The organism is Streptomyces griseomycini (assembly GCF_014203535.1).
Classification (GTDB): domain Bacteria; phylum Actinomycetota; class Actinomycetes; order Streptomycetales; family Streptomycetaceae; genus Streptomyces; species Streptomyces griseomycini.
Genome location: NZ_JACHJI010000023.1, coordinates 1 through 57671, shown reverse-complemented (window position 1 = coordinate 57671; position 57671 = coordinate 1). Strand labels below are relative to the sequence as shown.

Sequence of the window (57671 nt, the reverse complement as noted above, 5' to 3'; positions counted from 1 at the left end):
GGGCCCACCCTGGTCGCGCCCGACGCCGGCACCGTGTCCATGGTCCCCGGCCAGGTCAACGTCCAGCTGCCGGAGGGGACCACGCGAGCCCTCACCGAGTGGGTGCGCGAGCAGGGCCTCACCATGGGCACCGTCCTGCAGGGAGTCTGGGCGATCGTGCTGTCCCGGCTCACCGGCCGCGACGACGTGGTCGCGGGCGTCACCGTCTCCGGCCGGCCGTCGGAGATCGACGGCGTCGAGAGCATGATCGGCCTGTTCATCAACACCGTGCCCATGCGGGCCCGGCTGCGGCCCGCGCAGCCCATGGCGGAGTTCCTGCGGCACCTCCAGGACACCCAGACCCGGCTGCTGGCCCACCAGCACATCGGCCTCGCCGACATCCGCAGGGCCATCGGCTCCGACGGCCGCGGCGGGCTCTTCGACACCCTCACCGTCTTCGAGAACTACCCCTCCGGAGGCGGTGGCGGGGCCTCCGACGCCGCCCTCAGGGTGACCCGCGTCGACAGCCAGGACGCCAACCACTACCCGCTGTCCCTGATCGGGGCTCCCGGCGAGCGGATCTGGCTGCGCCTGGACCACCGGCCCGACCTGTACGACGAGGCCGCGGCCCGGCGCATCATGGACCGCGTGGTGCGGGCCCTGGAGGCCGTGGCCGCCGCACCCGACAGCCCCGTCGCCCGGATCACCGCCGCCACCGAGCCGGGCGGGGCACCCACCCTGCCGGAGAACTCGGCCGGCACCGCACGCGAGGTGCCCGACGCCGCCCTGCCCGAGCTGTTCCGGGCCCAGGTCCGCCGGGTGCCCGACGCCCCCGCCGTCGTGACCGACGACCGCACGCTCACGTACGCCGGACTCGACGCGCGCGCCAACCGGCTGGCGCACCGGCTCGCCGACGCGGGCGTCGGCCCCGAGTCGGCGGTCGTGCTGCTGATGGAACGCTCGCCCGAGGTTCCGGTCGCCGTGCTCGGCGTCCTCAAGACGGGCGGCCACTACGTGCCCCTCCACCACGGCTTCCCCCTGGACCGGATGCGCGACGCCGCCGGGGAGGCCGGGGCCCGGGCCGTCGTCACGGACCGGGCGACCGCGCCGCGCGCCGACGAACTCGCCGACGCGCTCGGCGTGCCCACGATCGTCGTGGACGACCCGGACGCGGGGGAGTGGCCGGCCGACGACCCCGGGGTGGCCGTGCACCCCGACCAGGCGGCGTACGTGATGTTCACCTCCGGCTCCACCGGCCGGCCCAAGGGCGTCGTGGTGACCCAGCGGGGCGTCGCCGAGCTCGCCCTCGACGGCCGCTGGCACACCGGCGCCCACGAGTCCGTCCTGATGAACGCCACCCTCGCCTTCGACGCCTCCACCTACGAGCTGTGGGTACCGCTGCTCGCGGGCAACCGGATCGTCGTCGTCCCGCCCGGCGAGACCGACGTGGACGCGGTGGCCCGCACCATCACCGGGCACGGCGTCACCGGCGCCCTGCTCACGACCGCGCTGTTCAACGTGCTCGCCGAGGAACGCCCCGAGGTCTTCGCCGGCATGCGGGAGGTCACCACGGGCGGCGACGCCGCCTCCGCGCAGGCGTTCCGCCGGGTCCTGGAGCACTGCCCCGGCCTGACGGTCACCAACCTCTACGGCCCGACCGAGATCACCATGAACGCCACCCACCACGCGGTGACCACGGCCGACGCGCTCGGCTCCACGGTCCCCATCGGCGGCGCCATGGACAACACCCGCCTGTACGTCCTGGACGGCGGCCTCCTGCCCGTCCCCGACGGGGTGACCGGCGAGCTGTACGTCGGCGGCGCCGGCGTGGCGCGCGGCTACGCGGGCCGCTCCGCCCTCACCGCGGAGCGCTTCGTCCCCGACCCGTTCGGCCCGGCCGGCTCCCGCATGTACCGCACGGGCGACCTGGTGCGGCGCACCCCCGGCGGCGTCCTGGAGTTCGTCGGACGCGCCGACCACCAGGTCAAGATCCGCGGCTTCCGGATCGAACCCGCCGAGGTGGAGGCCACCGTCGCCCGCCACTCCTCCGTCGGGCAGGCGGTCGTCGTCGCCCGCCGGGACCCGGCGGGCGAGAAGCGCCTCGTGGCCTACGTGGTGCCCGCGGCCGGCGGCGGCGCGGACACCCCGGACCCCGAGGGCCTGCGCGCACACACCGCGCAGACCCTGCCCGGCTACATGGTGCCGACGGCGTTCGTGGTGCTCGACGCGCTGCCGGTGCTGCCGAACGGCAAGGTGAACCCCAAGGCGCTGCCCGACCCCGACTGGGACACCGCCGTCCTGGGCCGCGGCCCGCGCAGCCCCCGCGAGGAGATCCTCTGCGGCCTGTTCGCCGAGGTGCTGGGGCTGCCCCGGATCGGCATCGACGACAACCTCTTCGAGCGGGGCGGGAACTCCCTGCTGGCCACCCGCCTCGTCAGCCGCATCCGCTCCACGCTGCGCACCGAACTCGCCATCCGGGAACTGTTCGAGGCGCCGACGGTGGCCGCGCTCTCCGCCGTCCTGGACCGCAGCGGCGGCGGCCGCGGCGGCATCACCCCGGCGGTCCCGCGGCCGCCGCGCGTCCCGCTGTCCTTCGCCCAGCAGCGCCTGTGGTTCCTGCACAGCGTGGAGGGCCCCAACCCCAGCTACAACCTGCCCGTGCCGCTGCGCCTCACCGGCCGCCTCGACCACGCCGCGCTGCGCGCCGCGCTCACCGACGTCGTCACCCGGCACGAGCCGCTGCGCACCGTCTTCGCGGAGGACGCGAACGGCCCGTACCAGCGGGCCCTGCCGCCCGCGCCCGTCGCCGTCGAGGTCGTCCCCACCGACGAGGGCCGGCTGCGCGGGCTGCTCGACGAGGCCGTACGGCACCGCTTCGACCTGTCGGAGCAACCGCCGCTGAAGGTCTGGCTGTTCCAGATCTCCGAGACCGAGCACGTCCTGCTGCTGCTCATGCACCACATCGCCGCGGACGGCTGGTCCATGCCGCTGCTGCGCCGCGACCTGACCGTCGCCTACGCGGCACGGCACACCGGGCACGCCCCGCGGTGGGAGCCGCTGCCGGTGAACTACGCCGACTACAGCGTGTGGCAGCGGAAGATGCTGGGCAGCGAGGACGACCCCGAATCCGTCCTCTCGCGCCAGCTCGCCCACTGGACCGAGCAGTTGGCCGGCCTGCCGGAGCAGCTCGAGCTGCCCGCCGACCGCGAACGGCCCCTGGTGTCCAGCGGCGAGGGCGGCATGCTCGTCTTCGACGTGCCCGAGCGCACGCACGCCGGACTCGCGAAGCTCGCCCGCGACACCCGCTCCACCCTGTTCATGGTCGTCCAGGCGGGGCTCGCCGCGCTGCTGTCCCGGCTCGGCGCCGGCACCGACATCCCCATCGGCACGCCCATCGCGGGCCGCACCGACGACGCCGTCGGCGAACTGGTCGGCTTCTTCGTCAACTCCCTGGTCCTGCGCACCGACGTGTCCGGCGACCCCACCTTCACCGAACTGGTGGCCCGGGTGCGCGACGTCGACCTCGCCGCCTACGCCCACCAGGACGTGCCGTTCGAACGCCTCGTCGAGATCCTCAACCCCCAGCGGTCCCTGGCCCGCCACCCGCTGTACCAGGTCCAGCTGGCCTTCGACAACAACGACCAGCAGGCCGCCGCCGACGTGCAGGGGCGGCTGCCCGGCCTCACCGTCGCCAACGAGCCCGTCACCGTCGACACCGCCAAGTTCGACCTGCTGTTCTCCTTCGCGGAACGGCGCGGCGCCGACGGGACGCCCGCCGGGATGATCGCCTCCCTGGAGTACGCCCGCGACCTGTTCGACGAGGACACCGCCCGGTCCGTCGTGGACTCCCTGCTGCGGCTCCTCGCGCTCGTCGTGGAGAACCCGGCCGCCCGGGTGCGCCGCATCGACGTCCTCGCGGACCGGGACCGCGACCAGGTCCTCACCGAGTGGAACGCCACCACCCGGGAGCACCCCTGGCGGCCCCTGCCGGAGCTGTTCGAGGAGTGGGCCGCGCGGCGGCCGGACACCCCGGCCGTGGTGCACGAGGCCGTCGCGGACGACGCGGCACCCGGCCCCGTCGAGCACGTGACGTACGGCGAGCTCAACGCGCGGGCCAACCGGCTCGCCCGGCTGCTCATCGGCCGCGGTGTGGGCCCGGAGTCGTACGTCGCCATCGCCCTGCCCCGCTCGCCGCTCCAGGTGACCGCGGTCTGCGCGATCCTCAAGACCGGCGCCGCGTACGTGCCCGTCGACCCGGCCCACCCCGCCGAGCGCGTCGCCTACATGCTCGACGACGCCGACCCGGAAGTCCTCCTGACCACCTCCGACGTGGCCGCCGGTCTGCCCGGGGAGCGCGCGGGCACCGTCCCGCTCGACGACCCGGCGGTCCTTGACGCCCTCGAGGCGCTCCCCGACACCGACGTCACCGACGCCGAGCGCACCTCGCCGGCCCTGCCCCGGCACCCGCTGTACGTCATCTACACCTCCGGCTCCACCGGACGCCCCAAGCCCGTGGTCATGCAGGCCGGCGGCCCGGCCAACCTGGTCGCCTGGCAGGACGGGCTCCTCGCCGGCAACCGGATCACCGCCCAGTTCGCGCCCATCGGGTTCGACGTGTCCGTGCAGGAGATCCTCTCGGCGCTGCTGTACGGCAAGACGCTGGTGCAGTGCCCCGAGGACGTGCGGCGCGACTCCGAGCGCCTGGTGCAGTGGCTGGACCGGCACGGCGTACAGGAGTTGTTCGCACCCAACCTCGTCGTGGAGGCGGTCGCCGACGCGGCCCGCGAACGCGGCCTGGACCTGCCCGAACTGCGCGACATCGTCCAGTCCGGCGAGGCGCTGGTGGCCGGCGACTCCCTGCGCGCCTTCCACTCCCTGGTGCCCGGCCGGCGCCTGCACAACCAGTACGGCCCCACCGAGACCCACGTGATGACCGGCTGGGTGCTGCCCGCGGACCCCGCGGAGTGGGAGGACGCGCCCACCATGGGCGGACCCGTGGACAACGCCCGCCTGCGGGTCCTCGACGCGGCGCTGCGCCCCGTGGCGCCCGGCCGCACCGGTGAGCTGTACATCGCCGGCGCCGGACTCGGCCGCGGCTACCTCAAGCGGCCCGGCATGACCGCCGAGCGCTTCGTCGCCGACCCGTTCGGGGAGCCCGGCGAACGCATGTACCGCACCGGCGACCTGGTCCGCTGGACCCGCGAAGGACAGATCAGGTACATCGGCCGCGCCGACTTCCAGGTGAAGATCCGCGGCTTCCGCGTCGAACCCGGCGAGGTGGAGGCGGCGCTGGTCCGCCACCCGGCCGTCGCGAAGGCCGCCGTGGTCGTCCGCGAGGACTCACCCGGCGAGAAGCGCCTGGTGGCCTACGTCGTACCGGACGAGACCGCCGGCCCGGCCACCGCCGAGGCGCTCGACGAGACGCTGGCCGCGCACGTCCGGGCCGGCCTGCCCGAGTACATGGTCCCCTCCGCGTTCGTCGCCCTGGACGCCCTGCCCCTGACCCGCAACGGCAAGCTGGACCGCCGCGCCCTGCCCGCGCCGCGCCCCGCCGCGGCGTCCCTCGCCCATCCGCGCACCCCGGAGGAGAAGGTCCTCGCCGACCTGTTCGCCGAGCTGCTCGAGGTGGACGCGGTGGGCGTCCACGACGACTTCTTCCGGCTCGGCGGGCACTCCTTCCTCGCCACCCGGCTGGTCCGCCGGATCCGCTCGGACCTCGGCGTGGAGATCTCCGTACGGACCGTCTTCGAGGCGCCGACCGTGGCGGGCCTGGCCCGCGCACTGGGCTCGGACACCTCACGCGATCCGCTCGACCCGCTGCTGCCGCTGCGCCCGAGGGGCGACCGTCCGCCGCTGTTCTGCATCCACCCGGGCTCCGGCACCAGCTGGTCGTTCTCCGGCCTGCTCACCCACCTGGACCCCGAGCAGCCCGTGTACGGACTCCAGGCCCGCGGGCTGACCGAGCCGGACCGGATGCCCGACTCGATCGCGGAGATGGCGGACGACTACGTCGCCCGCATGCGCACGGTCCAGCCGACGGGCCCCTACGCGGTGCTCGGCTGGTCCTTCGGCGGCCTGGTCGCCCACGCCGTCGCCGTCCGGCTGGAGGAGCAGGGCGAGGAGGTGCGGATGCTCGGCATCATGGACACCTTCCCGCCCGACCTGGAGGCGGAGGCGCCCGGCTGGGCCGACCACGAGATCATCGCCCCGCTGCTGGCGTCCGGCTTCTCCTTCGACATGCAGGAGCTGGCCCGGGACCGCGACGCGGTGCTCGCCCGGTACGCCGCGTACCTGGAGGAGGAGAACAACCGCCTCGCCGCGCTGGGCGAGCAGGGCCTGGTGAAGAGCATGAACGCCTACGTCCACAACAACCGGCTGATGGGCACCTTCCGGGCCGGCGTGTTCGGCGGGGACCTGCTCTTCTTCACCGCCCGGCGCCCCACGCCCGGCGTGGAGTACCCCGAGGAGGTCCGGGCCAGGCTCGTGCCGGAGGCCTGGCGGCCGTACGTCAAGGGCACCATCGCCAACCACGACGTGGACTCCACGCACGGCGGGATGCTCTCCGACGCCGAGGCGGTCGCCGTCATCGGCCGTGCCCTGGCCGACGCCCTGTGAGCAGGCACGACCCCGAACCGGCTCCCCCGGGCGGATGGTGACCGTGCGTCATTCAGCCGCCGCTTAAGGACGATGCCCCTGCTCGACGGCCGGTGCTAGCGTCGGAGCATCGGCCGTCGACTCCCGAAAATCCGGTAACTCCGGTGACTCCGACCACGACGAACGGGGTAATCCGCGGCATGACGGAACTGATCCACGACGTGGACCTGGCGGACCCGCAGACGTTCCACTCCGATCTCACGGACTTCTGGAAACAGCTCAGAGAGCACAGTCCGGTGGCCTGGCACCCGCCCCGGGGGGACAACCCCGGCTTCTGGGTCGTCAGCCGCCACGCCGACATCATGGCGGTCTACCGGGACAACGTGAACTTCACGTCGGAGCGGGGGAACTTGCTGGTCACCCTGCTGGCCGGCGGGGACTCCGCGGCCGGCCAGATGCTCGCCGTCACCGACGGCCACCGCCACCGCGAACTGCGGAAGATCATGCTCAGGGCGTTCTCCCCGCGTGCCCTGGAGCGCATCGCGGAACGGGTGCGGGAGAACACCAGGCGGCTGGTGGCCGAGGCGGTCGAGCGCGGCACGTGCGACTTCGCCGAGGACATCGCGAGCCACATCCCGATGGGCACCATCGCCGACCTCCTCGGAGTCCCCGCGTCGGACAGGGAGTTCCTGCTGTCGCTCACCAAGTCCGCGCTGAGCTCGGACGCGGAGGACGCCGGCGAGGTCGACGCCCTCATGGCCCGCAACGAGATCCTGCTGTACTTCGGCGACCTCGTCGAGCAGCGCCGGGCCTCCCCGGGCGACGACGTGATCAGCGTCCTCGCCTGCGGCGAGATCGACGGCCAGTCGCTCACCGAGGACGAGATGGTCCTCAACTGCTACAGCCTCATCATCGGCGGCGACGAGACGAGCCGGCTCTCGATGATCGACGCCGTGCGCACCCTCGCCGGCCACCCCGCGCAGTGGCAGCTGCTGCGCGGCGGGGACGTCAGCCTCGGCACGGCAGCCGAGGAGGTACTGCGCTGGGCCACGCCGGCCATGCACTTCGGCCGCACCTGCCTGACCGACACCGAGGTGGGCGGCGTGCGCATCGCCGCGGGCGACATCGTCACCCTGTGGCACAGCTCCGGCAACCGCGACGAGGCCGTCTTCGACGACCCGTACGCCTTCACGCTGGGCCGCACGCCCAACAAGCACATCGCGTTCGGCTACGGCCCGCACTTCTGCCTCGGCGCCTACCTGGGCCGCGTCGAGGTGTCCGAACTGCTCTCGGCGCTGCGGACCTTCAGCCGGGGCTTCGAGGTCGCCGGGCCCGCCCGGCGCATCCACTCCAACTTCCTGACCGGCTTCAGCTCGCTGCCCGTGCGCTTCGAGCCGGACCCGGCGGGACTCGCCCGGTACCACGAGACGCGTGGCGCAAGCGTGTGACCGCGCCCCATCCGAGGAGGACACCCAGATGAGCACCAACCCGTTCGAGGACCCCGACGGCACCTACCTGGTCCTCGTCAACGACGAGGGCCAGCACTCCCTGTGGCCCGCGTTCGTCGAGGTACCGGCGGGCTGGCAGGTCGCGCTGAAGGAGACGGACCGGCAGTCGGCGCTCGACTTCGTCAACGAGCACTGGACCGACATGCGGCCCAAGAGCCTCGTCGAGGCCATGGAGAAGGCCGGCGCCGCCTGACGGACGCCGCCCCGGCACCCCCGTCCCCCCGAGGGACCCACCCGATTCGAACGAGCAGAAAGGGGGGCCGCACGCATGCCGCGCGTGACCCGGCTGCCCGCACGGACCCGCGGGGCACTCGCCTCGCTACTGGCCGGGATCACGCTGGCGGGTGCCACCGCCGCGCCGGCCGCGCCGGCACCACCCGACGGGCCGGCCGGCAACGGCCGGCCCGTCGTGATCCGGTACACCGAACACGGAGTCCCGCACATCAGGGCCGGCGACTGGCGGGGACTCGGCTACGGCTACGGCTACGCGTCGGCGACGGACAACCTGTGCGTCCTGGCGGACGCCTACCTCACCGTCCGCGCCGAACGCTCCCGCCACCTCGGCCCCGACGCACCCGCCGACTCCGGCCTGGGCGTCGCGGGCGACAGCCTCACCAGTGACCTGTACTTCCAGCGACTCAAGGACTCCCGCACGGTCGAGAGGCTGGTCGCGCAGCCGCCGCCCCTCGGTCCCGAACCCGAGGTCCGGCAGCTCGTCGACGGCTACGTGCGCGGCTACAACCGGTACGTGGCCGAGACCGGGACGGCCGGCGCCGACGATCCGGCCTGCCGCGGGAAGGCATGGGTAAAGCCCGTCACCGCGCTCGACGTGTACCGCCACTTCCACGCCGTGGCCACCATGTCGGGCGCCGGCACGATGATGGACGGCATCACCGCGGCCCGCCCGCCCGCGCCCGGCCCGTCCGGCACGTCCGCCACGTCCCCCTCGTCCCTCGAGGCCACGGCGTCCGGGCTGGGTGCCGCCGTCCGGGCCGCCCGCGGAGACGGCGAGCTGGGCAGCAACGCCCTCGCCACGGGCAGCCGCGGCAGCGGAGGCGACGCCCGCGCCGTGCTGCTGGCCAACCCGCACTTCCCCTGGCACGGAGCACGCCGGTTCTGGCAGAGCCACCTGACCATCCCCGGCCGCCTCGACGTCTCCGGCGCCTCCCTGCTCGGCTTCCCCGCGGTCCTCATCGGCCACAACCGCGACCTCGCCTGGACCCACACCGTCTCCACCGCCGCGACCTACGGCCTGTACGAGGTGCCGCTCGTCCCCGGCGACCCCACCCGCTACCTCGTCGACGGGGTGCCCGAGCCGATGCGCGCCCACCGCGTCACGGTGCGCGTCCGCGCCGCCGACGGCACCGAGGACACCGTCCGGCGGACGCTCTGGGAAACCCGCTACGGCCCCGTCACCGGCACGGGCCCCGGCGGCTTCCCGCTGCCCTGGACCACCCGCAGCGCCCACGTCCTGCGCGACGCCAACGCCGGCAACCTGCGCGCCGTCAACAGCTGGCTCGGCCTCGGCCGGGCCCGCGACACCGACGACGTACGCCGCGTTCTCACCCGCACCCAGGGCCTGCCCTGGGTCAACACCGTCGCCGCCGACCGCCGGGGCCGGACCCTGTACGCGGACCTCCAGGTCGTCCCGCACGTCACCGACGACCTGGCCGAGCGCTGCTCCACGCCGTTGGGGGAGCGGGTGTTCGCCGTCAGCGGCGTACCCGTCCTCGACGGAGGACGCGGCGACTGTGCCTGGGGCAGCGATCCCGACGCCGTCGAACCCGGACTGCTCGGTCCCGCGAGGCTCCCGATCCTGGCCCGCGACGACTACGTCGTCAACGCCAACAACAGCCCCTGGCTGACCAACCCCGCGGCCCCGCTCACCGACTACCCGCGCGTCGTCGGCGACAAGGGCACCCCGCGCAGCCTGCGCACCCAGGAGGCCGTCCTCACCGCCGAGCGGCGGCTGGCCGGCACGGACGGGCTGCCCGGGCGCGGCCTCACCCGCACGGCGGCGCAGCACCTCCTCTTCCGCGACCACAGCAGGGCCGCCGAACTGGCCGGCGCCGACGCCGTCCGGCTGTGCCGGTCGTTCCCGGGCGGCCTCGCGCCCTCCTCCCGCGGGCCCGTCGACGTGTCGGCGGCCTGCCCCGCCCTGGAGGCCTGGGACGGCACCTTCCGCCGGGACAGCCGCGGCGCGCTGCTGTTCGCCCGGTTCGTGCTCAAGGCCGAGGCGGTGCCGGGAGGCCCCTGGCGCACCCCGTTCGACCCCGCCGACCCGCTGCACACCCCGCGCACCCTGGCCGTCGACGACCCTCAGGTGCGACGGGCGTTCGGCGAGGCGGCCGCCGAACTGCGCGCCGCCGGGATCGCCCTCGACGCCCCCCTCGGGGTGCACCAGTACGTGGTGCGCGGCGGCGAGCGCATCCCCCTCCACGGAGGCCCGCACCAGGCCGGCGTCCTCAACGTCATCACCCCCCGCTGGGACCCCGCGGCCGGCGCCACCGAGGTCACGACCGGCACGAGCTTCCTCCAGGTCACGGAGTTCCCCGAACGGGCGGCGCCGCGCGTCTCCACCCTGCTCACCTACGCCCAGTCCTCGGACCCGGCCTCCCCGCACCACGCCGACCAGACGCGGCTCTACTCCCGCGGGACGTGGGTGCCGGAACGCTTCACCCTCGCGGAGATCCTGCGCTCGCCGCACCTGCGGACCGTCGTCCTGACCGCCCCCTAGGAGAACCATGCCCCTCGCCACCGTCAACGGCATCCGCCTCAGCTACGAGGACAACGGCAACGGCTCCGGTGAACCCGTCGTCCTGATCATGGGATCCGGCAGCGGGGGCCGCGCCTGGCACATGTACCAGGTGCCCGCGCTGACCGCCGCCGGCTACCGCGTCATCACCTTCGACAACCGCGGCATACCGCCCACGGACGTGTGCGCCGACGGCTTCACCGTCGACGACATGGTCGCCGACGTCGTCGCGCTCGCCGCCCGGCTCCGGCTCGGTCCGTTCCGCGTGGTCGGGACATCGATGGGCGCCTACGTCGCCCAGGAACTCGCCCTGACCCACCCGGACCTGGTGCGCCAGGCCGTGCTCATGGCCAGCCGGGCCCGCAGCGACGCCCTGCGCGCCGCGCTCGCCCGCGCCGAACGCGAGCTGCACCGGTCGGGAGTGCGGCTGCCCGCCCGCTACCAGGCCGTCGTCCAGGCGATGCAGAGCCTGTCGCCGCGCACCCTGGACGACGAACAGTCCGTCGTCGACTGGCTGGACGTGATGGAACTCGCCACGCAGAACGAGGCCGGCCGGGGCGCCCAGCTGGGGCTCGAGCCGATGCCCGACCGCCGCCGCGCGTACGCCGCGATCGGGGTCCCCTGCCACGTCATCTCGTTCGCCGACGACCTGGTGACCCCGCCGCGCGCGGGGGAGGAGCTGGCCGGGATCATCCCGGGCGCCGGCTTCGAGGTCGTCCCGGACGCCGGCCACTACGGCTACCTGGAGAACCCCGAGGCCGTGAACAAGAGCATCCTGGAGTTCTTCGGCAACGCCGGCTGACCCGGCGGAGACGAAAGGGGCGGGGCGGTCGTCACGACCGCCCCGCCCCTTCTCGCGCGAGGGCGCCTCACTCGGTGGTCAGCAGCCAGAGCCACGTCGACGGGGCGCCCAGCGGCTCCCGCCGCTCCACCCGCATCCCCGCACCGGCGAAGGCGTTCTCGTACGTCCTGCGGTTCATGATGGGCGTGTCCATGAACGCGTGGACCAGCTCGAACCCGACGGAGAACATCGGCAGTTGCTCCCGCCGCTCCTCCCACTCCTGGGCGACCGTGTCACCGATCAGGAACCGCCGGGCCTCCGGGAAGACCCTGCGCAGCGTGCGCATGACCCCCACGGGGTCGCCGGTGGCGTCGAACAGGTCGTGCATCATCAGGAAGCTGGTCACCAGGTCGACCTCGGGGAACGTACGGTCCGAGAAGGCCAGTACGTCCCCGTGCACGATCTCGATGCGGTCCGCGAGCCCCGCGTCGGCGACCCGCTTGTTCGCCTGGACGCACGCCCCCTGGTTGATCTCGATGCCGGTGCCGCGCCGGTGCGGGTGACCGTCGCACAGCCGCAGCAGCCGGGTGGCGTCCCCGCAGCCCAGGTCGGCGACCGCGCGGAAGTCGACGCTGGCCAGCACCTCCTGCTCGAGCGGCAGCATCAGCTCCCGGCCCACCTCGCCCGAGCCGACGGCGACCATCCCGCCGTCCCGGTCGACGTCCTGCTCGAACACGGAGGTCCCGCGGGCCAGTCCGGGCAGGCCCCGCAGCACCTCGTGGTAGCCGCCGACGCCCCAGGTGAAGAAGCCCCGCATCCGGACCAGCTCCCGGCCGGCCCCGGTGAGCGTCGCCGTGGGGGTGGGGCCGTTGGCCAGCTCCACGTAGCCCAGCAGCGCCACGACCCGCAGCAGCGGCATCAGCCCGGTGGCGTCGGTGCCCGCCCTCGCGGCCAGTTCGTCGACGGGGTGCCCGGGCCGCTCCGCCAGCCGGTCCCAGACCCCCAGCCGGGTCAGCGCGAACACCGCGTGCGCACCGACGTAGCCGTTGAACAGGTCCTCCGGGGCGACCGGGTCCAGCGTCGGCACGGGCAGCGCATCACGGGCCGCGCCCAGACCGTGGCCGCTGGAGGCGTGCGACCGGGGCGAGGTCAGCAGCTTGCCCAGCGCCTCGCAGAACCGGTCGGTGTCCTCGGCGGTCCCGACGGTCACCCGCACGTGCCCCGGGTAGCCGAACGGCGTCAGGTCGCGCACCAGGATGCCGTGCTCGTCGGCGAGCCGCGACGCGAAACGGGTGCTGTTCCCGGGGGTCTTGACCATCACGAAGTTGGTCACCGAGGGCACGTGCGTCACCCCGAGGGCGGTCAGGGCACGGCACAGCCGCTCCCGCTCCCGCGTGGTGCGCTCGCGCACCTCGGGGATGTGGTCGGGGCTGCCCAGCGCGGCCAGCGCGGCCTGCTGGGCGAGCCGGTTGACGCTGAACGGCAGCGCGCGGCGCGCGTCCACGATCCCCGCGACGAGGTCGGCCGGGCCCACCGCGTAGCCGGCGCGCAGGGCCGCCAGGCCCCAGGCCTTGGAGAAGGTCCGCAGCACCAGCAGTCGCCGGCCCGCACGGACGGCGTCCAGCGCGTGGTCGAAGCCGGGCCCCGCGAACTCCATGTACGCCTCGTCGAACACCGGGACCACACCCGTGCGTTCGCAGGCCGTCAGGATCTCCTCGACCGCGGCCGGCGACAGGACGGTGCCCGTCGGGTTGTGCGGGTTGCAGACGAACACCAGGCGCGCGCCGGCGTCCACGGCCTCCACCAGGGCGGTGGCGGACACCCGGTCGCGGTGCAGCGGCACGCTGCGCACGGTGGCGCCCGCGACGGCAGCCGAAGTGGCGTACCCGGGGAACGTGGACTCCGTGACGACGACCGTGTCACCGGGCCCGGCCGAGGCGAGGGTGACGAGCAGGACCAGTTCGTCGGCGCCGTTGCCGACCGCCACCATCTCCGGGGAGACGCCGACGTGTTCGGCCAGGCGCTCGCGCAGGGCGGTGGCCTCGCTGTCCGGGTAGGTGGAGCACCGGCCCTCGAGCTCCTTGGTGACCGAGGCGATCACGCCCGGGGGCGGGCCGTAGGGATTCTCGTTGCAGTGGAGGCGCAGCATCCCGTCGGCCCGCTCGTGCTCGCGGTGGAGGGAGTGCACTGTCGGTGGGCGGCTCACGGTGTCTCCTTTGACTGGAAGGGCCTGCATGCGATTGCGCGCGCCGGCTGCCCGGTCCGACGGCCGCTCACTGGCCGAGCTGGACGCCGGGCGACTGGAAGGCGGGCCCCAGAACGGTGCGCGCGCCCTCCGCGGAGGGAACGGCCAGCAGCTTCCTGGCCTCCACCTGCACCTGGAACATCAGCCCCACGGCGTCGTCCAGCTCCCCGGGGTGGCCGTTGAACACCCGGTTCAGGGCGGTGAGGAGATTGGTGTAGGAGGCGTCGCAGCGCAGGGACTCGCGGCGCCCGACCGAGCCGGCGGGCAGCCGGTAGGTGTCGGGGTCGTCGACCATCGGGTGGACCCCCTCGGGGTCGAAGGGGATCCGCGGGCCGGTGTAGCCCCAGCTGCCGTCGGCGGCGCGGGCGAGCTGCCGGCCCTCCACGATCTCGGCGAACATGTAGTAGTGGCCCAGCTCCCCGGGGTCGCCCAGGCCGTCGCCGTCGAGGTCGTGCGGGGAGCCCTCGCCCTGTTCCACGATCTGGTGGACGGCGAGCAGCGCCGACCGGCTGTCGGTGACCTTGTACAGCGTGCCCGGCGCGTCCGGCCAGCCGACCTGGCGCGCGGGATCGCCGGTGAACAGCTTGCCGTCGCGGTCGAGGCTGATGACGGCCCGGGCGATGCGGTTGTACAGCCAGGCGATGGTCTGCGGCTCGTACTCCGCCTTCGAGAACCAGGTCCGCAGGCGCTCCACGTCGTCGTCGTCGATGTGCCGCAGCTCTCCGTCGCGGGTGACGCGGACGCTCTGCGGGGAGATCACGTGCCCCTTGAACGGCTTGCCGTCCACCATGGGGTACTGCGGCTGTTCGATCGCCATGAACACGTCCCTGACGTGCTCCAGCGACAGCTTCCGCAGCCGCACCTGCAGATCGGGCAGGACACCGGCGGGCAGCGCGCCGGGGTAGGTCGGCACGAACCCGGGCCGGCCGATCCGCGGCTCGCCGCCGACCGCGTTGAGGAGGTTGCACACCTGGGCCATGTGCTGCATCTCCTCGCGCACCACGGTCCGGATCAGGTCGACGATCTTCACGTTGTGACCCGGTTTCACGGACAGCAGGGCGGCCAGGTACGGCGGGATGGTCGCCAGCTCCACCAGCATCGCCTGCTGGAGGATGTCCCTCAGCTCCTCGACGCTGGTGATGTCGAGCAGTTCGGGGTGGGGTCCGCTGTCCAGCCAGCTCACTATCATGTCTCGCTTTCCTGGGGAGAGGTCCCGGGTGACCGGCATGTGGTTGGGGGAGTCCGGCGGGGCCAGCAGGGTCCGCCTGATGTAGGTGCGGTAGCGCAGTACGTCGTTGTAGTTGGCCAGGTCCAGCACGTCCCGCATGACCGGATAGAGGTTGGCGTACTGCTGGAAGACCGGCCGGACGTCCCGCAGCCAGGTCGGCCGTTCGGGAGCGCGGTAGGCGTCGAACACGCGGACCGCGAGCTTGCCGTCGGGTTCGCCCCTGCGGTGCAGCGGCCCGTACGCCACCTCGGCCAGGGCCCCGTCGACCGCCCGGCGCGGATTGCCGGGGTCGGTGCCGGTCAGCGTCACCCGGGCGCGGCCCCGGGCGTCCGTGACCACCTCCTCCGGCAGCGACACCGGCCGCGGCCCGGAACCCGCGTCGAGGAACAGCCGTACACCCGCCGCCGGGCGGCCGTGGCGGGTCGCGTACAGGGTGGTGCCGGCGCTCTCCTGCGGGGTGCCCGGGTGGAGGCGGAGCACGGAGCCGTCGGCGTGCACCCAGGAGGCGTCGGCGTTCTCGGCGAGCAGCGTGGCCGGTGTGTCGCCGGCCGACACCACCGCGAGACGGCGACGGCCGGCCAGGGCCAGCTGCGCGCGGTCGAGGCGGACCGTGGCGATGCCCGCGCTGCGCTCGTAGAAACCGCGGTCGATCCCGTCGAGCGGGGCGAGGACCTGAGGGCGGGCGTCGTCGTCCAGCACGGCCAGGGCGAGCGGACCGACGTCCTCGAGCGGCCCGCCGCGCCCCTCGGCGCGGATGCTGTTGGCCAGGTCGACGAAGACGGTGCCGGAGGGTTCGTCCACCCGGCACGGCGCGTGGAACAGCGGACTGCGGTCGCCGGCCCTGCGCAGTCTGCGCCCGGCGAGGAACCGGCGAGGTTCGCCCTCGAAGTGGGGGCCGACGGAGCCGACGACCCGGCCGAAGGTGAGGTTGTCCGGCCAGTGCTCGACGCCGTCCTCGACGGCGTCCATCGTCATCTTGACCGACAGCATCCCGTCCTGGGTGAGCCTGCGCAGGGCCCGCAGGAAGGGGGAGGCCAGGCGCTCGGCCCAGGTCACGCCGGTCAGCACCGACTGGTACGTGCCGGCGATGTCCGGCCGCCCCGAGGGCAGGTCGGCGCGCGGCCACATGTCTTCCACCGCGGACGGAAGGAAGTCGCCGCGCAGCAGTTCGTCCCCGTCCGCGTCGACCAGCCGGGGCCGCCAGCCGTAGATCTCCGGGACCGTCTGGTTGTGCGGGTCCAGGTCGACCATCTTGCCGTTGGTGCGCACGTCGTCGTCGACGAGGCGCCCGCCGACGACCGGGTCCCCCCGCCTGTCGGTGAGTTGGCGGCCGTCCGGCAGGCAGACGCTGGTGACCACCACGTCCACCAGCCGCAGCGTGCCGGGGCCGCGCGGGTTCCACAGCCCGTTGACGTCGGGCAGGTCCATCCGCCACTGGAAACGCGGCTCGAACAGGTCGTTGTCGAAGTACTGCGGCACGTTGTTGGCCGTGGCCACGTCGGTCTGTATCGTCCCGGCGAAGTTCAGCCGGGGAAAACCCAGGTACGACACGGGGTGTTCGTCCCTCCCGGGGCTAGCGGCCCGCCGGGGCGGCCCAGCGCACGTTCACCGGGAGCCGCGCCGGAGCGAGGTTCACCCTGGGCGCCGGGTAGGACAGTGGTTCGTCACGCGCGACGGCCACGTGCGAACAGCGGTCCATCAGCAGGGACACGGCAATCTCGGCGACCACCCGGGCGAGCGGCGCGCCGAGGCAGAAGTGCATGCCGTGCCCGAAGCCGAGGTGACGGTTGGACGTGCGGTGCAGGTCGAACCGGTCCGGGTGCGGGAACTGCACCGGGTCCCAGTTCGCGGCGGCCGTCCACACGACGACGGGCGCGCCCGCGGGCACGGTGTGTCCGCCGACCTCGGTGTCACGGGTCGCGAGCCGCAGAGCGCGGGGGAGGGGCCCCCGGTAGCGGAAGACCTCCTCGATGGCCCCGGGCAGCAGCTTCCGGTCGGTCCGCACCGCGGCCGCGGCGGCCGGGTTCTCGTCCAGGCAGACCACCAGGTTCGCCAGCAGCATCGTCGTGGTGTTGTGGCCGGCCAGCAGCATCACCGCCGCCAGGCTCACCACCTCGTCCTCCGTCAGCGGCTCCCCGTCGACCTCGGCGGCGGCCAGCCGGCTGAGCAGGTCCCCGCCCGGCTCCCGGCGGCGCCGCTGCACCAGTTCGTGCAGGTACTGCTCCAGCTGCTCCAGTTCCCGGCCCAGCCGCTCGGCGCCCGCGGCCTGCGCGGCGGCCGGGTCGGTCAGGGCCGATGCCCAGCTCTGGAACGCGCGCCGGTCGTCGTGCGGGATGCCCAGCAGATCGCACAGCACGATCATCGGCAGCGGGTACGCGAAGCGCTCCAGCAGATCGAAGGCGTCGGCGCCGTCCAGCCCGTCGAGGATCGCGGTCGCCGTCTCGGCCACCTGCGGGGCCAGCCGGTTCACCAGCCGCCGCGAGAACGCCTGGCTCACCAGCCCCCGGAACGACCGGTGCCGGGCCGGTTCCATCGTGAAGAAGCTGGCGGAGGTGAGCCGCTCGATGACCGGCGGGACGGCCGTCTCCACCCCGGCGGCCCGGCTCGCGGCGCGCATGTCCGCGGAGAAGGACGGGTCGGACAGCACCTGCAGCGCCTCGTCGTACCCGAATACCTGCCAGGCCCGCAGGGATTCGTCGAACATCACCGGGCCGTCCTGCTGCAGGTGCGTCAGCCAGGAATAGAACTCCGCCACTTCCTTGTCGAGGGGGCGGGCCTCGTGGTCTTCCATTTCCGGCCCAGCAGGCAGCATGTCACTCCACCAGAGAAATAAGAATTCAACGGCTGACAGGGCAACTGGAGACTAGCGCAGCTCCGTTGCCCTGTCAGTGGGGTTCATTCTCGAATTGTGTGGAGTAACGGTGCATTACCCGGCTGGTCGCCGGGGCCTGCCTGTTTCTTTTCGTCACCGCTTAAATTCCGTTCGGCGGTGGGGAAGTCCCGGGTCCCCCGGGGGATGTAGGGACCCGGGACGTCAGGGGCGCCCCGTGACAGGGGCGGGCGGCGTCAGGCGTCGCGGTTGCGCAGCACCCAGTAGCCGGCCGCGTTGGCGGCGAGGGCCCAGAAGACCAGCAGCGCGGCGGCCGCTCCGGGGCCGTAGGTGTCGGACTCGGAGACGCCCATCAGGGCCATGCCGGCCGGTCCCGGCAGGTAGTCGCCGGCCTTCTGCACGAACTCCACCGAGACCGACTGCAGCGTCATGGGCAGCACCAGCAGGACCAGGAAGCCCACCGTGATGGTCCCGGCCACGCTGCGCACGGCCGCGCCGATCCCGATGCTGATCATCCCGACCGCGCCAAGATACCCGCCCACGGCCAGCGCCTGCCGCACGCTCGCCCCGGCCGTCACCGGATCGGCGACGTCACCGAGCGCGACGACGGCCGAGCCCAGCCCCAGCGGCGCGACGACGAGGCCCGTCACGAACAGCACGGGGACCAGCACCACGCTCTTCGACAGCAGCATCCGGTGCCGCACCGGCACGCACTGCAACGTCCCGCGGATGCTGCCGGTCGCGTACTCCGAGGCGATGACCATCGTCGCCAGTGCGAGCACCGCGAACTGGCCCATGAAGACGACCCCGGTGCCCAGGTTCGCCAGCGGGTCCGTCGGCGGCTCGCCGCCCGAGGACTGCGCCGTCGAGGAGCGCGCGGAGACCCCCACGATCACCGTGTAGGCGACCACCAGCGCGGCCGTGGACGCCAGGGACACCCAGGTGGAGCGCACACCCCACAGCTTGGTCCACTCCGCCGCGGCGGCCCCCACCAGTCCGCCGCGGCCCCGTGCCGCCGCCGCCGGAGCGGCCTTCGTGTCGTTCATGCGTCCCACCCGCCTGTCACATTCGCGCTCCGAGCGGTGCCGTACTCGACACTGTCGGAGGTCAGTTCCATGTACGCCTCCTCGAGCGAGGGCTCCTGCAGGCGCAGTTCGTGCAGCCGGACGCCGGCCTCGTGCGCCAGGTCGCCGATCTGCTCGGGCCGGGCACCGCGCACGACCAGCGCGTCGTCCGCGGTGAGTTCGGTCCCGAAGCCCGCCGTCCCGATCCGCCGGACCAGGTCCGCGCGGTCCGCCGGGTCGGGGACCCGCACCCGCACGGTGCCCAGGGAACTGCGCTCGATCAGCTCCAGCACCGGGGTGTCCGCGATCAGCTTGCCCTTGCCGATGACGACGACCTGGTCCGCGGTCTGCTGCATCTCGCTCATCAGATGGCTGGAGAGGAAGACCGTACGTCCCTCCTCGGCCAGGGAGCGCGCGATGGAGCGCACCCAGCGCACCCCGTCCGGGTCGAGACCGTTCACCGGCTCGTCGAAGATCAGCACACCGGGGTCGCCGAGCAGCGCCCCGGCGATGCCCAGCCGCTGGCCCATCCCCAGGGAGAACAGGCCGACCCGGCGGCTCGCCACCGAGGTCAGCCCCACCACCTCCAGCACCTCGTCGACCCTGCGCCGCGCGATGCCGTTGCTGCGGGCCATGGACAGCAGGTGGTTCCGTGCGGTCCGCCCCGGGTGCACGGCCTTGGCGTCGAGGAGCGCGCCCACCTCCCGCAGGGGGTGGCGCAGTTCCTCGTACTGCTTGCCGTTGACCAGGGCCCGGCCCGCCGTCGGCCGGTCCAGACCGAGGATCATCCGCATCGTCGTGGACTTCCCCGCCCCGTTGGGGCCGAGGAAGCCGGTCACCCGGCCGGGCGTGATCTCGAGGTCGAGGCCGTCCACCGCGGTCACCGTCCCGTACCTCTTGGTGAGCCCGCTGAGGGTAATCATGCTCGCTCCCTGTCGCTGTGCCGATGTGACCACCGTAGAAATCGGTGGGGGTCCGGCACATCCGACGATGGCAATCGGTCGTCTACCACTTTCGTCGGGGCGGGCCGCAGCTTCCGGTCGGGACGCCGGCCGGCCCGCCGGGCCCTGCGCCCGGCCCGCGGCGCGGTGCGCGGTGGAGCGTTTTTCGCCCGGGACTTAAGAGCGGTGACTTCCGGGGCGGTTATCGACCAGCATGGCACGCGGTATCACCGGCCGACCGGAAGGAAGACGTTCCATGAAGGCCTTGTCCGTGTTGTCGGAACAGGTCGGCCGTATTCGCGCGCTGGATCCTTACACCCTGGATCTCGTCGGACGCGAGGCGCTGACGGTTCCCGAGAATCTGGCGACGGAATACGGTGAGTATCAGAGCGGGGGCTGGAAAACCCTCTCGCTCTACAACGACAGCGGCGACCCCATGGACGCCACCATCCGGGACTGCGAGGCCAAGGAGACCACGCTCCTGGAGCGCATGCCCGCCACCCGCGAACTGCTGCGGTCCTTCGGGCTGCGCTACATGTGGGCGCGCATCGCCCGCCTCCAGCCCAACTCCTTCCTGTGGGAGCACAAGGACTACCACGAGCTGACCGACGAGCGGCAGCACCACCGGCTGCACATCCCGCTGGTGACCAACCGCTCCTGCGCGCTGGTCACCGGCGGGGCACGGGTCCACATGGCGCACGGCCACCTGTGGTGGCTGATGCCGACCCACGCGCACGGCGCCTGCAACCTCACGGGCCCCGACCGGCTGCACATCATCATGGACTGCTACGGCGACGAGGCGTTCGAGGCACTGACCGCCGACATGGGCCTCGACGGCGTCCCCGTCGACCTGCTGCCGGAGCCCTCGAAGAAGGAACTCTCCGAGCACCTCGACCTGGCCGTCATGCTCGCCGGGATGGGCTACCACGAGGCCGCCGAGCACTCACTGCTGCGGCTCTTCTACCGCTACGCCATGCCGGACGGCACGGTCTACGACCTGATCGTCAGTACTTACCAGCGCCTCGGCGACGAGGAGCGGGCGGAGGCCTGGGCGGCCAAGAAGAACGTCATGCTCTGCCTCGACTGACCCCCACCCCGCACCGAGGAGGAACCGTGACCGCAACACTCGTCCTGGACCCGCCCGGCGCCGGCCACCCCACGGCCCTGGCCTGCCTGGACCGCGTCGCAGCCGCCCTGGGCACCAGCCCCGAGGTACACGCACTGCACGCCGTCCCACCGCCGGCCGACCCGCGCCACGACGGCGAGGCGCTGCTGCTGGTCGCCGTGCGCGGCGACCGGCTCGGAGACTTCTGCAGCGTCCTCGACACGCTGGTGCAGAGCGAGGTCGGCGCGGTCCTGCCCGGCTGGCGCGACCGGTCCGTCCCCGACGCGCTGGAGTCGGTCCACCTCGTCCCCCAGGACGACCACCTCGTCCGCCTGCGGGTGCGCGCCGTACCGGCGGGCACCCCCGCCGCCGAGCCGCCCGCCGGCTCCCGGACCCTCCTGGACCGCGCCGCCGAGGGCGGAGCACCGGCCGACACCCCCGAGGACGACCTGCTCCCCGCCCTCCTGGCGGCCGAGCACCGCCGCGACCGGGACCCCGCCGAACTTCTCACCGAGACGCTCGTGCGCCTGCACACCGTCCATGCCGACGCCCGCGCGGGCCGCAGCCTGGAGGCGTACGGCGGTTTCACCCTGCTGTGCACCGCGCTCCGCGAACTGCTGCGCGCCTCGCTCATCGCCGGAGCCGGACCGGTGCCGCACGCCGAGCCCTACGCCGCCGGCTGGGCCGGCTTCGACGCGACGCTCGCGCTCACCCCCATCGGCCGCCGCTGCCGCGGGGAGCTGCACGCCCTGGTGGCCGCGGGACCGCCCGCCGACACCCCGGCACTGGCCCACGCCGTCGAACTGGTCCTGCGCACCGCCGGCCACGCCGCACCGGCCGTCGTGGCCGGGCTCGCCGGCCCCGTCGACTCCTACCGCCGCTACCTCCACCTCGACTGACCTCGACCCACCGGGAGCCCCGACGTGAACGCGGGATTCGCCAGACGGACCTTCCTTCGCACGTCGGCGGGCGGGCTGGCCGCCGCCTCCGCGGGCTCCTGGACCGCGGGGGCGCCGGTCGCCTGGGCGGCCGGACAGGGGGCCGCGACCGACGACCCGTACGAACAGGCGGTGCGGGACGCCCGTATGGAATGGGCCGCTCTTCCGCAGGACCCGCGGCTCGCCCCGCACCTCGGCAACGGACGGCTCGTCGTACGGGCCGTCGCCGCGCCCGGCGGGAGCGGGGTGCGGCTGCTCGTCGGCGGGCCGGGCACCCGGACGGCCGAGGCGCCCGCCGGCGTGCTGGACCTGCGGCCGCTGGGCACACCGACCGTCCTGGAGTGCGCCCTGGACCTGTGGGACGCCGAACTCACCGGGCGCATCACCACCACCCGCGGCACCGTCGTCTTCTCGGCCCTGGTGGACCGGCACAGCCCCACGCTGCTGCTGCGCGCCGGTACCGAGGGCGGCGAACGCCTCTCCTGCACCGCCCCGGCCCCCGACGGCTCCGCGCCGGTGCTGCGCTCGGTGAGCCGCACGCACGGTGACCGGCAGCTGCTCGCCGCCTCACCGGCGGACGCCACGGGCACCGGCGAGGACACCCTCCGCGAGCTCCTCGCGGCCGGCGCCGATTCCACCGTGACCCGGCACCGGGCCTGGTGGCACGCCTTCCACCGGCGCAGCTACGTGTCGCTGCCCGAGCGGACCCTGCAGCGGTTCCACCGGGCCCAGATGTACACCCTGGCCGCCGTGACCGATCCCGGGCCCGGACGGCTCGCCGACGCGCCCGCGTTGCTCGGACCCTCGCGCCACCTCGACGTCGGACCGGTCGCCGCGGCGCTCGAGCAGGGCCCGCCGCCCGCCCACGAGCACCTGGCCGGCGCGCTGCCCGGGGTCGGGTCCAAGGCGGGGCGCACCGACGACCCGGTGCGCGCCTCCGGAGCGCTGGCCCTGTGGGAGGCCCACCGCTACACGGCCGACCCGCGCATCCTGCGCGACCTGCTGCGTCCCGCCCTCGCCGGAGTGGTCGGCTACTACTCGGGCTTCCTCATGGAGGGCGTCGACGGACGCCTGCACCTGCCCGTCACGCACTCGCCCGGCCAGGCCGACGTCAGCGACTGCACCCACGACCTGTCGCTCCTGCGCTGGGCGGTCACGACCCTCGTCACGGCCACGCGCGGGCTCCGTGAGAAGGACCCCCGTCTGGCCCGCTGGGAAGACCTCGCCGCCAGACTGGCGCCGTGTCACACCGACACCTCCGGCGTCATGATCGGGGCGGGGCTCCGGGTCGCGCGCTCCTGCGCGGAGCCCTCGCACCTCATCTGGCTGCTGCCCCTGCGGCAGGCCCCCCACCCGGACGCCGACCCCGCTCTCGCCCACCGCAGCCTCCACCACTGGGCCGGCATGCGGGACGCCTGGCACGCCGGTTCGTACGCCACGGCCGCGGCCATGGCGGCGGCCCTGCGCGACGCGCCCCTCGCCCTGGAACTGCTGCGCCACCTCACCACAGCGAGCGGCGACGAGGCGGACGTCCTGGCGCCCAACTCCCTCTACCGGCACGCCGTCTCACCGCGCGCCGCCGCCCCCTTCCCGGCGGGACAGGCGCTTGTGGAACTCCTCGTCGGTGCCGGCGGCGACGCCGTGGACGTGTTCCCCGCGGTGCCCGACGACTGGCCGGACGTCCTCGTCGCCGGGCTGCTCGCCCCCGGCGGGCACGTGGTGGACGCCGAGCGCCACGCGGGCCGTACCCGCTGGGTGCGGGTGGGCGCGGCCGACGGCCGTCCGCTCACCCTGCGGCACGGTGTCGACGGCGACGCGGAGGTGTGGACCAGCCGCCCCGGGGACACCGCACCCCACCGCAGGGCCGCCGCACGCCCGGCCGGCCCCGGCACCGCGCTGGTGCACCCGGCCCCGGGGACGACACTGACCGTCCTGCGCCGCGGCGACGATCCGGACCTGACGGTGCGGCAGGCCGGCGCGAGCCGCTGACTCTCCCCACCACCACGGAGGCGGGGCAGGCGGACACCCACCTGCCCCGCCCCGGTTCGCGTCACTTGCCGGCGATCGCCTCCAGCATGTTCGTACCGGCAGCCCGCCGGGCGGGCCACATCGCCGCCAGCACCGCGGCCCCCGAGATGCCCACCAGCGCCAGCCCGATCACGGTGTACGGCATCGTGAAGTCCCACAGCAGCTGCCCGAACATCGCGTGCTGCATCACGGCGCCCACCGGCACGCCCACCACCACGCCGAGCAGCGCCCCGAACATCGAGATGACGATGCTCTCCGCCCGGATGGTCCGCCGCACCAGCAGCCGCTTGGCGCCCACCGCGCGCATCACGCCGATCTCCCGGGTCCGCTCCATCACCGACAGCACCAGCGTGTTGACGACGCCGAACACCGCGATGACGATCGCGACCCCGAACATGGCGTACATCAGCGTGAACGCGAACCGCTGCTGGTCGACGCCCTGTTCGACCAGGCCCTCACGGTCGGTGACGGTCACATCGGGCCGGTCCCGGAACGCCGCCTCGATACCGGCCCGCGCCCTGTCCGGGTCGGCTCCCGTGGCGTACAGCAGGGTGATCTGCCGGCGCAGCGCCTCCGGGGCCTTCGCCGCGTCCAGGTAGATGCTCGCCTGGAGTTCCGTCGCGTCGTAGATGCCCACCACGCGCTGGGTCACGGACGTCCTGGCGTCCAGCTTCAGCGTGAGCTCGTCGTCCATGCCCAGTCCCAGCATGTCGGCCTGGTTCCGCGAGATGACCACCCCGCGGGTCAGATCCGGCGAGCCGGCCGTGATCTTGGGGGTGAGCACGGTGCGCAGCGCCTCGGGCTCGATCGCCGAGATGCGCCGCACGGTCTTGCCGCCGTCGTACGTCAGATCGGCGAGCACGTCGCGGCTCGCGGCGACCCGGTCGACGCCCGGCACCGCGCGCACCCGCTCCATCTCGGCGGGCGTCAGCGTCGACTCGCCGCCCGCCGCCGACTGGAGCACGGTCGTCGTCAGCGGCACGTTGGCGCGGGTCGTGGAGGCGATCAGGTCGGCGAAGGAGGCGCTCAGCGTCGCGAACGCGCACACCAGGCCCAGCCCCACGGTGATGGCGGTCGCCGTGCCCGCCGTGCGCCGAGGATCGCTCGCCGCGTTGCGCAGGCCCAGCCGCACGGACGGACCGCCCCGCAGGCCGACCAGCCGGGTCAGCGGCGTCAGCAGCCGCTCCGCGAGGAACGGCGCCAGCAGGATCGCGCCGACCACCCCGAGGACCGCGCCCACCAGGGCGACGATGCGCAGCAGGTTGGAGGAGCTGGGGTCGGCCGTCGCGATCACCATGGCGGCGGACACGGCGAGCAGTGCCACACCGAGCAGGTTCCGCCGTCGCCTGGTCTCCCGCGGCATCACCGCGTCGGTGCGCAGCGCGGCCACCGGCGGGACGGCGGCGGCACGCCGGGCCGACGTGTAGGCGGCCAGCACCGTCACGACCACCGCGACGCCGTAGCCGAGCAGGATCGCCGTGGGCCGTACGGTGAACTCCACGTCGTCGTCGGGTCGCATCACGCCGATCAGCAGCGGGCCCAGGCCGACGCCGGCGAGCGTGCCGATGGTGCCGCCGGCCACGCCCAGCACCGCGGCCTCCGCGACGATCCCGGTCCTGACCTGGCGCCTGCGGGCGCCGACGGCCCGCAGCAGCGCGTACTGCCGGGTGCGCTGGCTGACCAGCATCGTGAAGGTGTTGGCGATGACGAACATCCCGACCAGCAGGGCGACCGCCGCGAACGGCAGCATCGTCAGCCGCAGGTCCTGCGCCTCGTCCTCCGACTGGGCGGCCGCCGCGTCGGCGAGGGCCCGGCCGGTCTCCACCGGGTACGTGCCGGGCACGGCGTCCCGTGCGGTCCGGGCGAGCGCGTCCGCCGCCACACCGGACTCGGCGGTCAGCTCGACACGGTGGTAGCGGGTGCCGAGGAGCCGGGCGGCGGTGGTGTCGTCGTACGCGACGACGGGGACGGCGTCCGACGCCTCGTCGGAGTCGGCCTCCGCCTGCGGGCCGAGCCGGTGGTAGGTGAACAGGCCCGCCACCTCGGCCCGTTCGGAGCGCCCGCCGGCGAGCAGCACCCGCACGGTGTCGCCCACGCCGAACCCGGCCTTCTCGGCGTCCGTACTGTTGAGGGCGACCTCGCCGGGGCCCGCCGGCTTGCGGCCGGCGTCCAGGGCGAACCGCTCGTCGTTGCTCCAGTTGGTGCCCGCCCGGTCCAGGACCGTGCCGGTCTTCACGAGCTTGCCGTCCGGGCCGACGAGCCCCGCCCGGCCGACGACGACACCCTCGGCGGCCGCCGCACCCGGCAGCGCCGCCAGCCGGTCCCGCTCCGCGACGCCCAGCACCGGCTCCTTGCCGGGACTCTGCACGGCGACGCTGACGTCGTCCCGCGTCTCACGCAGCGTCAGGGTGGCCGCGATGGAGTCGCTCACCACCCAGCTGCCGACCGTCGCCGTGACACCCAGGGCGATCGCCACCAGGGTCATCAGCACCCGGCCCTTGTGCGCGAGCAGATCGCGCAGCATGGTCTTGAACATCAGGACACAGCCTTCTCGAAGGACTTCATGCGCTCCAGGACACTGTCCGCGGTGGGCGCGAACACCTCGTCGACGAGGGCGCCGTCCTTCAGGAACAGCACCCGGTCGGCGAACGCCGCGGCGCTGGGCTCGTGGGTCACCATCACCACCGTCCGGCCGAGGTCGTCGACGCTGCGCCGCAGGAACCGCAGCAGCTCCGCCGACGCCGCGGAGTCGAGCGCGCCGGTCGGCTCGTCCGCGAAGACGACGTCCGGCTCCGTCACCAGCGCGCGGGCCACGGCGACCCGCTGCTGCTGGCCGCCGGAGAGCTGGCTGGGCCGGTGGTGGAGCCGGTCCCGTAGGTTCACGGTGGTGACGATCCGGTCCAGCACCCCCTGGTCCGGCTTGCGCCCGGCCAGGTCGAACGGCAGCAGGATGTTCTCCAGGGCGGTCAGCGTCGGCAGCAGGTTGAACGCCTGGAACACGAACCCGATCCGGTCCCGGCGCAGATCGGTCAGGGCGTCGTCGCTCAACCCGGTCAGCTCGGTGTCGCCGATCCAGACCTTGCCCTCGTCAGCCTTGTCGAGGCCGGCCACGCAGTGCATCAACGTGGACTTGCCGGAACCGGAGGGGCCCATGATGGCGGTGAACTCCTGGCGGGGGAAGCGCACATCGACGCCCGCGAGGGCGGTCACCCTGGCTTCGCCGGTCCCGTAGTGCTTGCCCAGCCCCGAAGCCCGGACAGCGTCTGTGGTCTCAGTCATGGAGCCGAGTCTGGAGCGGCGGCCGCCGTCTCCACGTCGCCGGAAAGTCCACGATCGCGTCCCACTTAGGTCGCGGCCGTACCCGACCTTCGTGGGGGGAAGGGCAGACTCCGGTAGGACGGAAACGCCCCGACGAGCAACTACGCTCGGCATGTGACCCGACGTACCCATACGACCACCGGAGCGGGACGGGCGGCGCGCCTGCGGCGACGGCTCGGCCGCAGGGGACCGGTACTCCTGGCCGTCCTCCTCGCCGCCGGCGCGTTCGTCCCGATCGACGGCACCTTCGTGTCCCGTGTGCAGACCGAGCTCGGCCTGACACCACTGGACGGCCTCGCCCTCGCGCTGGCCGTCGCCGTGGCCGTCGCGTCGGCCGCCTCGGCGCTGGTCCTGCCCCGGCTGCGCTGGCCCGTGGCGGTGACCGGCTGCGCGGCGTGGGTGCTCACCTCGACCTGGGCCGCGCTGTGCGTCGCCTCCTACGTCGTGGCGTTCTCCGTGCGCCGCCCGCTGCGCCAGCTCACCTACGTGGTGGCGGCGAGTGCCCTGACGGTGCTGCCGACGACCACGGGACTGGCCATCGGGGCGGCCGGGGTCGTGTGGCAGGACATGCTGTCGTCGCTCGGCGGCGTCGCCCTGTTCGTGTGGCTGCCGTTCGCCCTCGGCCTGTGGAACAAGGCCCGCCGGGACGTCGTCGAGGGCCTGCACGAGCGGGCGGAGCAGCTGGAGCGCGAGCAGACGGCCCGCGCCGAGCAGGCCCGTTCGCAGGAACGCGCACGCATCGCCCGGGACATGCACGACGTGGTCGCCCACCGGGTGTCCCTGATGGTGCTGCACGCCGGTGCCCTGGAGATCAACGCCAAGGACGAGTCGACGGCCGTCGCCGCGGAGCTGATCCGCACCATCGGACGCGAGGCCCTCGGCCAGCTCAGGGACGTCATCGGCGTCCTCAAGGCCGACGGCGAGGGCGTCGCGCTGGGCCCCCAGCCGACGCTCGTCGACCTGGAGCGGCTCCTCAACCAGTCGCGTGCCGCGGGCATGACCGTCAGCCGCCGCGACGAGGGCACCCCCCAGCGGCTGCCCACGCTGCTGGAACACGCCGCCTACCGGGTCGTGCAGGAGGCCCTGACCAATGTGCACAAGCACGCCGGTGCCGCCCGCACGGAGGTCCTGGTCCGCTACGACGACGGCGGTCTGGAGATCGCGGTCTGCAACGACGCCCCCAGCCGTCCCGTCGAGGCGCTGCCCGGCAGCGGTATGGGCCTGGTCGGGCTGCGGGAGCGGGTCGAACTGCTCGACGGCGAGTTCACAGCGGGCCCCCGCTCGGGCGGAGGGTTCCGCGTCCGCGCCCGCCTGCCCTTCTCCCCGCACACCATGGAGGAAGACGAGTGATCCGGGTCCTGGTCGTCGACGACGAAGCACTGGTACGGGCGGGACTGCGCATGATCCTCGAACCGGCCGACGACATCGAGGTGGTGGGCGAGGCCAGTGACGGCGGCGAAGCCGTGACCGCCGTCGCCCGGCACCGCCCGGACGTCGTTCTCATGGACGTCCGCATGCCCGGCATGGACGGCCTCACCGCGCTGAAGGAGCTGCGCCGCGCGCCGAACCCGCCGCGCGTCATCATGCTGACCACCTTCGACCTCGACGACTACGTGCACACGGCGCTGCGCAGCGGCGCCGCCGGCTTCCTCCTGAAGGACACCTCACCGCGCGACCTGGCCGCCGCCGTCCGCACGGTCGCCGAGGGCAGCGCGATGCTGACGCCGCGCATCACCAAGCGGCTCATCGACACCTTCGCCGGGCTGGAGTCGGCCGACGCGGCCCGCGCCCGGGAACGCCTGTCGGTGCTGACGGACCGAGAGGACGACGTGGTGCGAGCCGTCGCCCGCGGCCTGTCGAACGCCGAGATCGGCCGCGAACTCTCCATGAGCGAGGGCACGGTGAAAGCACACGTCAGCCGCGCCCTCGCCAAGCTCGGCCTGTCCAACCGGGTTCAGGTGGCGCTGCTCGTGAGGGACGCCGGCCTGACCTGACGAGCGGGGGCGGCCGCGCCGCCCGCGGGCCGCGGCCGGGAGGGGCGAGGGCTTGCGGCGCCGCGGGCCTGCTCCCGTCCCGGCAGACGGCTGCCGGACCGGTCTTCGCCGACGTGGGCGGACGGAGCGGCTGGGGGCCAGGCCAACGACGTACCGGTCCGCTCCGGCCGGAGCACCGGCGAGATCCCGCGGGCCGGCGTCTGCGCCGCATCAGCGCCGTGATCGGCGTGCTGATCCCGTCCCGGACGGCGGAACCGCCGTACCGGTCACACCCGGTCGAACCGCAGGCGGCGAGCTCGATATCCAGCCGATAGCGAGGACATACGAGCGATTCGTAACGTGTGGGCACGCGCATTTCCCTTCCCTGACCGAGGATTCGGGGACCGCCGTCCTGGAGGGTGCTCCCGCGTTTCTCCCTCTTCTTCATTGGAGAGCCGCCATGCCGCCGAGTGCCATTGCGTACGCCGAGCTGTACGTCACGGACGACCGGGAGGCCTCCGGCTTCCTCATCGACAGCCTCGGCTTCGTGCCCCTGGCCGTGGCGGGCCCCGCCACCGGTGACCACGACCACAGGTCCACCGTGCTGCGCAGCGGAGAGGTCACCCTCGTGGTCACCCAGGCGCTGCGGCCGAGAACCGCCGTCGCCCGGCACGTCGAGGAGCACGGCGACTCCATCGCCGACCTCGCGTTCAGCTGTGACGACGTCCAGTCCTGCTTCGACCGGGCCCTCCTCGCCGGCGCCGCCGGACTGCAGCGTCCGACCCCTTCGCTCCTGCGCGGCCAGGACACCTGGTTCGCCTCGGTCTCCGGGTTCGGGGATGTCCGGCACACCCTGATCGCCGCGTCCGACGACCGGACGGTGCGGCTGCCGCCCGATCGGGACTGGGCCCTCCTGCCGGCCGCCACGGACCCCGCGGCACCCCGGCCGGTCCTCGACCACGTCGCGGTCTGCCTCGCAGCCGGCACCCTGCGCCGCACCGCCGAGTTCTACGAGGCCGCCTTCGACATGCCCTTCTACTCCTCCGAGTACATCGAGGTGGGCGACCACGCGATGGACTCCGTCGTCGTGCGCAGCGCCGGGAGCGGCATCACCCTCACCCTCATCGAGCCCGACGACACGCGGGTGCCGGGCCAGATCAACCAGTTCCTGCACGCCCACAACGGTCCCGGAGTGCAGCACCTGGCCTTCCTCGTGGACGACATCGTCGGTTCGGTCCGCGCGCTCGGCGACCGCGGCGTGGCCTTCCTGCGCACCCCCGGCGCGTACTACGACCTGCTCACCGAGCGCGTCAGCGACATGGCGGACGCCATCGCCGACCTGCGCGAGACCAACGTCCTCGCGGACCGCGACGAGTGGGGCTACCTGCTGCAGATCTTCACCCGCTCGCCCTACCCGCGCGGCACCCTCTTCTTCGAGTACATCCAGCGCAACGGTGCGCGCGGTTTCGGCAGTTCGAACATCAAGGCGCTGTACGAGGCCGTCGAGAGGGAGCGGGAAGTGGCCGGTCGATGACGTCCGCCACCGGGCGGGAGCCGCTCACGCCCGACGACTTCGCCGAGCACGCGCGGCGCGAACTGCCGGCCGACGTATGGGACTTCATCGCCGGTGGCGCGGGCCGGGAGCGGACGCTGGCCGCCAATGAGGCCGTCTTCGAAACCGTGCGGCTGCGTCCCAGGGCGCTGACCGGCATCGAGGAACCGGACACCTCCGTCGAGGTGTTCGGCGCCCGCTGGGCGGCGCCCCTCGGGATCGCACCCGTCGCCTACCACTCGCTCGCCCACCCGGACGGCGAGACGGGGACGGCCGCCGCCGCGGGCCGGCTCGGACTCCCGCTCGTCGTCAGCACCTTCGCGGGCCGGACCCTCGAAGAGGTGGCCGGCGCGGCGGACGCCCCGCTGTGGCTCCAGCTGTACTGCTTCCGCGACGCCGGGACCACGTTCGGCCTCGCCCGTCGTGCGCGCGACAGCGGTTACCAGGCCCTGGTGCTCACCGTCGACACCCCCTTCACCGGCCGTCGCCTGCGCGACCTGCGCAACGGCTTCACGCTCCCCGCCCATGTGACCCCGGCCAACCTGACCGGGCCGGCCGCCGCGGGGAGCGCCACCCCCGGCGCCCACAGCAGACTGGCCTTCGACCGTTCCCTCGACTGGTCCGTCGTGGCACGGCTGCGGGATCTGAGCGGGCTGCCCGTCCTCGCCAAAGGCGTCCTCACCGCCCGGGACGCCGGGGCGGCGGTGGCCGCGGGCGTCGCGGGAATCATCGTCTCCAACCACGGCGGCCGCCAACTCGACGGCGTGCAGGCCAGTTTGGAGGCGCTGCCCGAGGTGGTGTCCGCCGTGCGCGGCCGCTGCCCCGTCTTCCTCGACGGCGGCATCCGCTCCGGTGCCGACGTCCTGGTCGCGCTGGCCCTCGGCGCCCGCGCCGTGTTCGTCGGCCGGCCCGCACTGTACGCCCTGGCCGCCGGCGGCAGCGAGGGCGTGCACCGGATGCTCACCCTGCTGATCGCCGAGCTCGCCGACACCATGGTGCTCACCGGCCACGCGTCGCCCGGCACGATCGACGCGGACACCGTCATCCTGCCGGGGCACAGCCGCCCGCACACCGGGAACACGGCGCCGCACGCCGTGCCGCACCCCATGCCGTGCACAGACAGGAGTCCCGGATGACGACCACGTCGGGGAGCACGGACCGGACAGGCGTCCTGCCGCGGACCGCTCTGCACGCCAGCCTGTCCGCGCCGCTGCTCGACACGATGACCTTCCTCAACGAGGTCACCCTGCGCCATCCGCAGGCGATCTCCTTCGCCCCGGGACGGCCGTTCGAAGGCGACTTCGACGTCGCGCGCGTACCCGGTCTCATCGAGACCTACCTCGACCACCTGCGCGAACGGGGCCACTCCGAGGAACACGTCCGCACGGCGCTCTACCAGTACGGCGAGACCGCGGGACAGATCAGGGACCTCGTCGCCCGCATGCTCGCCGTGGACGAGGACATGACGGTGGACCCCGCGTCCGTGGTCGTGACGGTCGGCTGCCAGGAAGCCGTCCTGCTCACGCTCCGCGCGCTGTTCACGGGCCCCGACGACGTGCTCCTCGTCGACAGTCCCTCGTACGTCGGCGTCACCGGCGCCGCCAGCCTGCTCGGGATCCCCGTCGTCGCGGTGCCCGGCACTCCGCGCGGGCCGAGTCCGGAAGGGATCGAACGCGCCGTACGGGAGATCGAGGCGAGCGGCCGGCGCGCCAGGTGCCTGTACGTGGTGCCCGACTGCTCCAACCCCACCGGGGTCAGCATGCGCCGCGAGGCCCGTACGGCCCTGCTCGACGCCGCGGACCGGCTCGGACTGCTGCTCCTGGAGGACAACCCCTACGGTGTGTTCAGCACGGTGCGGCGGCCGACGCTCAAGTCCCTCGACACCCGTCGGCGCGTCATCTACCTCGGCTCCTTCGCGAAGACCGCCTTCCCGGGCGCACGCGTCGGGTTCGTCGTCGCCGACCAGCTGGTCGAGGGCGCGGACGGCCGGGCGCCGGGGCTGCTCGCCGACGAACTGGCCAAGGTCAAGAGCATGGTCACCGTCAACACCTCCAGCCTGAGCCAGGCAGCGGTCGCCGGGCTGCTCCTGCAGAACGGCGGCGGGCTGCGGGCGGCGAACGAGTCCTTGGCACGCCACTACCAGGCCACCATGAGGTGCCTGCGGGAGTCGCTCGCCGCCCAGCTGCCAGTGGGAGCACCGGAGTCGGCAGGGGTGCGGTGGAACGACCCCGACGGCGGGTTCTTCCTGACGCTCGACGTCCCGTTCGCCGCGGACGGGGCCGCGTTGGACGACTCGGCGGAGAACTACGGTGTCATCTGGACGCCGATGCGCCACTTCCACCTGGACGACGCGGGGGACCGGCAGATCCGGCTCTCCTGCAGCTACCTCACCACCGACCAGGCCACCGAAGGGGCGGCACGGCTGGCCCGCTTCATCAAGGACCGGGCGCGGGCCGTGGCGTACGCCCCTTGGTGAGGGCGGCTTCCGACGGGCTGCCCCGCTTGCGAGCGGCGACCGGACGGAGCGGTGGTCGCCGCGGCCCGTGTGGCTGATCCGCCGTTCGTACGGCAGCGATCGACCACCTCCACCGCGGGCACCGCTGGTTCTCGGCGGACGGTCGCTTCGGCGGGTACGACGGGGAGGCCCGTCCGGAGCGCGTGGAGGAGAACCGGACCGGCGCGCGGCCCGGGAGTCCCGTCGGGGCGCCGAGCGTCGACAGCCGATCCGGCGGCGTACGCCTGGACCGCGCTCACGGAACGGTGCGGCCCGTACGGTCTGGCGGGGGCGTACGGGCCGTCGTCGACCGCGCCGTCCGGGTCGGTGCGCGGTGCCCGCGCGTTCGGCTCAGCAGACGCAGTCGGCCAAGCCCCGGGCGGCACGCAGGGAGTGGAACGCGTGCAGTCGTACCAACTCCTGCCACCGGTAGCGCATCTCGCCCGAGGGACTGCGGTTCACCACTTCCAGGAGCTGCGCGTCCACCAGGGTCTCGATGAGGTCCTCGGCGTCCAGCAGATCGGTGCCGAGCACCTCCGCCGCCTCCGCCGCCTCGAAGTCGGCGTCGTCGAGCCGGCTGAACTCCCGGTAGGCGTCGGCCGCGCAGGGGTCCAGCCCCTCCACGCTGCGGTCGAGCCGGGCCCGCAGCGAGTCCTCACCGATGCTGAGCTCCGCCAGCCGGTCGGCAGAGCGTTCCAGGCGGCGTACCAGGTCGGACACACGCCAGTGCTGCTTGGTGAGCAGCCTGGCCGCCGCGGCGCGCAGCGCCAGCGGCGTGTGGCCGCAGAGCGCGCTGAGCTGCCGGGTGGCCCGGGGGGACTCGTCGGCCCTGGAGTCCCGCAGCACGCTGGTCAGCACCTCCCGCGACTCCTCGTCGGACAGTGGGCCGACGCGCAGGCGAAGGGCGCAGTACTTCTGCAGGAGTTCATCCAGGTTGACCTGTCCGGTGATGAGTACGCGGCACTCACCGCTCCCGGGCAGCAGATGACGCAGCCCGGCGTACGAGGACGCGTGGTCGAGGACCACCAGGACGCGCTTGCCCTCCAGCGTCGCCCGATAGCGCTCGGCGGCCTCCGACACGTCCGTGGGCAGCGGCCCCTCAGCTCCCAGTCGGCGGAGGAACTGGTGGAGCACGTCCAGGGTCCCACCCTGCCGGAGGTCCGCGAACAGCTGCCCGTCGGGAAATCGGTGCGCCGACCGGTGCGCCCAGTTGACGGCGAGGCTCGTCTTCCCGATTCCAGGGCTTCCCGTGATGTACGCGATGGGGGACGGATTCTGCGGAGAACTGTTGAGCAGCGCGTCATCCATAAGCCACTGCTCACGACTACGCCCGGTGAAGTACGCGTCGCTTTCCGGGAGCTGGCACGGCACGGGCTGGGGCCTGTCCTTCTGCGGCGCGGCAATGCCGGGAACAGCGAGCTGGGGGAATTCGTCCCGCAGGATCAAGTCGTGGAGCGCCTGCAGCTCGGCGCCCAGTTCGAGGCCGATCTCCTCGATGGAGTGCCGCATTCCGTCGCGGAATGTCGTGAGCGCCTCCGCGCGTCGGCCCGAACGGTACTGGGCGAGCATCAGGTAGTAGCGCAGCCGGTCGCGCAGCGGGCAGGCGCCGACCAGCGCCTGGAGTTCACCGAGCACGGCCTGGTGCTCGCCGAGCTGGAGGCGCAGCGCCATCTGCTGCTCCACGGCCAGCATCCGCTGTTCGTCGAGGCGGGCCGCCTCGGTCTCGGCGAAGGGTGCGTACACGCCACCGAGAGCCGGGCCGCGCCACAGTGCCAGCGCCTCCCGCAGGGCTGCCGCCGCCTCCGCCGGGCGGTCCCCGGCCGTCCACTCCGTGGCCCTGGCGACCAGTTGCTCGAAGCGCAGGGAGTCGAGCGAGTGGCCGGCGAGGTTGAGCATGTAGCCGGGTGTGGCCGTGATGATCGTGTCCTCGCCCCAGCCCGCGCTGCGGAAGATCTTGCGCAGCGCGGCGATGCAGATCGCCACCTGGGTGCGGGCCGTTCTCGGCGGGCGGCCGTTCCAGACCTTTTCTATCAGTGAATCGCAGGACACAACCTGGTTCGCGGAGAGCAGTAATGCGGAGAGAACCGCCCGCTGCCGAGGCCCGCCGACCGCGAGTCCTTGGCCGTTCGTCTGTACTTCGAGCGGCCCGAGTATTCGGAATTCGAGGCCGGATTCGATTTCTTCTTTCGTCTTCGGCTTGCCGACTCCTTGGAATATAGGAGCTGTCGGGTGAACGTTCATGACTTCTTGAACCCCCGCATCAAGTTCCAGTATCTGTGCAACGAAGATCCTTGGATATGCTGAGCATGCCGACTCGATGCACGGGGCCGGCCTGCGTCGCAGCCGTGCTGGGCACGGGGGACGCGGTGGGCGTCAGCAGTTTCCGGTCTTCACGAGGTCTTCACCTTTGTGTCTCCTGAACAGAATGGAATGTCCGATTCCGCATCTGTGTGCGTGTTAGCGGGCGTGGCGAGTGCGGACCGCCTGATACATAAGATTTATTGACCGTGGCTGACTCCCTTCTGCCTCCGCTAAATCATACGGATCTTCGTTGATCTCACCACTCAACTTTCGGCAGGCATCGCACCCTACTTTCGATAGTTCGCCGGTTTCTATTGATGCGACGCCCCGGCCGGGAACCGTCCCCGCTCTTCGGTGCGGTACCGCGCCGCCTCGCCGTCGAGACGCGATCGTCCCTGGTGACGACGGAGGTCGCCCCCTGACCGCGGGGGCCGGCGGGACGGTGGCGCCGCGGCGGTCCGGGGCGACGGGGAGGGAGGGGGCACGTCGGTGGATTGGCTGGATCGCGGCGCGCCCGGGAAGCGGACAGACGGAAGGGACGCCCGGCGTGGGCCGGGCGTCCCTTCCTTTCGCGAGGGCGGTCCGGGGGATGTCACCGCCGCCGCTGGTTCAGTCGTCGGCCAGCCGCCGACGCATGCGGGCCCACACGAGCTCCAGTACCAGCCCGGCGACCGCGGCGCAGGCGACCGCCGTCCACGGCGCCGCGACACCGACCAGTTTCAGCTGGAAGAACTCCTGGAGGTACGGCACCACCAGCACGACGGCGAACGACACCGCCATCGTCAGGACCAGCAGGATCCGCCACCAGGTGTAGGGGCGGGCGATGATGGCCAGCGCCCACAGGGCCGTGAGGAACAGCGCGAGGGTCGCCGCTGAGGTCTCGGCGTCCAGGTTGTCGTCGTACACGGAGCGGGCGAACAGATAGGCGACCGAGGTGGCCGCCGCCGCGAGCGCGCCGGCGGGAACCGCGAACCGCAGGACGCGGCCCACGAAGTTCGACCTGGCACGCTCCGAGTTGGGAGCCAGCGCGAGGAAGAACGCGGGGACGCCGATGGTGAGGGAGCCGACCAGCGTGATGTGGCGCGGCAGGAAGGGGTACGGCACCTGGGCGATCACGATGACGATGGCCATCAGCACCGAGTACACGGTCTTGGTGAGGAACAGGTTGGCCACGCGCTCGATGTTGCCGATGACCCGGCGGCCCTCCGCGACCACCGACGGCAGCGAGGCGAAGTTGTTGTTGAGCAGCACGATCTGAGCCACTGCCCGGGTCGCCGGGCTGCCCGAGCCCATCCCCACACCGATGTCGGCGTCCTTCAGCGCGAGGACGTCGTTGACGCCGTCGCCGGTCATCGCCACGGTGTGGCCCCGGGACTGCAGGGCGCCCACCATGTCCCGCTTCTGCTGGGGTCCGACCCGCCCGAAGACGGCGTTGCGCTCGACGGCGTCGGCCAGTTCCTCCGGGTGCTCCGGGAGGAAGCGGGCGTCCACCGGGCTGTCCGCGCCGGGCAGGGACAGGCTCGACGCGACGGCGCCGACGGACACCGCGTTGTCGCCCGAGATCACCTTGGCCGAGACGCCCTGGTCGGCGAAGTACCGCAGGGTGGCGGGCGCCTCCTGCCGGATGCGCTGTTTGATGACGACGAGCGCGGCTGGCGTGATCGCGTCGGGCACGGTCGCCGGGTCGTCCAGGAGCCCGTCCAGCGGCCGTGAGCAGCGTGCCAGGAGCAGGACGCGCAGGCCCCGCACGCCGTACGAGTCCGCGGCGGTGAGCACGGAGTGCCCGGCGGGCAGCATGGTGTCGGGCGCGCCGAGCAGCCAGGTCGACTCCGCACCGGACGGCTGGGTGAACGCGGCGCCGCTCCACCGCCGGGCCGAGGAGAACGGGGCGGTCGCGGTGCGCTGCCAGCCCTCGGGAGCGGGGTAGGCCTCGATGATCGCCTGCAGGCTGGAGTTGGGGCGTTCGTCGGCGGCGCCGAGGGCGCCGAGCACCTCCGCGACGGGCACGTCCGGCAGCAGCGGAAGGACCTCGTCGACGTCCATCGCGGCCTCGGTGAGCGTTCCTGTCTTGTCCAGGCACACCGTGTCCACCCGGGCCAGGCCCTCGATGGCGGGAAGCTCCTGGACCAGGCACTGCTTCTTGCCGAGCCGGACCACGCCGACCGCGAAGGCCAGCGAGGTCAGCAGGACGAGGCCCTCGGGGACCATGGGCACGAGACCGCCCACCATGCGGCGGATCGCCTCGGGCAGATCGTCGTCGTTCACCATGAACTGCGTGATGATCAGCGAGATGCCCGCCGGGACGATCGCGTAGGTGACGAACTTCAGGATCCGGTCGATGCCGTTGCGCAGCTCGGAGTTGACGAGGCTGAAGCGCCGTGCCTCCTCGGCGAGTTGGGAGGCGTAGGCCTCCCGTCCCACTCGGGTGGCGGTGAAGGCGCCGGACCCGGCCACCACGAAGCTGCCGGACATCACCGCGTCGCCGGGACGCTTGACGACCGGGTCCGCCTCGCCCGTGAGCAACGACTCGTCGACTTCCAGGTTCTCGGCCGTGGTGACCGTGCCGTCCACCACGATCTTGTCGCCCTGGCCCAGGTCGATGACGTCGTCCATGACGATCTCGGAAGCGCTGAGCGTGACGCACTGCCCGTCGCGCCAGACGCGCGGACGGCTCTCGCCGACGATCGCGAGCTGGTCGAGGGTCCGCTTGGCGCGCACCTCCTGGACGATGCCGATCAGCGTGTTGGCGAGGATGACACCGCCGAACAACCCATCCTGCACCGGCCCGACGATCATGATGATGACGAACAGCACGCCGATGATCGCGTTGATGCGGGTGAAAAGGTTGCTCCGGACGATCTCGCCGATGCTGCGGCTCGAGCGAATCGGCACGTCGTTGACGCGACCGGCGGCGACGCGCTCGGCGACCTGAGCCGACGTCAGCCCGGCGTGTCCGTCGACGAGCGTCCCGGATGGCGGGGCGGCGCCGGGCTCGTCCAACTGCTTCTTCATCCCTGACGTCCTCCGGATTCGGCTCCGCGCTCTGCACTTTTGTCGGATGGTTCTCTCCGCCCACCGACAGTAGGAGCCCGCATCCCGTCGTCACCAGGGACGAAAGACGTCTCTTCGCCCTTACTTTCGACGGGGGCGGACCGGCCTGGCGGGCTTGTCGGGCGGGGACGGACCGGTGCGCAAGGTGTGCGAGGAACTGGGCACCGGCGACTTCGGCATTCTGACGTGCGACGCCGTCCGGACCCCATGGCCGCGTCGGTGTGGACGGCGGGCGTGCCGGCGCCCGGGACCCGGATCGGCAGCCACCTGCTCGACATGTACGGTCCGGTCAAGGTCTACGACTGCCGGACCGCGAACGGGGCGTCGGGGGAAGGGTCCCTCCGGGCGAGCGGGCCGTGCCACGAGGAAGCCGCCGGCAAGTGGCGCATCACCGTCCCGCGGCGCGAGGCCGTCGGCGTCCGGCGCATCGTCTCCGCCACCGTGCCGGGCGGCCGTTGACCCGGCGGCAACGGCGGGCCCGGCAGGTCCCGTTCAGCTGACGAAGGCGTGCCGCACCCGGCCCAGTCGGTGCAGGGCGTCCAGGGTGGCCGGGGCCGGCGCGCCGAAGTCGATGAGCGAGGCCACCTCGTCGACACCGGCCTCCCGCAGCCGTGCCACGAAGCGGACGCACTTCACGACCGAGCCGAGCAGTGCCGAGGTACGGAAATAGCGCTCAAAGGCGTGATCGAGGAGCCGGGGGCCGCTGTGGACCCCCAGCTCCGGCCAGCGGTCCCGCCAAAGGTCCACGGACGACGCCAGGTACTCCAGGAACGGGGCGCGCACCACTTCGCGCACCGCGTCGTCGGATTCACCGACGAAGGTGTGCACCATCAGCGTCACACGGCCGGCGTCCGGGTCGTGGCCGGCCCGCTCGCGCGCGGCGCGGTACGCGCGGATCCGCGGCACCAGGTCCTCCACGCGCTGGAAGAGCAGAGCGGTCAGCACGTTGAGTCCCAGCGCGCCGGCCTGCTCGAATCCCGCGGGGTGCGACGAGCAGGTCAGCCACAGGTCCAAGTCCGGCTGGACGGGCCGCGGATAGGTCGTGACCCGCGCCTGCCGTCCCTTGCCGTCAGTGCGCTCGACGGTCCTGCCCGCCCACAGGTCCCGCACCTCGGCCAGGCTGTCCAGCGTGTGGGCGCGACGGGCGGCGTAGCGCTCTGGGGCCAGCACGAAGTCGTGCGCGTTCCAGCCGGTGGCCAGGGCCAGGTCGACACGTCCGCGGGAGAGGTTGTCGACGAACGCCCAGTCCTCCACGACGGTCAGCGGGTCGTGGAGCGGGGCGACGACACTGCCCGCCCGCAGCCGCACCCGTTCGGTCCGTGCCGCGAGGGCGGCGGCGGCCAGCGCCGGATTGGGGTAGGCGCCCCCGAAGGGGTGGAAGTGCCGCTCGGGCAGCCAAACCGCGGTGAAACCGTTCCGGTCGGCGAAGCGCGCGCTGTCGAAGAGCAGGTCGTACTCGGCGGCAGCGTCGTCCGCTTTCCTGTTCGCGAAGTACAACAGGCTGAAATCCATGACCGATTTCCCGCCTCCTCAGTTCGCGCTGTCCAGGGCGCCGGCCGGCGTATCCGCCAGTTTCCGTGCGATGAGGAGACCGAGTGCGTCGACGCTCGGGTGGTCCCACATTTCGTCGGCGGTGACGACGACGCCGCAGTGGTCCTCGATATCGGCGGCCAGACCCACGGAACCGACGGAGTTCAGACCGTAGTCCGAGAACGGCCGCACCGGGTCGATTTCCTGTGCCGGGAGCCGGACGTGACCGGCGAAGCAGGTGATGAGCCAGGTCCGGACGGTCTCGGGTGAGTGCTGGGCGTGCGCCATGTCCACCGTGTCCCTCGGTTGCTGATGCGTTGGCAGATGGTGGAGACGCGGGCCGCAACTCGGGGCGAGCAATTGCGATGGATCCACCGGAAAGTAGCAGCGCGCATGACGTCGCGTCAAGACATTCCGAGGCCGTGCAAGGAATACTCCCTCGATAGCGAGGCCATAAGGCTGATTGATAAAGTGCGGAGCGGTGGATTCACGGCCGTATTTGATTCTTCTGCCGTTCGCCGGCGGGGGAGCCGTCCAGGACAGGGAAGGCGACATGACCACCCATCCCCTCGAGGAACGCACGGCGGACGACGTCATCCCGCTCCACCGGGAGTTCCCCGCCGATGTGATCAGCGGCGGCATTGCGCGCCACTCGCCCGTCGGCCACGGGCTGCCGCGGTCCCGCCCCGGCGACCTGACCGGCGACCGCGCCGTCGACGAGGCCGGCGTCCTGTTCCAGGTGGCCGCGGCCCTGCGCGTCGCCGCCCTGGCCGGCACCGGGGCCGACGGACTGCGCCCCGCAGGCCCCGCGGTCGACAGCGGCGCCGCCGCCGATCCGCTCCGACGCCGGACCCGCGCCTCCTGGCAGCGGACGAAACTGGAGGTGCCCGCTTGAGCGACATCCTCGCGACCCTCGTCGCAGACGCCGAGCGGCAGACGGAACGGCGGCGCGCGGCCCGCCCCGAGGCGGAGCTGGTCGTGGACGCCGCGGCCGCGCCCCCGCCCCGGGACTTCGCCGCCGCCCTGCGGCAGCGGGGCCTCGGCGTCATCGCCGAGATGAAGCCCCGCAGCCCCTCCAAGGGGCCGCTCACCGACGACTACCGTCCTGCCGAGCTGGCCCGCGCCTACCAAGGCGGCGGCGCCTGCGCCCTGTCGGTCCTCACGCACGAGGACGGCTTCGCAGGCAGCCCCGACCACCTCGTGGTCGCCCGGGACGCAGCAGAGGTCCCCGTCCTGCGCAAGGACTTCATCGTCGACGAGTACCAGATCGTGGAGGCCCGGGCGCTCGGCGCGGATGCCCTGCTGCTCATCGTCGCCGCGCTGACTCCCGAGCGGCTGGCCGAACTCCTCGCGTGCACCCGGAAGCACGGCATGGAGGCGCTGGTCGAGGTGCACGACGAGGACGAGGTGGACACCGCTTTGGCGGCGGGCGCCGCTGTCATCGGCGTCAACCACCGGGACCTGCGGGACTTCTCGATCGACCGGACTCTCTCCGCCCGGCTGCGCGGGCGGGTGGGCAGCCGGCGGGTCATGGTCGGCGAGAGCGGCGTCCGCGGTGCACAGGACGCGCGCGATCTGGAACGGGCGGGGGTGGACGCGGTCCTCGTCGGAGAACTGCTCATGCGGGCCGAGGATCCCGGCGCCACGATCAAGGAACTGATCGGGTGACGGCGAGCGACACGCACACGACGGCACCGGTGGCTCCGTAGCCCCCGGACACCGCGGCCGGCGCGGGTGAGGGAGCCTGGAGCTCCGGATCGCGGCGCGGCCGCCCCGTCGCGCGGCAGCCGGACCGGCCCGCCCCGGAGGAACTGCGGCGCGTGGGGAACACCCTCGCCCCGCGGCCCCCGCCGGTGCTCCCGGACGAGATCCGCGGTCCGCGGCACTCCCTCGCCGGGACCGGCCCGGATGTCCTGCGGGCCCGTGCCCCGCGGCTGCGCCGGCCTCGGCCGGGTCCACGACCGGAACCAGGAGCCTGCCCCGCAGCAGCGCCCCGGGGCGGCGGTAGGAGAAGGCCGCCGACGGCATCACCCGGGCCACGTCCGGAGGCCCGGGTGCGTGCCACGGCACGGCGAGGACCACCCTGTGCATGCCGGGAGCGGTGTCCCGGCCGTCACCACGCTCCTCGCCGACGCCGCCCTCCCGGAGCGGGACGTGCTCGCCGCCGCGAAGCCGGCCGATCCCCCGCACACCACCAGGCGCGGACCGGTCGGCTGCGGCGAACCGCACGACCTCGCCCGCGGACCGTCACGGGCAGTACGCACGGCTCGCGCCGACACGAAGCGGACGGGGTGCGTGAGCCCGGGCTTCCCCGTGCCTGGGGGGACTGCTGCACCGGGGCACTGTCCGGCGCACGACGAGAGGCAGGAGCCAGCGGGTCGCCGTGCGGGCGCTCTTCCGCGCCGGCGCCCGCGGCCGCTCCGCGCGGACCGGCGGAGGAGCGGGACTGAGCGATAACGCGCCGATAGGGCGCGCATGCCGGTCCCCCCGAGACTGGCAGGGTGTCAGACCCGACCACGTACCGGACCGCGAGCGCCGCACACCAGGGCATCTGGCTGGCCCACCAGCTGGACCCCGGCAGCACGCTGTACACCTGCGGTGTCCGCCTCGTCCTCGAAGGCCGCCTGGACGTCCCGTCGCTGCGTGCGGCCGTGCGGCGTGCGCTCACGGAGGCGGAGAGCCTGCGGGCGCGGTTCGTCGCGTACGAGGACGGACTGCGCCTGTTCGTCGCGGACGTCCCCGAGGACCCGCTGCCCGTCGTCGACCTGCGCGCGGAGCCCACCGGCGCGGAAGCTGCCGCCCGTGCCTGGACCGACGCCGACCTGGCCACCCCCATGGACCCCGGGCACGGCCCGCCGGCCGCGCACACCCTGCTCAGGCTGGCCGACGACCGGGCCTGGCTGCACCTGCGCTACCACCACATCGTCCTCGACGGCTACGGCCAGAACCTCTACCTGCGCCGCCTCGCGGACCTCTACAGCGACCTGGCCGCGGGCCGCGACCCCGGCGCCGGTCCCTTCGCCCCACTGGACCGCCTCCTCGCCGAGGACGAGGAGTACCGCCTCTCCTCGCGCCACGCCCGCGACCGAGCCCACTGGCTGCGCGAGTTCCGCGAGCGGCCCGTCCCCGTCACCCTCTCCGGACGCACCGCCGCGCCCTCGGCAGCCGTGCTGCGCAGCGCCGTACGGCTGCCCGCGGAGCGGGTGAGCGGCCTCCTCGACGCGGTGCCGGGCGCCGCGGGCCGCTGGTCGCTGCTCGTCGTCGCCGCGACCGCCGCGTATCTGCACCGGCTCACCGGCGCGCGTGAGGTGGTCCTCGGACTGCCGCTGGCGGCACGCGTGGGGCGGGCGGCCGCGGCCACCCCGTCGATGGCGGTGAACGTGCTGCCGCTGCGCCTCACCCTCGACACCACCACGACGTTCTCCCAGCTCGTCGCCCAGACCCGCGGACGCGTCAGCGACGCGATCGGGCACCAGCGCTACCGGGGCGAGGAACTCCGCGCGGAACTGGGACTGCTGGACAACTCGCACGACCTGTACGCGGTGTCCGTCAACACCGTCGCCTTCACGGAGGAACCGGACTTCGCCGGTCTGCGTGTCACCCGCCACCAGGTCATGACGGGACCGGTCAAGGACCTGTCGGTCGTCGCCGTCGGTGCGCAGGACGGCAGCGGCGGCGTCCTCGTCGAACTCGAAGCCAACCCCGCCGTGTACGACGAGACGGAACTCGCCCGGCACCGCGACCGCTTCACCGCATACCTGGACGCCCTCGCACGCACCCCCGACGAGCCAGTGGCCCACGTCGAGGTGCTCTTCGGGGAGGAGCGCCGACTGCTCCACGCGTGGCGCGACCCCGGCCCGGACGCGCCCCCGCCGACGGAGAGCCTCGCGCGGCTCTTCGAGCGCCGGGCCGCGACCCACGCCGCGAAGACAGCGCTCGTCGACGCCGAACAGACCCTCACGTACGCCGAGCTGAACGCACGGGCGAACCGGCTCGCCCGGCTCCTCGTCGCGCGGGGCGTGCGGCCCGGCGATCTCGTGGGCGTGCTCATGGAGCGCTCGGCGCACCTCGTGGTGGCGCTCCTCGCGACGCTGAAGGCCGGCGCGGGCTATGTGCCGCTGGACCAGGGCCATCCCCGGGAGCGGTCCCGGCAGATCCTCGACGACACGGCGGCGCGCCTGCTCCTCGTCGACGCCTCGGCGACGGCACACGGGGACGTGTCAGGGAGCCTGCCCGTGATCGAGGTGGGTCCGGGCAGCGGGAGCGGAGAGAAGGGCGAGCACGACGGGGCGGGGGCCGGGACCTCCGCCGACCTCGGCGTCGACGTGCCGGGGGACGCTCTGGCGTACGTGATGTCCACCTCCGGGTCGACCGGCCGCCCCAAGGGCGTGGCGGTCACCCACACGGGCGTGGCCGCCTTCGCGCTCGACCGGTGCTGGAGCGACGCCGTCGCCGAGTGCGTGGTCTTCCACGCCAACCACGCCTTCGACGCCTCGACGTACGAACTCTGGGTCCCGCTGCTGCGCGGCGGACGCGTGGTCGTGGCACCGGCAGGGCCGCCCACCGCCACGCACATCGGGCGGCTCATCGCTACCCACCGGGCCACCAACCTCCACGCGACCGCCGGTCTCTTCCGGGTCCTCGCCCAGGAGGCGCCGCACATCTTCGCCGGGCTGCGGGAGATCTCCACCGGCGGCGACATCGTCTCCGCGGACGCCGTCCGCGCCCTGCAGCGGGCCTGTCCTGACCTGGTGGTCCGCTCCACCTACGGGCCGACGGAGACCACCGCCTTCGCCACCCACATCCCGTTCACCGCCACCGACCCGGTGCCCGACGCCGTGCCGATCGGCCGTCCTATGGACCACACGCGCGCCCACGTCCTGGACGCACGGCTGCGCCCCGTCCCCATCGGAGTCCCGGGCGAGCTGTACCTGGCGGGCGCGGGCCTGGCCCGCGGCTACTGGCGGCGTCCCGTCACGACCGCCGAACGGTTCGTGGCCGACCCCTTCGGCGGACCGGGCGAGCGCATGTACCGGACGGGGGACATCACCCGTTGGCGCCCGGACGGCACGCTCGAATACCTGGAGCGCGCCGACGACCAGGTCAAGGTGCGCGGCTTCCGCGTCGAGCTCGGTGAGGTCGAATCGGCGCTCAGACGCCACCCCGAGGTCGGCCAGGCGGTCGCGGTGGTGCGGGAGTCCGGCGCACAGGTGACGGCGGGATCCGGCCCGGCACGGCAACGGGACGCGGTGGACAAACGGCTCGTCGCCTACGTGGTGCCCTCGGACACGGCCGGCTCCGGCGGGGCGCCGCACCCCCGGGAGCTGCGTGCGGCGCTGGCCCGGCGGTTGCCGGGCTACATGGTGCCGTCGGCCGTCGTCGTCCTGGACGCCCTGCCGATCACGGCGAACGGCAAGCTCGACCGCGCCGCCCTGCCCGTGCCCGACTTCGGCGCACCGACGCCCGGGCGGGCGCCCCGCACCCCGCTGGAGGCGGTGCTGTGCGAGCTCTTCGCCGACGTCCTCGGCGTCGAGCGGGTGGGCATCGACGACAGCTTCTTCGACCTGGGCGGGCACTCTCTGACGGCCACGCGCCTCGCGGGCCGGGTGCGCTCGCGGCTCGGCCTGGAACTCGAGATGCGGACCCTGTTCGAGACGCCGACGGTCGCCGCGCTGTCCCAGGACCCGGCGCAGGCGAAGCGGGTACGGCCGCCGCTGGAGCCCGCGCTCCCCGCCCCACCGCACGCTCCGCTGCCGCTGTCGCACGCCCAGCGCCGCCTGTGGTTCATCGCGCGGCTGGAGGGCCCGAACGCGACCTACAACATGCCGCTGGCCCTGCGGCTCTCGGGGCCGCTCGACCGGCCCGCCCTCGCCCGGGCGCTGGCCGACGTGGCGGACCGGCACGCGCCCCTGCGCACCGTCTTTCCCCAGGGGCCCGACGGCCGGCCCCACCAGCGGATCCTGGACGGCCGGGAGGCCGGACCGCCGCTCACCACGGTCGAGTCGGATCCCGACGAACTGCCGGGGCTGCTCGCCACGCAGGCCGCACGCGCCTTCGACCTCACCCGCCAGGCGCCCCTGCGCGCCACGCTGTTCGCCGTCGCCCCCGACGAGCACGTCCTGCTCCTGGTCGTTCACCACATCGCGGGCGACGCCTGGTCGGTACCACCGCTGCTGCGGGACCTGTCCGCGGCGTACGCCGCCCGCCGCGCGGGGAGCCCCGCAGACCTGCCGCCGCTGCCCGTGAGCTACTCGGACTACACCCTCTGGCAACGGGACCTGCTGGGTGCACCGGACGACCCCGACAGTCTCGCCGGTGAACAACTCGCTTACTGGCGCCGGGCGTTGGAGGGACTCCCGCAGGAACTGGCCCTGCCCTACGACCGGCCGCGCCCGCAGGCCGCCTCCCACCGGGGCGGCTCCGTGCCGCTGGTCGTCGGCGCGCGGCTGCACGACCGGCTCCGGCGGCTGGCCCGCGACGCCGGGGCCAGCGTGTTCATGGTCGTGCAGGCCGCCGTCGCCGCACTCCTCACCCGACTCGGCGCGGGCGAGGACATCCCCCTCGGGGCGCCCGTGGCCGGGCGCGCGGAGGACGCCCTCGACGATCTGGTGGGCTTCTTCGTCAACACGCTCGTGCTGCGCACCGACACCTCGGGCGACCCGACCTTCCGCGAACTCCTCACCCGAGTGCGGGAGCGGGACCTGTCGGCGTTCGCCCACCAGGACCTGCCCTTCGACCGGCTCGTCGAGGCACTCAACCCCCCGCGATCGCTGGCGCGGCACCCGCTGTTCCAGGTGATGCTCGCCTTCCAGAGCGTGCCCGACGCCGAGGCGGAACTGACCGGGCTGCGCGTGCGGCGCGAGCCGCTCGCGGCGCCCGCCGTCAAGTTCGACCTCTCCTTCGAGCTCGCCGAACGCTTCACGACAAAGGGCGCTGCCGCCGGAATCAGCGGCAGCGTCGAATACGCCCGCGACCTGTTCGACGAGCGCACGGCGGCCGCCGTCGCGCGGCGCCTGGTGCGCCTCCTCGACGCGGTGACCGCCGACGCGGGTCTTCCGCTCAGTGGCATCGACATCCTCGAACCCGCCGAGCGCGCCGTCCTGCTGGCCGACTGGGACGGCACCGGCGGCCCGCTCCCCGGAGCCACGGTGCCGGACCTCTTCGCCGCCCACGTGGCCCGCACGCCGCAGGCCACCGCGCTCGTCTTCGGCGACACCGAGCTGTCGTACCGCGAACTGGCCGCCCGCGTGGACCGTCTGACCGCCCGCCTCGACCGGCTCGGAGCGGGCCCCGAACACGTCGTCGGCATCGCGCTGCCGAGGTCCACCGAGCTGATCGTCACGCTCCTGGCGGTCCTCCGGACCGGCGCCGCCTTCCTGCCGCTGGACCCGCACCTTCCCCCGGACCGCATCGCGTTCATGGCCGAGGACGCGGCCCCGGTGCGCGTCGTGACACGCGAGTCCCTCGTGGCGGGACTGCCGGACACGGGGTGCGAGCTGCTCGTACTGGACGAACCCCGCCCGCACGAACCCGCCCCGGACGGGCCCGGGGGACCGGCCGGCCCCCGCGACCCCGCCCCGGCGCCGGTCCCACCCGGAGGCCACCCCGCCTACGTGATCTACACGTCCGGGTCCACGGGGCGGCCGAAGGGTGTCGTGGTGACGCGGGACGGCCTCGCCAACCGGCTGTCCTGGATGCAGCAACGCTATCCCCTCGCCCCCGGCGACCGGGTGCTGCAGAAGACCCCCATGAGCTTCGACGTGTCCGTCTGGGAGTTCTTCTGGCCCCTGACGCAAGGCGCGACGCTGGTCCTCGCCGAACCGGAGGGGCACAAGGACCCGGACTACCTGGCCGACGTGATCCGCGAGCGCGGCGTGACCGTGGCCCACTTCGTGCCGTCGATGCTCCAGGCCTACCTGCGGGCGCCGCGCGCCGGTGAACCCTCGCCGCTGCGCCGGGTGTTCTGCAGCGGGGAGGCACTGTCCCGGGAGCTGGAGGCGGACTTCCACGCCACCGCCGACGCACCGCTGACCAACCTCTACGGGCCGACCGAGACCACGGTGGACGTCACCGCCTGGGACTGCCGCCCCGCCGACGCCACGAACGCCGGGCCCGTGCCGATCGGCGAGCCCGTCACCAACACCCGCCTCTACGTCCTGGACGGCCGCCTCGGTCTCGTCCCGCCGGGCGTGGTGGGGGAACTGTACGTGGCGGGCGTACAGCTGGCACGCGGCTACGTGCGGCGGCCCGGACTGACGGCGGAACGCTTCGTGGCGGACCCGTTCGCGGCGGCGCACGGGCTGGCCGGTGAGCGCATGTACCGCACCGGCGACCTGGCGCGCCGACGGCCCGACGGACGGCTGGAGTACGTCGGGCGCGCCGACGACCAGGTGAAGGTGCGCGGCTTCCGCATCGAGCCGGGCGAGGTCGAGGCCGCCCTGCTCCGCCACCCCGGCGTGGCGCAGGCCGCGGTGGTGGTCCGGGGGGACGGTCCCGGGGAGCCCCGGCTCATCGGCTACGTGGTGCCGCGCGCCCCACGCGACGTGTGCGACCCGGTGGACGTGCGGCGCTCCGTGCGGGAGCTGCTGCCCGACTACATGGTGCCGTCGGCCGTCGTCGTCCTGGACGCCCTGCCGGTGACGGCGAACGGCAAGCTCGACCGCGCGGCGCTGCCGGCGCCCGGACTCACCGTCGCACCCGGCGGCCGCACCCCCCGCACAGCCCGCGAGCGGACGCTGTGCGCGCTGTTCGCCGAGGTGCTCGCGGTGGACTCGGTCACCGTCGACGACGGTTTCTTCGACCTCGGCGGCGACAGCATCCTCTCGATCGACCTGGTCGGCCGGGCACGTGCGGCCGGCATCGGGCTCACGCCCGGTGACGTGTTCCGCTGCTCGACGGTCGCGGAACTCGCCGACGCGGTACGCGACCTGACCGACGACAGCACGCCCATCGGACCCCGGCCGGGGTCCGCGACGGGCGACCTGCCGCCGACGCCCGTCATGCACTGGCTCCGCGAGCGCGGTGGCACGGCCGACGGCTTCCACCAGTCGGTGCTGGTGTGGACCCCGCCGGGGCTCGACGAGGCGGGCCTCACCACGGTGCTGCGGGCCCTGCTCGACCACCATGACGCCCTGCGGATGCGCCTGGACGGCGACGACACGCGGTGGCTCCCGCACATCCGCGAGGCGGGCACCGTCGACGCGGCCCGCTGCCTGCGCAGGATCGACGTGGCCGGGGCGGACGACGCGGAGCTGCGCGGGCGCGTCGCCGCGGAGGCCGCTGGCGCGGCGGACCGCCTGAGGCCGCGCGAGGGGGTCGTGCTGCAGGCCGTGTGGTTCGACGCGGGCCGCGAGCGGCACGGCCGGCTCAGCATCACGGCACACCACTTGGCGGTCGACGCGGTGTCGTGGCGCATCCTGCTCGCCGACCTCGCCGCCGCATGGGAGGCCGTCGCCGAGGGGCGCCGCCCGGCACTGGCGCCCGTGCCGACCTCCCTGCGGAGCTGGGCCGCCGCCCTCGTGGCCCAGGCGCGGACGCCGGAACGGCTGGCGGAGCTGCCCTTCTGGACCGCACTCCTGAAGGAGCCCGAACCGCCCCTGGGCGACCGCCCGCTGGACCCGCGGACCGACCTGGTCGAGACCGCCCGTTCCCACACGGTGACCCTCCGGGCGGCGGACACGGAACCGCTCCTGGACCGGGTGACCGCCGCCTTCCGCACCGACGTGCCCACCGTGCTGCTCACCGGCCTCGCCGTCGCCCTCGCCGCATGGCGCCGCGACCGCGGCCGGACCGGGGGCGGGAGCGTGCTGATCGACGTGGAGGGGCACGGCCGCGACGCGTCGCTCGTGCCGGGCGCCGACGTGTCCCGCACGGTGGGCTGGTTCACGGCCCTGCACCCCGTACGCCTGGACGCGGGCCTCGACGACGACACCGAGAACGGCACCGGCCGGGACGACACCTGGGCCGGCATCCGGGCCGGGGGCCCCGCGCTGGGTGCCGCGCTGAAACGGGTCAAGGAACAGCTGCGGGCGGTGCCCGACAACGGCGTCGGCCACGGCCTGCTGCGCCATCTGAACAGCGACACGGCGGACGCGCTCGCCGCGCTCGCCCGCCCGCAGATCCTCTTCAACCACCTGGGCAGACTCGCCGTCGCCGACTCCCTCGCGCCCACCCCCTGGCGGCCCGTCGCCGCCCCGCAGGGACCGCCGCACGGCACGCCGGGCCCGGCCCTGTCCCACGTACTGGAGATCACGACGCTGGTCGAGGTCCACGGCAGGGGACCACGCCTGCGCGCCACCCTCTCCTGGCCCGGCGGCCTGCTCGCCGAGGCGGAGGTGGCCGGACTCGCCCGGACGTGGCTGGAGGTCCTGCGGGGCCTCGTCCGCCACGCCGAGCGGCCGGGCGCGGGCGGCCGGTCCCCGTCCGACCTCGGCCTGGTCTCCCTCAGCCAGGAGCAGATCGAGCGGCTCGAACACACCTGGAGGACAGCGCGGTGAGCGCGGACATCGAAGACATCCTGCCGCTGACACCGCTGCAGGAAGGGCTGCTGTACCACGCCCAGCACGGCACGGCGGGCCCCGCGGGCACGGTGGACGGCTACGGCGTGCAGCTGACCCTGCGCCTGGCCGGCACCGTGGATCACGGCCTGCTGCGCGCCGCCTGCCGGGCCCTGCTGCGCCGGCACCCGAACCTGCGCGCGGGATTCCTGCACCAGGACCTCGACCGGCCCGTCCAGGTCATCGCCGCCGACGCGGACGCCCCGTGGCAGGAGCGGGACCTGCGGGGCACGGACGCGCCGCGCGCACGGGAGGCGGCGGCCGACCGGCTGCTCGCCGACGAGCGCGACCGCGGCTTCGACCTGACCCGCCCGCCTCTGCTGCGCTTCACCCTCCTCCAGCTCGCCGACGAGGAGCACCTGTTCACCCTCACGTACCACCACATCCTCCTCGACGGCTGGTCGGTGCCCGTCCTCGTACGGGAACTGCTCACCCTCTACGCGCACCGCGGCGACCCGGCGCACCTGCCGAAGGCCCGCCCCTACCGCGAGTACCTCGTGTGGCTCGCCGAACGGGACCAGGACGCCGCCCGGGCCGCGTGGTCCGCGGCACTCGCCGGACTGGAGGGGCCCACGCGCCTGTCGACGGCGACCCGCCCCGGGCAGGACCGGAAACCGCCCCGCGCCGACCCGCCGCCGCGGGCGCCCGCGCACGTCACCGCAGACCTGTCCGAGCGGCTCTCCCGGGACCTGCGCGCGTGCGCCGCCGCGCACGGGGCCACCCTGAGCACCCTGGTCCAGGGCGCCTGGGGCGTCCTCCTGCACAAGCTGACCGGGCGGGACGACGTGGTGTTCGGCAGCGTCGTCGCGGTGCGGCCGCCGGAACTTCCCGGTGTCGCGGACATGGTGGGGCTGCTCATCAACACCGTGCCCGTGCGCGTGCGGACCGCACCCGACGACAGCCTGGCCGCCGTCTGCGCGCGGCTCCGGGGGTGGCAGGCACAGCTGATCGACCACCAGCACGTCGGACTCGCCGAGCTCCAGCGTCTCGCGGGTACCGGCGAGCTGTTCGACACGGTCGTCGTCCACGAGAGCTACCCGGTCGGCCTCGCGCCCGTGACCCCTGCCGTCCCCGGACCGCGCATCACGGGCACACGGGACCGGGGAGGCACGCACTACCCACTGGCCTTGATCACGCACCCCGGCGACCGGCTGAGGCTGCGCCTGGAGCACCGCGCGGACCTCTTCGACGCCGCCACGGCGCGCGGCTTCCTCGACCGCCTGGTCCGGATCCTCCGAGCGGTGGCGACGGACCCGGGGCGCCTGGTGGCCCGGACGGACGTCCTGACCGAGGAGGAACGCGGGCGCGTCCTCACCGACTGGGGCCGGGGCGCGCCCTCGGCCGGCCCCGGGCGGCGGTCCGCCCCCACGCTGCCCGGACTCTTCGCCGCCCGGGCCGCGAGGACCCCCGACCGGGTGGCCGTCGAGGAGGGCGGCACCCGCCTCACCTACCGCGAACTGGACGCGCGGTCCGCGGAGCTGGCCCGCGGGCTCGTCGCGTGCGGCGCGGGCCCGGAGCGCCGGGTGGCCGTCGCGATGGACCGCTCGGCCGACCTCGTGGTGGCGCTCCTCGCCGTGGTGCGGACCGGCGCCTCCTACGTGCCGCTCGACACCCTCTGGCCCGAGGAACGACGCCGCTTCGTCCTGGCCGACACCGGCGCGAGCGTCCTGCTCACCGACGCGCGGACACCGCGCGTCCTCGGCCCGGCCACCGCAGGCGGCCACGCCACGACCGCCCACCCGGACGCCCTCGCGTACGTGATCCACACCTCGGGCTCGACGGGCGTGCCCAAGGGCGTCGCCGTCACGCACCGGGACGTGATCGCCCTCGCGGCCGACACGAAGCTGAGCGGCGACGCGCACGAGCGGGTCCTGCTGCACTCCTCCCACGCCTTCGACGCGTCCACGTACGAGATGTGGGTGCCGCTCCTCAACGGCGGCCGGATCGTCGTGGCACCGCCCGGTCCCCTGACCGCGCCCCGCGTCGAGGAACTGGTCGCCGGGCACGGGCTGACCGGGATGTTCCTGACGGCCGGCCTGCTGCGGGTCCTCGCCGAGGAGGCGGCGGGCTGTTTCGCGGGGCTCCGGGAGGTGTGGACGGGCGGCGAGCGGGTGCCGCCCGAGCCGCTGCGCGCGGTGCTGGACGCGTGCCCCGGCACCACCGTCGTCGCCGGGTACGGGCCGACCGAGACGACGACCTTCGCCACCTGCCGGGCGTTCGCCCCGGGCGACCGGGTCCCGGACGAGGTGCCGCTCGGCCGTCCGCTGGACGGCACGCGCGCCTACGTCCTGGACGGAGCCCTCGGCCTCGTGCCGCCCGGCACGGTGGGGGAGCTGTACCTGGCGGGCGCGGGCGTCGCGCGCGGGTACGCCCACCGCCCGGGCCCGACCGCCGAGCGCTTCGTGGCGGACCCGTTCGCGGCGGCGCACGGGCTGTCCGGTGAGCGCATGTACCGCACCGGCGACCTGGCGCGCTGGACGCCCGACGGGCAGCTGGAGTTCGCCGGGCGTGTCGACGACCAGGTGAAGGTGCGCGGCTTCCGCGTCGAGCCGGGCGAGATCGAGGCGGTCCTCGGCGAGCAGGAACGTGTCGGGCACGCGGCGGTCGTGGCACGCGAGGACCGCCCGGGCGACCGGCGGCTCGTCGCGTACGTGGTGCCGGCCGGCGGGGTCGCCCGCGACGAGGTCGACCCCGCGCAGGTGACCGCGGCGGCGGCCGAGCGCCTCCCGAGCCAGCTGGTGCCCTCGGCGGTCGTCGTCCTCGACGCCCTGCCGCTGACGGTCAACGGCAAGCTCGACCGCGCGGCCCTCCCGGCTCCCGGGCCGGCCGGGGCGGCCGGCGGGCGTGCGCCGCGCTCGGAGCGTGAGCGCGTCCTGTGCGCCCTGTTCGCCGAGGTGCTCGGGCTGCCCGAGGTCACCGTCGACGACAGCTTCTTCGCGCTCGGCGGCGACAGCCTGACGAGCCTGCGCCTGGCGGGCCGGGTCCGCTCAGCCCTGGGCGTGGACCTCGACCTTCCGCTCCTGTTCCGGCACCCGACGGTGGCATCCCTGGAGCCGCTGCTGAAACCGCCCACCGCGGCCGCCACGCGGCGTCCCGCCCTGCGCCGCATGCGCTGACCGGCCAGGGCGTCGCACAGGGCGTCGCACACCGCACCCGGCACAGAGGAGAACCCCGAGTGATCCCCCTATCGTTCGCGCAGCGGAGTCTGTGGCTCACCGGGCAGCTGGAGGGCCGCTCGGCCACCTACAACATCCCGCTCGCCCTGCGCCTGACCGGGGTCCTGGACCGGGCGGCCCTGGAGGCGGCGCTGCGGGACCTGGCCGAGCGGCACGAGAGCCTGCGGACGGTGATCGGGCGGCACGAGGGCGAGCCCTGCCAGCTGGTCCTCGACGCCGACGACGTGGGCGAGCTTCTGACGGACGTGACACCGACCGCCGCGGATGCCCGGGGCGGGACCGCGCCCGCCGTGCTCCTGGGCGAGTGCGCCGCGTACGAGTTCGATCTCACGGCGCAGGCGCCGCTACGGGTGTGGCTGTGCGGGACCGGACCCGACGAGCACCTCCTCGTCCTGGTGGTGCACCACGTCGCGGCCGACGGCTGGTCGATGGGCATCCTGCTGCGCGACCTCGGGCAGGCCTACGCGGCACGACGCCAGGGGCGGGCCCCCGAGTGGGAGGCGCTGCCGGTGCAGTACGCGGACTACACCCTGTGGCAGCGCGAACTGCTCGGCGACGAGGGGGACCCGCACAGTCTCGCCGCCCGCCAGCTGGCCTTCTGGCGGGACCGGCTGGCGGGCCTGCCGGAGGAGCCGGCCCTGCCCACCGACCTGCCCCGGCCCCCGGTCGCGAGCCGGCGCGGCGGCACGGTCCCGCTGGAGCTCGGCCCGGAGCTGCACGGCCGCCTCACCGGTGTCGCCCACGAGCTGGGCGCGAGCCTGTTCATGGTGGTGCGTGCCGGGCTGGTGGCCCTGCTGTCCCGGCTCGGCGCGGGCGACGACATCACCCTCGGCACACCGGCTGCGGGCCGCACCGACGACGCCCTGAGCGATCTGGTGGGCTGCTTCGTCAACACCCTCGTACTGCGCGCCGACACGAGCGGCGATCCGACGTTCACGGACCTCGTGGAGCGTGTACGGGACGCGGACCTGGCTGCGTTCGCACACCAGGACATCCCGTTCGAGCGGCTCGTGGAGGCACTGAACCCGACGCGCTCACCGTCCCGCCACCCGCTGTTCCAGGTGATGCTCGCCTTCCATAAGTTCACCGACATCGTCCCCCGGCTTCCGGACCTGCGCGCCGAGTTGTTGCCGCTCGGCTCTCCCGCCGCCCACTTCGACCTCTCCTTCGACCTCACCGAACGGCACGACGCCGACGGCCGGGCGGCCGGCATCACCGGCATCCTCTGCCATGCCACCGACCTGTACACCCCCGACACCGCCCGGCGCATCGCCGACCGTCTCGTCCGCCTCCTGACCGCCGCTGCCGACGACCCGCGGCGGCCGGTCACCGCCCTGGACATCCTCGCCCCGGCCGAGCGCGCGCTCCTCCTGGCCGAGGGACACGGCACCCACGGCCCGGCCGCCCGGCCGGACACCGTGACGGGGCTGTTCGCGGCGCGCGTGGCGCAGCGTCCGGACGCGACCGCGCTCGTCTTCGGGGACACCGAACTCACCTACCGCGACCTCGACACCCTCTCCGGCCGTCTCGCCCGGCTGCTGCGCGCCCGGGGCGCCGGCCCCGAACGCCTGGTCGCGGTGGCCATGGACCGCTCCGCCGACCTCGTCGTGACGCTCCTCGCGGTCCTCAGGACCGGTGCCGGCTACGTCCCTCTCGCACCCGGCACACCCCTGGCACGCATCCGCCTCGTCCTCGACGACACGCGCGCCGCCCTCCTGCTCACCGACGGCAGCGCCGAACTCCCGCCGGACATCACCGTCCCGGTCCTCGACGTCACCGCCGACCACGACGCGACGGCCCACCGCGACGAGCGCGGCCCGCACCGGACACCGCCGCCCGCCCCCGTCCACCCCGACAGCACCCTGTACGTGATGTACACGTCGGGCTCGACGGGCCGGCCGAAGGGCGTCGTGACGCCGCACGCGGCCGTGGCGGCGTTCGCGGCCCACCGGCCGTGGCTGCGCGACGGCGCCCCGGACAGCGTGCTCTTCCACGCCAACCACGCCTTCGACGCGTCGACCTACGAGGTGTGGGCCACGCTCGCCCACGGCGGCCGCGTGGTGATCGCGCCGCCGGGACCCCTGAACGGCGCGGCCGTGGCCGAGCACATCGCCCGGCACGGTCTGACCCGGCTGCATGCGACCGCCGGCCTCTTCCGCGTCTGGGCGGAGGAGGAACCGGAGGTCTTCCGGGGGCTGCGCGAGGTGACGACCGGCGGTGACGTCGTCTCCGCAGCCGGGGTCCGCGCGGTGCTGCGCGCCTGCCCGGACACCGTGGTCACGGCGGCGTACGGCCCCACCGAGACGACGGCCTTCAGCACGCTCAGCACCTTCACCGGGGACACGGACCGCGTCCCGAACACGGTGCCGATCGGCCGCCCGATGGACGGCATGCGCACCTACGTCCTCGACCACCGCCTCGCCCTGGTGCCGCCCGGCGTGGTGGGGGAGCTGTACGTGGCGGGCACGGGCCTCGCGCGCGGCTACCTCCACCGCCCCGGCCCGACCGCCGAGCTCTTCGTGGCCGATCCGTACGCGTCGGCGTACGGAGCCGGGGGCGAGCGCATGTACCGCACCGGAGACCTGGCCCGCCGACTGCCCGACGGGCAGCTGGAGTTCGTGGGACGCGTCGACGACCAGGCGAAGGTGCGCGGCTTCCGCGTCGAGCTGGGCGAGGTCGAGGCCGCGCTGCTCGGTCACCCGGACGTGGCGCGCACGGTCGCGGCGGTCAAGGAGGACGGCTCCGGCGACAAGCACCTGATCGGGTACGTCGTCCCGGAACGCGGCGGTCGCCCGGAACCGGCCCCCGACGGTGCCCCGGAGCCCGTGGACACCGAGGCGATCCTCCGCCACGCCCGGACCGTGCTCCCCGACCACGCGGTGCCGTCCGCGATCGTGCCCCTGCGGACGCTGCCGCTCACCGCCAACGGCAAGCTGGACCGCGCGGCCCTGCCGCACCCCGGCCCCGCAGCCGCGGTCCCTGGCGGCCGCGCCCCCCGCTCCCGGCGCGAACACGCCCTGTGCGCGCTGTTCGCCGAGATCCTCGGCCTGCCCGAGGTGACGATCGACGACGACTTCTTCGCCCTGGGCGGTCACTCGCTGCTCGCGACCCGTCTGGTCAGCCGGGCGCGGGCCGAACTCGGCATCGACCTGGACATGGCGGATCTGTACGCGGCGCAGACGGTGGAGGCGCTGGCCCGCGAACTCCCCGGGACCGGCGGCAGGCCGCGCCCGCCCGTACGCGCCCCCCGGCACCGGCCCGACCGGCTCCCGGTGTCCTTCGCCCAGCAACGGCTCTGGTTCCTCGGGGAGTTGTCGGGCCGTTCGGCGACGTACAACATCCCCTTGACGGTCCGGCTGACCGGTGCCGTGGACGTGGCCGCCCTCGCGGCGGCGCTGCGGGACGTGGTCGAGCGGCACGAGAGCCTGCGGACGGTGATCGGCCAGGCCGGGGGCGAGCCGTTCCAGCGGGTGCTCGACATGACCGAGGTGGGCGAACCGCTCACCGTGGTGGAGAGCGCCCCGCAGCAGCTGCCGCACACGGCGGCCACCCACGAGTTCGACCTGGCGGCGGAGCCGCCGTTACGGGCGTGGTTGACCGCGACCGGCCCCGGCGAGCACCTCCTCGTCCTCGTGGTGCACCACATCGCGGCCGACGGCTGGTCGATGGGGCCGCTGGCCCGTGATCTGGGGCGGGCGTATGCGGCGCGTTGTGAGGGGCGGGG

At 73.7% G+C, this 57671-nt stretch carries 30 protein-coding genes (1 of these 30 running past the window's edge); 19 read left to right on the top strand and 11 right to left on the bottom strand.

Features of this window, described 5'->3' with window-relative positions; all coding sequences use genetic code 11:
- The 5 genes from FHS37_RS35655 to FHS37_RS35635 all read left to right on the top strand — a co-directional run.
- Positions 1 to 6594, top strand: the 3' portion of a protein-coding gene (locus FHS37_RS35655; protein ID WP_184828999.1) for a non-ribosomal peptide synthetase. Its footprint begins 618 nt before the window's first position; the window shows 6594 of its 7212 coding nt (coding positions 619-7212); its start codon lies off the left edge, out of view; it ends in the stop codon at positions 6592 to 6594.
- 179 nt (positions 6595 to 6773) lie between these two features.
- The gene (locus FHS37_RS35650; protein WP_184828997.1) at positions 6774 to 8021 is read left to right on the top strand and encodes a cytochrome P450; all 1248 of its coding nucleotides are present in this window, start codon (positions 6774 to 6776) and stop codon (positions 8019 to 8021) included.
- A gap of 28 nt (positions 8022 to 8049) precedes the next feature.
- The gene (locus tag FHS37_RS35645) at positions 8050 to 8274 is read left to right on the top strand and encodes an MbtH family protein (protein ID WP_184828995.1); all 225 of its coding nucleotides are present in this window, start codon (positions 8050 to 8052) and stop codon (positions 8272 to 8274) included.
- Between the two features lie 75 nt (positions 8275 to 8349).
- The gene (locus FHS37_RS35640) at positions 8350 to 10818 is read left to right on the top strand and encodes a penicillin acylase family protein (RefSeq protein ID WP_184828993.1); all 2469 of its coding nucleotides are present in this window, start codon (positions 8350 to 8352) and stop codon (positions 10816 to 10818) included.
- Positions 10819 to 10825: 7 nt separating this feature from the next.
- Positions 10826 to 11638 carry an alpha/beta fold hydrolase gene (locus tag FHS37_RS35635; RefSeq protein ID WP_184828991.1) on the top strand — a complete coding sequence of 271 codons (813 nt, stop codon included), beginning with the start codon at positions 10826 to 10828 and terminating at the stop codon, positions 11636 to 11638.
- 67 nt (positions 11639 to 11705) lie between these two features.
- On the opposite strand, the gene hisC is transcribed toward FHS37_RS35635, so the two are convergent.
- The 5 genes from hisC to FHS37_RS35610 all read right to left on the bottom strand — a co-directional run bounded on the left by hisC (position 11706) and on the right by FHS37_RS35610 (position 19907).
- On the bottom strand, positions 11706 to 13823 hold the full coding sequence (hisC, locus tag FHS37_RS35630; protein ID WP_184828989.1) for a histidinol-phosphate transaminase: 2118 nt from the start codon (positions 13821 to 13823) through the stop codon (positions 11706 to 11708).
- A 67-nt stretch (positions 13824 to 13890) separates the two neighbouring features.
- On the bottom strand, positions 13891 to 16641 hold the full coding sequence (locus FHS37_RS35625) for a ferritin-like domain-containing protein (protein ID WP_184828987.1): 2751 nt from the start codon (positions 16639 to 16641) through the stop codon (positions 13891 to 13893).
- Positions 16642 to 16663: 22 nt separating this feature from the next.
- Positions 16664 to 17881 (bottom strand): cytochrome P450, encoded by a 1218-nt coding sequence (locus FHS37_RS35620; protein WP_184828985.1) that lies wholly within the window; start codon positions 17879 to 17881, stop codon positions 16664 to 16666.
- 275 nt (positions 17882 to 18156) lie between these two features.
- A complete protein-coding gene (locus FHS37_RS35615) occupies positions 18157 to 18966 on the bottom strand; it encodes an ABC transporter permease (RefSeq protein ID WP_184828983.1) in 810 nt (269 codons plus the stop codon).
- Positions 18963 to 19907: an ABC transporter ATP-binding protein gene (locus tag FHS37_RS35610; protein ID WP_184828981.1), complete on the bottom strand. Its 945-nt coding sequence runs from the start codon at positions 19905 to 19907 to the stop codon at positions 18963 to 18965. Before FHS37_RS35610 ends, FHS37_RS35615 begins: the two co-directional genes overlap by 4 nt.
- A 274-nt stretch (positions 19908 to 20181) precedes the next feature.
- Between FHS37_RS35610 and FHS37_RS35605 the strand changes: the two genes are divergently transcribed.
- Genes FHS37_RS35605 through FHS37_RS35595 form a run of 3 tightly spaced genes read left to right on the top strand, consistent with a single transcriptional unit; the run spans position 20182 to position 23957 of the window.
- Complete coding sequence (locus FHS37_RS35605) at positions 20182 to 21012, top strand: aspartyl/asparaginyl beta-hydroxylase domain-containing protein (protein WP_184828979.1); 831 nt, start codon at positions 20182 to 20184, stop codon at positions 21010 to 21012.
- 26 nt (positions 21013 to 21038) lie between these two features.
- Positions 21039 to 21929, top strand: coding sequence for a hypothetical protein (locus tag FHS37_RS35600; RefSeq protein ID WP_184828977.1), 891 nt, complete (start codon positions 21039 to 21041; stop codon positions 21927 to 21929).
- A gap of 24 nt (positions 21930 to 21953) precedes the next feature.
- Positions 21954 to 23957 (top strand): glycosyl hydrolase family 95 catalytic domain-containing protein, encoded by a 2004-nt coding sequence (locus FHS37_RS35595; protein WP_184828975.1) that lies wholly within the window; start codon positions 21954 to 21956, stop codon positions 23955 to 23957.
- Positions 23958 to 24018: 61 nt separating this feature from the next.
- Here the strand turns inward: FHS37_RS35595 and FHS37_RS35590 are convergent, their stop codons facing one another.
- Together FHS37_RS35590 and FHS37_RS35585 are read right to left on the bottom strand one after the other, a co-directional pair.
- On the bottom strand, positions 24019 to 26532 hold the full coding sequence (locus tag FHS37_RS35590) for an ABC transporter permease (RefSeq protein ID WP_184828972.1): 2514 nt from the start codon (positions 26530 to 26532) through the stop codon (positions 24019 to 24021).
- Positions 26532 to 27275, bottom strand: a complete 744-nt coding sequence (locus tag FHS37_RS35585; RefSeq protein WP_184828970.1) for an ABC transporter ATP-binding protein — start codon at positions 27273 to 27275, stop codon at positions 26532 to 26534. The genes FHS37_RS35590 and FHS37_RS35585 overlap by 1 nt, the downstream gene beginning before the upstream one ends.
- Before the next feature lie 153 nt (positions 27276 to 27428).
- Between FHS37_RS35585 and FHS37_RS40930 the strand changes: the two genes are divergently transcribed.
- The 5 genes from FHS37_RS40930 (at position 27429) to FHS37_RS35560 (ending at position 33315) form a co-directional block, all read left to right on the top strand.
- Positions 27429 to 28664 (top strand): sensor histidine kinase, encoded by a 1236-nt coding sequence (locus FHS37_RS40930; protein ID WP_221500716.1) that lies wholly within the window; start codon positions 27429 to 27431, stop codon positions 28662 to 28664.
- The gene (locus FHS37_RS35575; protein ID WP_184828968.1) at positions 28661 to 29308 is read left to right on the top strand and encodes a response regulator; all 648 of its coding nucleotides are present in this window, start codon (positions 28661 to 28663) and stop codon (positions 29306 to 29308) included. The genes FHS37_RS40930 and FHS37_RS35575 overlap by 4 nt, the downstream gene beginning before the upstream one ends.
- 439 nt (positions 29309 to 29747) lie before the next feature.
- Positions 29748 to 30821: a 4-hydroxyphenylpyruvate dioxygenase gene (gene hppD, locus FHS37_RS35570; protein ID WP_184828966.1), complete on the top strand. Its 1074-nt coding sequence runs from the start codon at positions 29748 to 29750 to the stop codon at positions 30819 to 30821.
- Positions 30818 to 31975, top strand: coding sequence for an alpha-hydroxy acid oxidase (locus FHS37_RS35565; protein ID WP_184828965.1), 1158 nt, complete (start codon positions 30818 to 30820; stop codon positions 31973 to 31975). Before hppD ends, FHS37_RS35565 begins: the two co-directional genes overlap by 4 nt.
- On the top strand, positions 31972 to 33315 hold the full coding sequence (locus FHS37_RS35560; RefSeq protein WP_184828963.1) for an aminotransferase-like domain-containing protein: 1344 nt from the start codon (positions 31972 to 31974) through the stop codon (positions 33313 to 33315). The genes FHS37_RS35565 and FHS37_RS35560 overlap by 4 nt, the downstream gene beginning before the upstream one ends.
- 369 nt (positions 33316 to 33684) lie before the next feature.
- On the opposite strand, the gene FHS37_RS35555 is transcribed toward FHS37_RS35560, so the two are convergent.
- The gene (locus FHS37_RS35555) at positions 33685 to 35574 is read right to left on the bottom strand and encodes an AfsR/SARP family transcriptional regulator (RefSeq protein WP_184828961.1); all 1890 of its coding nucleotides are present in this window, start codon (positions 35572 to 35574) and stop codon (positions 33685 to 33687) included.
- A 669-nt stretch (positions 35575 to 36243) separates the two neighbouring features.
- Positions 36244 to 38646 carry an HAD-IC family P-type ATPase gene (locus tag FHS37_RS35550; protein ID WP_184828960.1) on the bottom strand — a complete coding sequence of 801 codons (2403 nt, stop codon included), beginning with the start codon at positions 38644 to 38646 and terminating at the stop codon, positions 36244 to 36246.
- Positions 38647 to 38871: 225 nt separating this feature from the next.
- Here FHS37_RS35550 and FHS37_RS35545 point away from each other — a divergent pair, with 225 nt between their 5' ends.
- Positions 38872 to 39144, top strand: a complete 273-nt coding sequence (locus tag FHS37_RS35545) for a hypothetical protein (protein ID WP_184828958.1) — start codon at positions 38872 to 38874, stop codon at positions 39142 to 39144.
- Between the two features lie 33 nt (positions 39145 to 39177).
- Here the strand turns inward: FHS37_RS35545 and FHS37_RS35540 are convergent, their stop codons facing one another.
- Positions 39178 to 40197, bottom strand: a complete 1020-nt coding sequence (locus tag FHS37_RS35540; RefSeq protein ID WP_184828956.1) for a MupA/Atu3671 family FMN-dependent luciferase-like monooxygenase — start codon at positions 40195 to 40197, stop codon at positions 39178 to 39180.
- Positions 40198 to 40215: 18 nt separating this feature from the next.
- Positions 40216 to 40503, bottom strand: coding sequence for an acyl carrier protein (locus tag FHS37_RS35535; protein ID WP_184828954.1), 288 nt, complete (start codon positions 40501 to 40503; stop codon positions 40216 to 40218).
- A 265-nt stretch (positions 40504 to 40768) separates the two neighbouring features.
- Between FHS37_RS35535 and FHS37_RS35530 the strand changes: the two genes are divergently transcribed.
- The 5 genes from FHS37_RS35530 to FHS37_RS35510 all read left to right on the top strand — a co-directional run.
- Positions 40769 to 41110 carry a hypothetical protein gene (locus FHS37_RS35530; RefSeq protein WP_184828952.1) on the top strand — a complete coding sequence of 114 codons (342 nt, stop codon included), beginning with the start codon at positions 40769 to 40771 and terminating at the stop codon, positions 41108 to 41110.
- Entirely contained in the window at positions 41107 to 41883 is a 777-nt protein-coding gene (trpC, locus tag FHS37_RS35525; RefSeq protein ID WP_184828950.1) for an indole-3-glycerol phosphate synthase TrpC, read from the top strand. Before FHS37_RS35530 ends, trpC begins: the two co-directional genes overlap by 4 nt.
- Before the next feature lie 833 nt (positions 41884 to 42716).
- Entirely contained in the window at positions 42717 to 50711 is a 7995-nt protein-coding gene (locus FHS37_RS35520; protein ID WP_184828948.1) for a non-ribosomal peptide synthetase, read from the top strand.
- Positions 50708 to 53887, top strand: a complete 3180-nt coding sequence (locus FHS37_RS35515) for a non-ribosomal peptide synthetase (RefSeq protein ID WP_184828946.1) — start codon at positions 50708 to 50710, stop codon at positions 53885 to 53887. The genes FHS37_RS35520 and FHS37_RS35515 overlap by 4 nt, the downstream gene beginning before the upstream one ends.
- Before the next feature lie 59 nt (positions 53888 to 53946).
- On the top strand, positions 53947 to 57671 hold a 3725-nt coding region (locus FHS37_RS35510), incomplete at its 3' end, for a non-ribosomal peptide synthetase (protein WP_184828944.1).

What these genes read in the sequence shown, in the direction of transcription:
- FHS37_RS35650 (WP_184828997.1), top strand. Translation starts at nt 6,774, where the DNA reads ATGACGGAACTGATCCACGACGTGGACCTGGCGGACCCGCAGACGTTC.
- FHS37_RS35645 (WP_184828995.1), top strand. Translation starts at nt 8,050, where the DNA reads ATGAGCACCAACCCGTTCGAGGACCCCGACGGCACCTACCTGGTCCTC.
- FHS37_RS35640 (WP_184828993.1), top strand. Translation starts at nt 8,350, where the DNA reads ATGCCGCGCGTGACCCGGCTGCCCGCACGGACCCGCGGGGCACTCGCC.
- FHS37_RS35635 (WP_184828991.1), top strand. Translation starts at nt 10,826, where the DNA reads ATGCCCCTCGCCACCGTCAACGGCATCCGCCTCAGCTACGAGGACAAC.
- FHS37_RS35620 (WP_184828985.1), bottom strand. Translation starts at nt 17,881, where the DNA reads ATGGAAGACCACGAGGCCCGCCCCCTCGACAAGGAAGTGGCGGAGTTC.
- FHS37_RS35615 (WP_184828983.1), bottom strand. Translation starts at nt 18,966, where the DNA reads ATGAACGACACGAAGGCCGCTCCGGCGGCGGCGGCACGGGGCCGCGGC.
- FHS37_RS35610 (WP_184828981.1), bottom strand. Translation starts at nt 19,907, where the DNA reads ATGATTACCCTCAGCGGGCTCACCAAGAGGTACGGGACGGTGACCGCG.
- FHS37_RS35605 (WP_184828979.1), top strand. Translation starts at nt 20,182, where the DNA reads ATGAAGGCCTTGTCCGTGTTGTCGGAACAGGTCGGCCGTATTCGCGCG.
- FHS37_RS35590 (WP_184828972.1), bottom strand. Translation starts at nt 26,532, where the DNA reads ATGTTCAAGACCATGCTGCGCGATCTGCTCGCGCACAAGGGCCGGGTG.
- FHS37_RS35585 (WP_184828970.1), bottom strand. Translation starts at nt 27,275, where the DNA reads ATGACTGAGACCACAGACGCTGTCCGGGCTTCGGGGCTGGGCAAGCAC.
- hppD (WP_184828966.1), top strand. Translation starts at nt 29,748, where the DNA reads ATGCCGCCGAGTGCCATTGCGTACGCCGAGCTGTACGTCACGGACGAC.
- FHS37_RS35565 (WP_184828965.1), top strand. Translation starts at nt 30,818, where the DNA reads ATGACGTCCGCCACCGGGCGGGAGCCGCTCACGCCCGACGACTTCGCC.
- FHS37_RS35560 (WP_184828963.1), top strand. Translation starts at nt 31,972, where the DNA reads ATGACGACCACGTCGGGGAGCACGGACCGGACAGGCGTCCTGCCGCGG.
- FHS37_RS35555 (WP_184828961.1), bottom strand. Translation starts at nt 35,574, where the DNA reads ATGAACGTTCACCCGACAGCTCCTATATTCCAAGGAGTCGGCAAGCCG.
- FHS37_RS35550 (WP_184828960.1), bottom strand. Translation starts at nt 38,646, where the DNA reads ATGAAGAAGCAGTTGGACGAGCCCGGCGCCGCCCCGCCATCCGGGACG.
- FHS37_RS35540 (WP_184828956.1), bottom strand. Translation starts at nt 40,197, where the DNA reads ATGGATTTCAGCCTGTTGTACTTCGCGAACAGGAAAGCGGACGACGCT.
- FHS37_RS35535 (WP_184828954.1), bottom strand. Translation starts at nt 40,503, where the DNA reads ATGGCGCACGCCCAGCACTCACCCGAGACCGTCCGGACCTGGCTCATC.
- FHS37_RS35530 (WP_184828952.1), top strand. Translation starts at nt 40,769, where the DNA reads ATGACCACCCATCCCCTCGAGGAACGCACGGCGGACGACGTCATCCCG.